We start from the raw sequence: 49866 nt of genomic DNA, 5'->3' as shown, positions 1-49866 counted from the left end.
TGGTGGCGACTTCATCGCGTATGCTTCAGCACGACCCATTACGATACAGTTAGTAATGATTAGACCAACGAATACTGACAACTCTTTAGCCGTAGCGTAAGAGAATGCTTGTAGTACTTGGTCAACAACAATTACCAATGATGCAATAATCGTCATTTGTACGATAATACGTACCGACGATGGGATCTGGTTACGAATAGTCGAGATAAAGAAGCTAGAAAACCCAGTTACTAAGGTCAATGCAATTGACATGATTAATGCGTTTTTTAAGCTAGACGTTACCGCTAGCGCAGAACAAATACCCAGTACTTGTAATGCGATGGGGTTGTTGGCAAAAACCGGACCAAACAGGACCGCCTTCATTTCTTTAGTATCAGCCATTATTTCAATGCTCCTTTACGTACTTTCGCAAGGAATGGACCAAAGCCGTGTTCGCCAGTCCAAAAATCAACTGTATTATCAACACCGTTAGACGTTAAAGTTGCACCTGATAGACCATCAATTTGATGCTCATTACTTGCGCCGCTTTTAACAACATCAATTGGTAGCTCTTTATCTTGCCACTTAGCAGTCCACTGTGGGTTTTGGATTTCGCCACCTAGACCCGGTGTTTCACCGTGCTTGTAAAAGATAATGTTTTTAATGGTTTGACCGTCACTTTCCAGCGCGAGAAAACCATACATTAAGCCCCAAAGACCGTAGCCTTGTATAGGTAAAATAATTGCGTCAGTCGAACCATCTGCTTTTTTAGAGATATACACCGGCGACTCTTTAGTCACACGCTGAATACCCGCAATATCAGTTACGCCTTGTTCTTTTAAAGAAACACTTAGCGCAGCATCAAATTTGCTTTTTTCAAAGTCAAAGATAGTAGGATCTGTCTCGACAAATTCACCGCTACTCATGTTGACAACACGTGCTTCGATTTTGGCGTTAAATGTTTCAGAAACATTGCTTACCTTATCGATACCCGCTGCTGCTAAGATATTGCTTTGAATATCTTTGTTTTTATTCGCTTGCTGTAAAGGACGAAGCTGTACAGAAGCAAACGAAACAATAATTGCACACACTAAACATAGCGCAACAACAACCGTTAACGTTTTGCCGATTGATTCGTTATTACTAGACATTACGTGCCAACCTCCGCTTGATATTAGCTTGCACTACAAAGTGATCGAACAGTGGAGCAAATAAGTTAGCAAACAAGATTGCTAGCATCATGCCTTCTGGGAAAGCAGGGTTTACAACACGGATCATTACAACCATAAAACCAATAAGCGCGCCATAAGCAAACTTACCTTTATCGGTAAATGCAGCAGATACTGGGTCGGTAGCCATAAAGAACATACCAAACGCAAAACCACCTAGTACTAAATGCCAATGCCAAGGCATCGCAAATACAGGGTTAGTCTCTGAGCCAATTGCATTTAATAAGAATGCAGTTGCCACCATACCTAGGAATACACCTAGTACGATACGCCACGATGCAATACGCACATAAATAAGGAACAAGCCACCGATTAACACAGCCAGTGTTGATGTTTCGCCTACAGATCCTTGAATGAAACCGTAAAACGCATCCCACCAAAGTACCATGTTGCTGTAATCAAGTGTGCCTACAAACGCTTGACCTAGCATAGTAGCACCAGAGAATGAATCTACTGCAGTCCATACTGTGTCACCTGAAATTTGTGCTGGGTATGCGAAGAATAAAAACGCACGGCCCGCTAATGCAGGGTTTAAGAAGTTACGACCAGTACCACCAAAGATTTCTTTAGCAATAACTACACCGAAGGTAATACCTAACGCAACTTGCCATAAAGGAATCGTTGCTGGCAAAATTAGTGCAAATAACACCGAGGTTACGAAGAAACCTTCGTTAACTTCGTGTTTACGCACCGAAGCAAACAGGACTTCCCAAAAACCACCGACAACAAACGTTACGGCGTAAATAGGTAGGAAGAAACAGGCTCCGTAGAACATTTTGGCGCCCCAACCAGCGTCAGCAGTTAATTCACCGCCTACTAATTGAAACAACCCTACTTGCCAAGTATTTGCTAGTTCAAAACCTTGTGCTAATGCACCCGCGGCCTGATGACCGATGTTGAACATACCAAAAAACATCGCTGGGAATGTTGCCATCCACACTAAAATCATCATACGTTTTAGGTCGATGTTATCACGTACGTGTGTTGCGCCTTTATTTACATAACCCGGCGTGTAAAAAATAGTTGCCGCTGCTTCATACAGTGCATACCACTTTTCATGCTTACCACCTGGTTCAAAATGCGGCTCAATGTCTTCTAAAAATTTCTTTAAACCCATTTTAGCCTTCCTTCTCGATCGTAGTTAAGCAATCGCGTAAGGCAGCGCCATACTCGTATTTGCCAGGACAAACGAAGGTGCATAACGCTAAATCTTCTTCATCTAGTTCAAGTGCGCCTAATGAAATTGCACTGTCTAAGTCACGTGACAATAGGTCGCGTAATAATAACGTTGGCAAAATATCTAATGGCATAACACGCTCATAGCTACCAATGGGTACCATGGCACGTTTTGAACCACCTGTTGACGTAGTCATTTTAAATAAACGACTTGGTGCAAGGTGAGAAATAAAAGTACGCGTTACTGAAAATTTATCACTACCTGGTGCAATCCAGCCAAACAATTCTTTTTCGCGACCTTCAAGTAATACCGATACTTGAACGTGGTAACGACCTAAGAATGCATGAACACCGTTTGAAATAGCGCCTGACAATACCGAACCAGAAATAACACGGTTATCACCGTCTTCTAATTCACCAGCCACTAAATCATCCAATGAAGCACCTAATTGTGTTTTCACTAAACGAGGGTTTTTAACGCGAGGACCTGCAAGAGAAATTACACGATCTGTGTAAATTTCACCGGTAAGGAAAAGGTGACCAAAGGCAATAACGTCTTGGTAACCAATATGCCAAACCTGCTTGCTAGCAGATACTGGGTCAAGGTGATGGATGTGTGTGCCTACAAGGCCAGCCGGATGTACGCCACCAAACTCATGTACTTCTACTTGAGCAATTGATGAACTAGGTACTTGGCTACCTGCTTGCTTACAAACAAATACTTTACCGTCGGTTAAACGCGAAACAACGGCTAAACCCGCTTCAAATGCTTGCACATTTTCAGCAATAATTACCGCAGGATCTGCAGCAAGAGGGTTAGTGTCGATTGCGGTTACAAAAATAGAGCTAGGATTTGCATCCACCGCCGCTACTTTACTAAATGGGCGAGCACGAAGTGCAGTCCATTGACCCGACTGAATAAGTACTTCTTTAGCTTTTTCACGATCTAAACTCGCAAGTTCAGTGTCTGAAAAAGATCCAAAGGTGATTTGCTCACTGCCGTTCACTTCAATAACAACAGATTGCAGTACACGTTTAGCACCACGATTAATTTCTTTTACTGTACCAGAAGCTGGTGCAGTAAATAATACACCTGGGTTCTTTTTGTCTTCAAAAAGTACCTGGCCTTTTTTTACTTGGTCATCCACACGAACATGCATGGTTGGACGCATACCGATAAATTCTTCACCTAGCACAGCTACTCGTTTGACGGGAGACCCATCATGAATAACTTGCTGTGGTGTGCCCTCTATGGGTAAGTCCAGACCTTTTTTTATATTGATCATACGCACTTGCACTACATTAACGGAAAGAAACTGAAAAATCGTATTAACCACGCCGCCACTTTGACCTCAACAACCAGCATAAAACTAACCTGTTATTAAGACTAAACAAGCAACGCAGCAAAACCCCTCAAATATTGCTCTGATTTTAACATCATTGTGACCGACTATGCGAGTGTATTTATGAAAATTATCCCAGAGAAAGGCTTATTTACCCTCGAGCTAACTATTTACTAAAATTCAAGCTAGACCAAAGTTGTATGTTTATTAAAAAGCATCATGGCGATAAAAATGCCAGCAATAAAAAAGTCGCACTAGGCGACTTTTTTAAACGGTTTGATACAACTGATCAGTCAATCATATTGGCAATAGGTTGCACTGGGTCAACGTCTTGCTCGTAATCAACGCTATCAATACCAAAACCAAAGAGGCGTAAAAACTCATTGTGGTAGCCCACATAGTCCGTTAATTCATCAATACTGCTGGTATCGACGCTATCCCACACGGCTTGAATACGCGCTTGCACGTCATCTTCTAGCTCTTTGTAGTTTTGGAATAAATGACCGCCTTCGTCAAAGCGAGGTGAGTCACCGTATAAGTTTTCACTAAATAAGCCATGAATTTGCTCAATTGTGCCCTCGTAGGTGCCATCTGCTTTCATTACTTTAAAGAGTGCAGAGATATATAAAGGCATAATTGGAATGGCTGAGCTTGCTTGCGTAACAACCGCATTCAGTGATGAAACATACGCTTCACCATTAAGTGCCTGAGTCGACTGTTTTATGGCCGCCGTTGCACGGTCTAAGTCTTCTTTTGCCTTACCGATTGTAGCGTGGCCGTAAATAGGCCAAGTTAGCTCTTTACCAATATAGGTATACGCAGTGGTTTTAAAATTATCAGCCAGTACATCGGCTTCTTTTAGCGCATCAATCCACATTTCCCAATCTTCACCGCCCATTACTTTAATGGTGTTGTCGATATCTTCTTGGCTTGCCGCTTCTACCGTGATCTCGTCAATTTCACGTTTTGAGGTATTTAGATTTTTTGTGGTAACCGCATTGCCAATCGGCTTAAGGGTTGATGAAAACACTTCGCCGGTATTAGGGTCGGTACGACGCGGCGACGCTAGGCTATAGATAACCAAATCTACTTTGCCTAAATCAGCTTTGATTGTATCAATGGCTTTTTGCTTGATTTCGTTCGAAAACGCATCGCCATTAATGTTTTTCGACCATAAACCCGCTTCATCTGCGGCATTTTGAAACGCCGCCGTGTTATACCAGCCTGCTGAGCCGGTTTTACGCTCAGTACCTTCTTTTTCAAAGAAAATACCTAATGTTTTAGCGCCGCCACCAAATGCAGCGGTAATGCGTGATGCCAAGCCATAGCCGGTAGAGGCACCAATAACTAATACATTTTTAGGCGCATTGTTTAATGGCCCCTGCTGCTTTACATAATTAATTTGTTCTTGAACATGCTCAGCACAGCCTACAGGGTGTGCATTGGTGCAGATAAATCCGCGAATTTTAGGCTTAATGACCATTGATCATCCTATATCTTTGACAATAAAAATTAGCGCTAGTTTAAAGGCTAAAACTAAAAACACTGATCTGATCAGTTACTCTCTGAATTTTGAGCAAATCATCGTCGTTATTAAAGCATTTTATTAGCTGTCTGACTTAGAGCCACCCATACACGTTGGCGACTCAGGCGCTTCACCATCTTGCTCTGCATACTCTTCTGGCGTATAGGTGTGAATAGCCAAAGCGTGAATATGGTTAGCGAGTTCATCTTTTAATATTTCATTAATTTCACGATGGCGCTGTAATAGCCGTTTACCGGCAAATTCTTCACTCACCACAATCACTTTAAAATGCGACTCGGTGCCGGCACTGTGCATGTGGCTTTCATTAATTACATTTAAGTGTTTACAGGCGATAGCATCGCTGATTTTTTGTTGAATTTGTTGCTGCATTGACATAAAAACCATCATTATTACTTCGTTATGTGCTTACTATAGCAATTAGCCCAGCTCAATGGCTAACTAATTTAGTTTTAACCGCGCTGCTTTATATACCTAAAGGTTAAACTAATGCGTGGGTGCGCTAACGATGTTTGCTTAGCGATGGCATGTTGATAATCACGCTGACTATGGCCGCTCATCACTAAACAACTGCCGCTGTGTAACTTTATTTCGGTTACTGTGTTACTGGCTTTGTGCTTTAACTTTAAAGCCCGCTCTGCACCCAGCGAAATACACACTATGGTCGGCTGCGGGCCAAGTTCTATTTCATCATCACTGTGCCAACCCATACTATCGTTACCATCGCGGTAATAATTCACCAGCAAAGAATTAAACGGTTGCTTTAAATGGGCCGCTAAACGCTGGCGCATAGCTAACAATATAGTCGGCCACGGTTCCACCACTAATTTACTGTGGGAATAGCTGTAGTTTATATTTGCATCGCTAATAAAACACTGTAGCCGCGGAATAGGCCCGGTACGGCCATACACAGTGCTATTGGGCTGCTGCCAAGGCAAATTTTGCTGTAAATAGTAAAATAAATTGAGACTTTTTTGTGCACTCAGCGCACTACTTTGATAAGAAAAGCCATTTGGTAACAGTTGGGGGTTGGCGTTTGGCCGTTGCATGTTAGAATTTACCTATCATTTGATTACTGATCACTAAACTATTATGACCACGCAAGCACAGCTCGGCGATAAAACCTTTACTCTAGAACGCTTTCCATTGGATCAAAAAAACCGCAGTTTACAAGCGTGGGACTCAGCCGATGAATATTTGATCAACTATGTTAGCGAACATTACCCCGCTTGTCGCTCTTTGCTCATTTTAAATGACAGTTTTGGCGCCTTGTCTTGTTATTTTAGCCAACAACAATTAACGGTTTGTTCAGTAAACGATTCGTATATTAGCCATCAAGCAGCGGCGTATAACTTAGCCGAAAATAAAATAGCGACCACGCAGTTTAGCCAACTCGATAGTTTGTCTGCACTGCCTGATGATATTGATTTAGTACTTATAAAGGTACCGCGTACTTTAGGCTTTTTACAATACCAGTTATCTGAGCTGAGCGAAGTATTAGCCCCCGGTACACCGGTTATTGGCGCGGCTAAAACCAAAGACGTACATAACTCAACAATTAAAGCATTTGAGCAATTTATTGGCGCAACGAAAACCAGCTTAGCAGTTAAAAAGTCACGGTTAATTATCAGCCAAGCGCAAGGTGGCTACAAAGCGGCTGATTTTCCGGTGACCTGGGAGCTTGAAGGCACCGACTTTAACATCACCAATCATGCGAATGTGTTTTCACGGGACTCGCTGGATATTGGCGCTCGGTTCTTTTTTAATTACCTACCCCAAACCAATAAAGCAAAAAACATTATTGATTTGGGTTGTGGTAACGGGGTGGTTGGCTTAATGACGTTGTCACGTTGCCCTAACGCCTCTATCACCTTTGTTGACGAGTCGTACATGGCGGTTGAATCTGCTCGGTTAAACGTTGAGCTCAATATGGCAGAAAAATTTGAGCAATGTACATTTATCGAAAATGATTGCTTGTCAGGGTTTGAGCGCGACAGTGCCGATATGGTGTTGTGTAACCCTCCCTTTCACCAAGCACAAGCGGTGACTGATCATATTGCATGGCAAATGTTCAAAGAAGCGAAAGACACCTTAAAAGAAGGTGGCGAGTTACGCATTATTGGTAACCGCCATTTAGATTATCACGACAAATTAAACCGTATGTTTGGTAACTGTAAGCTATTAGGCTCTAACAAAAAGTTTGTTGTACTTAGTGCCACAAAAAATACCGGAATGTTATAAATGCACATTATAAAATACCTTTTACCTTGGCTGGTATTGCTTGCACTTCCCGCGTGCAGCAATCAACCCAATCAAATTATACTCAACCCGGTGTATAAAAACGGCCAAATAAGCTCAATTGATAGCAGCTTAAGTACCAGTGTGATTGATTTACGCGGTGATAGTGCCACCTTAAAACTGATAGAATCTGACAAAACCAAAACCTTTGCCAGCCACGGTATTACCACGTCAATTAAAAGTATTTTAGACAGTGCACTGAGCCGTAATGGGGCCAGTATTTCTAACTTAGCCGCGGTGCGTTTTGAGCTCGATATTCATGCGCTGCAAGCGGTGGTGACGGAAAAGCTTATGAGCCACAGTAGCGAAGCTGACATCGAATTTGGCATACGCGTCATTCGTGCCAATAGCAATTTTAGTAAAGTGTACCGCGGCAATGCGAATTTAGCGGGGCCACTGAGCCACGATAGAGCAAAAGTGGAAGGTCAGCTTAATAAGTTGACTGAGCAAATAATTACCCGCATTGTATCTGACCCCGAATTAATTCAATTTTTAGAAGGCTAACAATGAAACAACTGTTATTAATTTGCTGCAGCCTACTGTTTAGTGTTGCCAGTTTAGCGGCCCAAGAGGGACGTTTTGTGCAAAAAGATAATATCTTCCCGCGCGTCGAAATTGTTACTACTTTAGGTAATATTGTGGTGGAGCTAGATCGCTCAAGAGCCCCTATTACGGTAAATAACTTTTTAACCTACGTGATGGATAAAAGCTATCAAGGTAGTGTGTTTCATCGTGTTGAGCGCGATGTAGAAAACGATCGTGACTTTGTTATTCAAGGCGGTGGCTACGATAAAGACTACGCTGGCCTACATGAAAACGACCCAATTTTTAACGAAAGCGGTAATGGTTTAACTAACGATATGTATAGCATTGCTATGGCGTATCAAGATCGTGAACCCCATTCTGGCACGCGCCAATTCTTTTTTAATATGGACGATAACGACCATTTAAATCCGGGCCGTGACTGGGGCTTTGCGGTGTTTGGCACTGTGATGGATGGCTATGACACGTTAGATAAAATTATGGCGGTAAAAACCGGCTATAACGAAAAAATTGGTTATGATTTTGTCCCCGAGCAACCCGTGGTTATTTTAAATATAAAACTGCTTGAGCACGTGCCGCTGTAATCATTATAAGCGCAGCTTAGCTGCGCTTTATTTAAGCCAATGAAGGACCTATGAGCAAAACACTCTCGATTCGCGAATACTTTAGTTACTTTAAAGACAAACGCCTAATTAATGTTTTTATCTTTGGTATGAGTAGTGGCTTTCCATGGGTGCTGATTGGCTCAGTGATGTCGGCGTGGTTAAAAGACGAAGGATTAAGCCGCAGTATGATTGGCTTGTTTGGCATTGTCTTTGGCGCTTACAGTATTAATTTTTTATGGTCACCACTCATCGACCGCACCAAGTTACCGGGATTATATAAGTGGCTTGGGCAACGCCGCAGTTGGATTCTGTTTTGCCAGAGTTTTATTTTACTCGGCACCTTACTCTTAGCCGGCCTTGATTTAACAGCTAATTTAGCCATCGCAGCCGGCCTGTGCTTATTAATTGCCGTGGCCTCAGCCACTCAAGACATTGCCATTGATGCCTTTCGAATCGATACTTTAAGCGAACAAGAATCCCATAAAGCCACCGCAGCGGCGGCAATGGCCACCTCTGGATGGTGGAGCGGTTATGCGTTACTCGGCGCCATTCCATTTTATATGGCCGACATTCCGTCAATAGACTGGCCTCACGTGTATTACTTTTTATCGGCGATTATGGTGTTATTAATGAGCTGTGTGTTTTGGGCTCAAGAACCCCAATCAAATCGCGAAGCGGTACACGCAGAGCTGGAGCGGGTATATCTTAAAAAGCTTGCCAGCAGTAAACACACGCCAACCAGCAAAGTTTTGGCCTGGCTTGCCGTGACTGTGGTTGACCCATTTAAAACCTTTTTTGCTAAAAATGGCGTAAAAACCGCCCTCGCGCTGCTGGCATTTATTTTCTTATTTAAAATAGGTGAAGCGTTTTTAGCCCGCATGTCAATTGTGTTTTATAAAGAGGTGGGCTTTAGCAATACCCAAATAGCCAATTACTCTAAGCTAGGTACCGGGTTAATTACCATAGTATTCGCTTTTTTAGGCAGTATTTTTAATCACAAATACGGCATTGTGAAAGGCTTATTTATTAGTGGTGTGGCAATGGCGGCTTCCAACTTAATGTTTTCTTGGATTGCGCTTGCGGGACCTAAAGAGCATTTGTACGCCATGGCTATTGTGGTGGATGGTTTTACCCAAGCCTGGTCGTTAGTGGCTATGGTGGCATTTATTTCTATGCTCTGCGATAGAGCGTTTAGTGCAACTCACTATGCGTTACTGGCATCGTTAGGGAACTTAGGCCGTACTGTGTTGTCGAGTTACAGTGGCGTGGTGATCGATGATTGGTTAGCAGGTAACTGGTCACTGTTTTTCATTCTAACCGCGTTAATGGTGCTACCGTCGTTGATCTTTTTATATTTAATTCGCCATAAGTTGTATCAACTCGAACATAATTACCACCAAAACAGTTAACTGGCTGCTTAGCATTGAGTACGGTTGCACACATGCTAAGCAGCGGCAGCGTTAATCTATTTTAAGTATGTTTAACGCTTCATGCGGGTCAACTTCCAGTGCATTGCAGTAACGCACAAACTCAATTACATCTAAACGGCGTTCTTGGTTTTCAACCTTACCGATAAACGAATGCGGTGTGCCCAATAGCTGCGCCAAACTACGCATGGTATGCCCTTTATCGTGGCGCTTACTCTTAAGCCACTTTGTTAACCGTGCATTTTCTTCGGATGATACCGTTTTACCCATCATATACATCTCCTACTCGATGTGCTGAAATCCTAATTAATACAGATATTGTTAATAACTGTAGGCGAGTACAAGGTGCAATAACCTTAATTGACATTTATGTAAATCAACCTATTACGCCCTAAAATACTATAAATTATAGGTATTTTTGTTGTGGTGAATGAAATTTTGCCCGTCTCATTCATGAATATATTATATACTATTGGCTTAAAGCTGAATGGTAAATTTCGCCTTTGCCCAGGCCAAGCGCCAATCAACATCTGCTCAGCCTGAATATAGCTTAAACCATTACTATCTGTTTGTAACAATTTTGTTCCATTTTAATGTTACATGTTTATTATTACCTAATAATTTGCACTAAAAGGCTAAATAATGTTCAGGCTACTTTTTTTACTCCCAATTATTTTATCTTTAGGTTGGTATTTTTTTCTGCGCCATAATGGGGTCCCCATTAAACAAGGTAAAAAAGGCTTTGTTTATATTTTACTGTTTTCTATTTTTGTATTGGGCTTCTTTATTGTCGTGATGCAGCTAACAGAATACGCCCCCACTAATTTATAGGCATAAAAAAAGCCGCTACAAGCGGCTTTTTATCAATCATCAATGGGCTTAGTTACACACTAAAGCTGGCACCACAGCCACACGTCGTTGTGGCATTAGGGTTAGATACAAAAAAGCGAGCGCCTTCTAAGCCTTCGGTGTAATCCACTTCACCATCAACTAAATATTGAATACTCATGGGGTCGACGACTAAAGTAACACCATTTTTTACAATTTCTAAATCACCCGGGTTGGCTTTTTCATCAAAGGTAAAACCGTACTGGAAACCAGAACACCCACCACCCGTTACATAAACGCGTAATTTAAGTTCTGGATTTTCTTCTTCTTCGATTAACTGCTTAACACGACTAGCCGCCGCATCGGTGAACTTAATTGGTAATTCTGCTGACATTCTAATACCCTCAATATCGTAATGGCGTGATTATCTAATACCCGAGTGGTTTAATCAAGTATAGTAAAATAAAGCGTCACTTTGTTTTAGCGATTTGTCACCACGACAGCACAGGTTACTAAGCAATAGCGGAAGCAACGCCTGCGTTAACTGCGTTTGCTAAATTAGTTTGCCGATAAAGTAATTATTTTACAAAATCACAAGGACTTAGCGATTGGCTTTTGCTAAAATGTGCGCTGCAAAGTGCTGGGGGAATAATGCATGTGGCTTGAGCGACTCAGGCGTAAATTAGCGCAACCTAAAACATCCGTACAATTATGCTTATTAGGCGTAACTGCCGGATTAATTGCTGCATTTTTTATTATTTTATTTCGCTTAACCATCCTCTTTTTTCAAAGTTTATTTTTAGAAACCCCCGACGACTTCACCACCCTGCCCACCTTAGAGCGTGTGTTAATGCCACTGGTTGCTGCATTGCTAATTGCCTTGTTTGCTGCTTTTACCGGATTTAAACATTACCGCTTAGGTATTCCGTTTGTTATTCATCGCATTAAACGCCACTACGGACAAATGCCACTGTATAACACGCTGAACCAATTTGTTGGCGGCGCGCTGGCGCTGATCAGTGGCTTTTCGGTTGGCCGTGAAGGCCCCTCGGTACATATTGGTGCGACCGGCGCGAGCATTTTAGCCGACAAATTACATTTACCGCATAACGCCATGCGTACCCTCAGTGGTTGTGGCGTGGCTGCGGGAATTGCCGCCTCGTTTAATACCCCCTTGGCGGCGGTAATTTTTGTTATGGAAGTGGTGCTGCGTGAATACAAAGTCCATATATTTGTGCCCATTATGCTTGCTGCCGTAACAGGCGCACTCGCCACACAATTTGTTTTTGGCGAAGGCTCTGAGCTTGCGCTTATCAGCATCGCCCCACTGAGCGGCTGGCATTATCCTTATTTAATTTTGTGTGGCATGGGGCTCGGTGCGGTTGCCTATAGTTTTAATCAAAATTTAATGCTGATTATTAAAACCTTTAAGCCACTGAGCATGTTTCCGCGGTTACTTATTGCTGGCTGTATCGCCAGCCTAATCGCCTATGCGGTACCGCAAGCCATGGGCTCAGGTATGAGCGCGATTACCATTGCGGTGGACTCTCCTGAGAATATTAAATTACTCACCACTATTTTAATTGCTAAATTACTGGCCACGTTATTTGCAATTGGCTTAGGTATTCCTGGTGGGTTAATTGGCCCGGTGATTGGGCTTGGCGTATTAACCGGCACGCTAATGGCCTTTTTCGCACAATTTATTAGCCCCGGTGCTGATATTGCCGGCACTTATGGCGTATTAGGTATGGCGGGGCTATTAGCCGCGACACTGCATGCGCCCTTGGCGGCATTAACCACCGTAATGGAACTAACCTCATCTCCCGAAATTATTGTGCCGGCAATGATAGTGATCACCACCGCTTATGTCACAGCGCTGCAAGTATTTGGTAACCGGTCAATATTTTTACAGCAACTCGACTTTCAAGAACTCCCCTATCAAGTGTCGCCAGCCACTGAAGCATTGCAAAAAGTCGGCGTGATGGAAGAAATGGATGAGAATTTTAAGCTAATTTATTCCGCCGATAATGAACAAATTAAAAATACCCTTGATGCCATGGATAGCCAAACACCGTTAATTGTATTTGATGAAGAAAACGGTTATCGCTTAGCCGAATATGATTTAAGTTTAATGTCAGACCAAGCCACTAACCTTAGTTATATTAGTTTACATGGAGTGAGTAGCCAAACAACGCTGGCCGATGCCTTTGAACTATTAAACGATAAGCGCAGCGGCGCCTTGTACGTTTATAATTTATTAGATAACCAACAAATTATGGGGTTATTACGCTGGGATCAAATTCACCACATTTTAACCATTCGTAACAGCTTACTTTAATAATGATGAGAGCAGTATGAGCGCACTATTAATTTATAAAACTCTACATATATTTTTTATGATTGCCTGGTTTGCCGGCATTTTTTACTTACCCCGGCTATTTGTTTACCACGCTTTAAGCGAAGAAAGATCGTGTAACTCAATGCTTAAGGTTATGGAGCGCAGATTACTCTTATTTGTTACGCCATTTGCGGTGTTAACTGCTGTATTTGGTGTGTTAACCATCGTAGAATACGGCCGCGATTGGTTTAGGTACAGTATGTGGCTCCATTACAAGCTGCTGCTGGTCATTATTTTATACTGTTACCATGGCTACTGCTTTAAATTACTAGCTGATTTTAAGCATGACCGTAACACCCGCAGTGATCGCTTTTACCGTGTTTTTAATGAGCTACCGGTTATCGCATTGCTCATTATTGTCGCGTTAGCGGTGATCAAACCAAGCCTATAATGAATGGCTACGTGGCCGTTTTTACTGCCATGTAGTTCGCTACTTTTGCTATAATATGCGCGATTGCGTGCTCCAATATGGATTATCGCGCCTTTAGAATAATTAGGAATAACCCGATGCTAAGTTTCCAAGGTGAAAATATACTCTCAGTAAACCAACTCGACAGAGACTGTATTGAACGTATATTTACTGTGGCTAAAAAAATGGAGCCGTATGCTAAAAAGCAAAAGCGGACAAACGTGCTTGAAGGCGCTATTTTAGCAAACTTGTTTTTTGAGCCAAGTACCCGCACTCGCGTGAGCTTTGGTACTGCGTTTAACTTACTCGGCGGGCTAGTACGTGAAACCACAGGCATGCAAAGCTCGGCATTGGCGAAGGGAGAATCGTTGTACGATACCGCGCGCGTTATATCGGCTTATGCCGATGCCGTTGCAATGCGTCACCCTGATGCCGGCTCGGTTAGCGAATTTGCCACTGGCTGTAGCGTCCCCGTTATTAACGGTGGCGATGGCCCAAACGAGCACCCCACGCAAGCATTACTCGATTTATTAACCATTGAACGGGAATTAAGCCGTTTTGATCAAAGTATTGATGGCATGCATATCGCGCTGGTTGGCGACTTAAAATACGGCCGTACCGTGCATTCATTATCAAAATTATTATGCCACTATAAAAACGTAAAGTTTTCTATGGTTGCCCCCGATGGCCTACAAATGCCAAGTTATGTGCTTGATGCCGTTGATAACGCCGGGCATAAAATTGAACTGGTAAACAAAATGGAAGGCAACTTAGCCGCCGACATCGTCTACCAAACGCGAATTCAAGAAGAGCGCTTTCCATCGCAAGAAGAAGCCAACAAATACCGTGGCGGCTTTCGTATTAGCCAGTCAATATACAACAGTCACTGTAAGCCTAACTCAGTGCTGATGCACCCGCTGCCGCGCGATAGCCGTTTAGAAGCCAACGAGCTGGATAACGACTTAAACAGTAACGACAATTTAGCCATATTCCGCCAAGTGCAAAATGGCGTACTCATTCGTATGGCGCTGTTTGCTTTAACGCTGGGCGTGGAAGATAAAGTTGAGCAGTATGAAGTAGACGTACCGTGGTTTAGCCGCAAACGCGATAGCTAAACTCCCTTATGATGTGACAAAACAATAGGATTTTTCATGACAATTAGCCAAGACTTATTTAAACGCGCACAAGACTCTATTCCGGGTGGCGTAAATTCACCGGTACGCGCTTTTAATGGTGTAGGTGGCACACCACTGTTTATTACTAAAGCCGAAGGTGCGTATACTTTTGACGCCGATGGCAATCGTTATATCGATTATGTTGGCTCATGGGGGCCAATGATCATGGGCCATAACCACCCAGAAATAAAACAAGCCGTGCATGACGCGGTAGAAAATGGTCTCAGTTACGGTGCCCCCACCGAAGCCGAAATATTAATGGCCGAAAAAGTAAAGCAACTAGTACCCTCTATCGAAAAAGTTCGCATGGTAAGCTCAGGCACCGAAGCGACCATGAGCGCTATTCGCTTAGCCCGTGGTTATACTGGCCGCGATAAAATTTTAAAATTTGAAGGTTGCTACCATGGTCATGCCGACTCACTATTAGTAAAAGCCGGCTCAGGTGCGTTAACAATGGGCGTACCTAATTCACCGGGCATTCCTGAAGATTTTGCTAAGCACACACTGACTGTGTCGTTTAATAATCTTGATGAAGTGAAAGCCATTTTCGAAAAATACGCCGATGAAATTGCCTGTATTATCGTCGAGCCAGTGGCCGGTAATATGAACTGTATTCCTCCGGTAGCGGGCTTTTTAGAAGGACTGCGCGCAGTCTGTGATGAATACAAGTCAGTGCTTATTTTTGACGAAGTGATGACCGGATTTCGTGTTGCCCTTGGCGGCGCACAGGCGTATTACAACATCAAACCAGACTTAACCTGTTTAGGTAAAGTGATTGGTGGTGGCATGCCGGTAGGCGCCTTTGGTGGTAAAAATGAAATTATGGATTTCATCGCCCCCACGGGCCCTGTTTATCAAGCGGGTACACTGTCGGGTAATCCGATTGCCATGGCGGCGGGCTTAAAATCATTAGAGCTGTTAAGCGAACCAGGCTTACATGCAAAACTAGAAGCCACTAGTAAAGCGATTTGTGAAGGGTTTGAAGCAGCCGCTAAAAAAGCTGGCATTGCTTTAACCACCAACTACGCGGGCGGCATGTATGGCTTTTTCTTCACTGACGCTGAAAAAGTAACGAGTTACCAACAAGCCACTGAGTGCGATCTAGAACGCTTTAAGCGCTTTTTCCACCTAATGCTTGAAGAAGGTGTTTATTTAGCGCCTTCAGCGTTTGAAGCAGGCTTTGTCTGTGCTGCGCACAATGAGCAAGAGATCAGCGCTACCATCGCCGCTGCAGAGCGCGTGTTTGCTAAACTGTAAAGCATAAAGTTTCAATCTTATGCCGCACACAAAAAAAGCCCTAACGGGCTTTTTTTGTGTCATGTCGTTATTTAAAGACGCTTAACGAATACACTGTGGTCTAGGTTCAAACTCACTGGCGCGCAGCGGTAACTGAATAACTTTGCCACACCCAGGCGGTGCCTGCCTACCGGTTTGCTCGTTAACAAACGCCCAGCGAATAGATGACGGACGAGTGTCTGCTATCGCTTCGGGGTTAAGCGGCTTTAAGTAGCGAATATAGGCTTCGAGCGCACCAACACTGCCAGTTAAGCCCATGCTTTTATTATCGTCTCGGCCAAGCCATGCCACGGTTACGGTATTTTGATCAAAACCGGCAAACCAACTATCGCGTAAATCATTACTGGTACCGGTTTTACCTGCTAGTTGTATTGACGGAAAGTGTAGGTTTAAGCGTTTCGCGGTGCCATCTTTAGTGACGCGTTTCATCGCGTATTTCGTCATATACATAGCGTCTTTAGCAAAACGCGGTTGCGACTTCACTTGATGCACATAAAGCACCTTGCCCACCGAGTCAGTGAGTGCCGATATGGCGGTGAGCTTTCTGTATTCACCGTCGGCCGCAAGAGTGGTATATAACTGTGCAACTTCAAAGCTCGACATTTCTATTGCGCCTAATAATAACGACGGGTATTCGTTAATAGCGCCTTCGGCCCCTAACCCTTTTAAGGTATTAACCACCTTATCGAGCCCTACATCTAAGCCTAAGTTTACCGCTGGAATATTAATGCTATTGCTAAACGCTTTATACAACGGGATGGCGCCGCGGAACTGACGATCAAAATTTTCCGGTTGCCATACTTGGCCTTGCTCATTGGTTACTTGTACTGGGGAGTCATCCAGCAAGGTCGCTAAATTGTAATGCGGTAACTGCAAGGCACTGAGGTAGACTGCTGGTTTAACCAATGAGCCAATATTACGCTTGGTATCAAGTACGCGATTAAACCCCGAATAACGTACATCGCGCCCAGACACCAATGCCGACACGCCCCCTTTTTCAACATTAACCGAGATCATTGCCGCTTCAAGTTCGCTGGTCTTCGGTCTGTTTTCTAAATAGGGCAAGCTTTTTTCAATCGACTGTTCCATGGCCGTTTGTTTTTGTAGATCAAAGTAGGTAAATACGCGAACGCCCGCATCCAGCACATCTTGATCCGGCACCAGTTGCTTAAGCTCGCGGTTAACTAACTCTAAATAACCTGGATACGCTTTTTGTAAGCTGGCTTTCATTGGCGCAATATCAAGCGCTCTGTTTAGTGATGCACGATACTCGTTAGTGGTTATTAACTTGTTTTCTACCATTAAACGCAGCACGAGATCACGTCGTTCCATGGCACGCTCTTGATAACGGCGTGGGTTGTAATACGACGGCCCTTTCACCATGGCGACAAGCAGCGCGATTTGATCATATTCAAGCTCATCGACCGGTTTTGAAAAATAAAATTCAGCGGCCAAGCCCATTCCGTGTACCCCTTGGTTATAGGATTGACCAAGGTACACCTCGTTTAGGTACGCTTCTAAGATCTGATCTTTGCTGTAACGGTAATCTAAAATAAGGGCAATGAAGGCTTCATTTATTTTTCGCAGCAAGGAACGCTCACGGGTTAAATAAATATTTTTAGCTAGCTGCTGCGTTAAGGTACTGCCACCTTGCACTGTGCGCCCAGCTTGAATATTGGTATACAGCGCACGTAAAATAGAAAACACCGACACCCCATGGTGCTGATAAAAATTACGGTCTTCAACCACCAGCAAGGTGTCTTTTAGCATGGCAGGGAATTTTTCTAATGGCACAAATTCACGATCTTGTTTTGAGTCATTCCCTAAGCGCGCTATTTGTACCGGCTCTAGTCGTGCGCTATTGATGCGACGACCAAGTTTATCTTTAATGCTGGCTACTTTTTGCCCGGCAAAGCGTAACTCAATAATATGCGCTTGCTCTAAGCCATCATAAAATTCAAAATCACGACGATAAATTTTAATGCTGTTAGCCGTTTTAACATATTGCCCCGTTCGGCTTAAGCGGTTTACGGCTGAATAATTAAGCCGCTCAAGCTCCCAAATAACCTCTTGGCTGGATAAAAACTGCCCTGGATAAAAAGCCATAGAGCGAGCATATACTTGCGCGGGTAATTGCCATTTATTGCCTTCAAATTGACGCGTAATTTTGGCATCGAGGTAAATAAAATAAAGCGCCATAGCAATAAAAGTTGCTAAACTTAGCTTCCAAAAAATAGACCAAAGCTTAGCAAACAAAGTGCGCTGAGCTAAGGCTGATTGATTGTTTTTGCCTTTTTTAACACTCTTTCGTGAGCTAGTTTTTGATGCTTTAGGTGCCCGCTTTGCAGCCGGTTTACTGGTCGGTGTTTTTTTATTATCAGCCATTTAAATGTAATTTATTCCCAAGGTTCATGTTACGGGTGTGAGCTTAACATAATCGTCACTGCTAATTCAGCTAAATGCAGTCACTGTGCACTTTAACCCGTTTAAAATTAACCTTACCTGAAATAAAAAAAGCGCTACCTAAGTAGCGCTGTTAAACACACACAAAAAGTGAAGTTTTGCCATTAATTACTGCGTACCGAGACAAATTCTGGGTAAGCATCAATGCCGCAGTCGTGCTGATCCATGCCATTAAGCTCTTCTTCTTCGCTAACACGAATACCCACAGTATATTTTAATATGCCCCATACTATTAAAGAGCTTACAAACACAAAGCCAAGAATACATAGCAAACCAACTAACTGGGTTATTACACTGGCGTCGTTATTTGCTACCGGCACTAACATAATACCTAAAATACCACACACACCATGCACTGAAATGGCTCCTACCGGATCATCTATCTTAATTTTATCCAGCGCAACAATGCTAAATACCACCAATGAACCACCTAATAAACCTAATGCACATGCCAGTAGTGGCGAAGGCGATAGCGGGTCTGCGGTGATCACTACCAAGCCTGCTAAGGCGCCATTAAGTACCATGGTTAAGTCGGCTTTGCCCCACAGTAACTTACAAACAAACAGCGCAGCGATAGCTCCCGTGGCAGCGGCGGCATTCGTATTTAATAATATTTTACCTACTGCAGTGGCGTTTTCTGCATCAGAAATTAACAACTGTGAGCCACCATTAAAGCCAAACCAGCCCATCCATAAAATAAACGTACCTAAGGTGGCTAGTGGTAAGTTTGAACCAGGAATTGGGTATATTTCACCATTTTTACCGTATTTACCTTTACGTGCTCCGAGCAATAACACCCCCACTAAGGCGGCGGTTGCCCCTGTGGCATGCACAATAGCTGAGCCGGCAAAATCGACAAAGCCCATCTCAGATAAAAAGCCACCACCCCACGTCCAGTAACCTTCAAGCGGATAAATAACGCCGGTTAATACCACCGCAAAGCCTAAAAATGCCCATAATTTCATCCGCTCAGCTACCGCGCCCGAGACTATCGACATGGCTGTGGCAACAAACACCACCTGAAAGAAGAAGTCGGACTCTAGTGAGTGATCAGCATCGGTCGCTTGATTGCCAATTAACCCACCAAATGATGGAATAACGCCGCCCTCGGGATTATTCACATACATAATGTTGTAACCAATCAATAAAAACATGGTACACGCGATTGAATACAGGGCGATATTTTTAGTTAAAATTTCGGTGGTATTTTTAGAGCGCACCAACCCCGCTTCTAACATGGCAAAGCCAGCGGCCATCCACATAACTAAGATACCTGATATTAAAAAGTAAAAGGTGTCGAGCGAAAACTTTAGTTCTATTATTGTATTTTCCATAACGCCTCCTTAAATTGCTTGTTCATCTAGTTCACCGGTACGGATACGCACAATTTGATCTAGGTCGTAGACAAATATTTTACCGTCACCAATTTTTCCGGTGCCAGCTACTTGCGTAATGGCCTCTACCACGCGCTGACAATTTTCGCTGCGAGTGGCAATTTCGAGTTTTATTTTTGGAATAAAATCGACTTGATACTCTGCCCCTCGATATAACTCGGTATGACCCCGTTGCCGGCCAAAGCCCTTAACATCCACCACTGTCATTCCCTCAATACCTAAATCAGCAAGCGCGCCGCGCACCTCATCCAATTTAAATGGCTTAATGATTGCACTAATCATTTTCATCATGGCCCCCTTAGGACACGTTATCGTTTTTCTTAGTTAATACAATCCAAGCTTTGTGCCATTAATTTTTATTTATATAAATTAATAACTTAACTTGTTTTTCCGCGGTAAAATCAAAAAAAACGCACCTAGTTGGTGCGTTTTTTAAGCGATATAACTTGATTGGTGCGAACGCGTAATGGCAGGCTAAATACAGCGCTATTACTTTTTATGCAGCGGGTAAATCAGGCCTAGCGGCTTTGAGCCCGAACTTAAGTTTAGCGTTTGTATAGGGTTGTGTGCAGTCAATATATTTACTCAACCACTTATATCGGGGACTAGTCTCAATAGTTTTGTCTTTTGCATCAATATTTTATTTAATTAGCTTACAAATAATAAACAGGATCAGTTATGAAGTTTAGACACAGGCTATTATTGCCTTTTGCCGCCATGGCATTAACCTTAAGTAGCGTATCGTTTGCCGATAACCAACGCCGCATTGATATCGACAGCAAAGTTGTCACCGAGCATAAAGCGAAAATAAATAACCAACGCTTTTCTTACACTGTCGCCACGGGCACCCAACCGGTATGGGATGACAAAGGCGACGCGATCGCGACCTTGCAATACACCTATTACACACGAGATAAGGTAGATGACAGAGCTAAGCGCCCGTTATTGATTTCGTTTAATGGTGGCCCAGGCTCTGCTTCGGTGTGGATGCACCTTGCTTACACCGGCCCTCGAGTATTAAAAATTGATGACGAGGGTTACCCTATTCAACCTTATGGCGTTAAAGACAACCCTTATTCAGTGCTTGATATTGCCGATATTGTTTATGTTAACCCAGTGAATACTGGCTATTCGCGCGTTGTAGAAGATAAAGATGGTAAATTACTGTCTCAGGCGCAGCAAAAAGAGTTATTTTTTGGCGTCAAAGCCGATATTAAATACCTAGCTGAATGGCTTAATACCTTTGTTACGCGCAATGAGCGTTGGCGTTCACCCAAGTTTTTAATTGGTGAAAGTTATGGTACCACTCGAGTATCAGGCCTTGCCCATGAATTGCAAAATAGCCAGTGGATGTATATTAACGGCGTGGTGCTGGTATCCCCCACCGATATAGGCATTAAACGTGATGGTCCGGTAAAAGCTGCGAATCGACTACCGTACTTTGCCGCCACGGCGTGGTACCACAAAGCGTTAGCGGCTGACTTACAAGCAAAAGACTTAGATGAGCTACTTCCCGAAGTAGAACAGTTTACTATTAACGAATTAATCCCCGCGTTGGCCAAAGGGGGCTTTATTGGCGACGATGAAAAACGACGTATTATTCAAAAAATGGCGCACTACGCTGGCTTATCTGAAAAATTTGTCGCACAAAACAACTTAGATATTCCTACGCAGTTTTTTTGGAAAGAATTATTACGCGATCGCGGCCAAATGGTAGGACGCTTAGACTCTCGTTATTTAGGTATCGACAAACGCGATGCCGGTGAGTCTCCCGACTACTGGGCTGAGCTAACCTCATGGTTACACTCATTTACACCAGCCATTAATTATTACTTACGCGAAGAGCTAAACTATAAAACCGATGTAAAGTACAACCTGTTCGGTAATGTACACCCGTGGGATAGAAGCGGTAACAATACCGGAGAAAACTTACGCTTAGCAATGGCGCAAAACCCGTATTTAAAGGTACTTGTGCAAGCCGGTTACTATGACGGTGCGACGAATTACTTTGATGCAAAATACACAATGTGGCAATTAGACCCAAGCGGAAAAATGCAGCACCGCCTGAGCTTTAAAGGTTACCGTAGTGGGCATATGATGTATTTACGCCATGCCGATTTAAAAAGCTCTAATAACGACTTACGCGAATTTATTAAAGCCGCTTTACCGAATGAAAGCCAAGCCGCTAAATATTAAGCTGCCGATATGAAAAATGGCTCATGAAGAGCCATTTTTTATACACCGCAGTTAACCTAGCCTAGCCATGAGGACAGCTCCCCGCTGCAATCAAGGGAGGAACAGCCTGATATTGCTTTGTGCGCAGTATGCGGCGTAAATTCAGCAATGTTTTGTAAGTGCTTTTTAGTCCTACTTTATTATTTAACCAGTTTGGTAAGTCGCCACCGGGCAAGACATAAACCTGATAAACAATTATTAAATCATCACCTTGTGCTGTTAATAACCAGTGGGCTTGCAACGTATTAATGCGAATTACCCCTTTATTAACCGGTAATTGCTGGGGCCGAGAGGCTATCATTAACTTACTTTGTTGCGCAGATAGTTGCTGATAGCAAGAATACGTTACCGCATCCCTATCGATTGCAGGCCAAGGTAAATCAAAATAACTATAGACGAGGTTTTCTGACGGAGAAAGCATCTTGATCAACGCAATTTTAGCAACATTTTCAATCCACTGCGGTGCCACTTGGGTGTCGCTAAGCAGCGCTAAAAAATCGGCTGCAGTGGTATTGTTAACCCGCACTTCCCCTTTCACAGCAAAGCTTTTATCGCCCATGTCGCGATAATAAACGCTGACACCACGTTGGTTTTTATACAGTTGCCAGCTTGCTGTCGTGCTCGCACTTGCCCCCGGTAACAACACCAAAGCCAGTAGCAGCCAGACGCACTTTTTTTGCATCACGCTTTACCACAAAAGTGCTGAGCGAGCATTACAGCCAGTAAGGCTTAATATCAAATGAAGCAAGACGGCTTTGCTCCATGGCACTCACCAAAAAGTCAGACTTTTGCTCAAGCCAAAGCTGAATTTTTGCAAGCTGCTCATCTTCTTGACCACCACATAGCTGTTTTAAATAATCCAGCGTGCTGAGCTCATACATACCATGGGAAATATCCAACCACGGCAGTCTAAACTCTAAACGCTCTTCTTTATCAAACAACGCCCCTAAGCAGTTACCACTGAGTAGGCTGTTTTCTAATTGGGTGCGTAAATTGAGGTAATCTGTAGCGCTAAGCGATTGCTCTTTAGGAAGTAGTTTATGCAAACTTTTCCAGTCTTTATCAAATAGTCTGGTGGCAATACTGGCCACCGGCTTATCAGCTACCTGCAATTGTGCTTGCCCCCAAAACTTGCGCCATTGTTTATCGATTAACCACGTGGTTAACGCCAATAATAAGCGATTGTAGCGTGCGCTATGAAACAAGGCGTAAATATCATCAATGCTTGGCTGCAACTCTTTTAAGTCATTGATCACTTGCGTTAATGCCGGCGCACTGTTAATTTTTTTATAATACGCATGGCGTTTCGAGGTGTAGGTTTTTAATTGGATCGCATTTTCAACCCAAGCTAATTCACTGAGTAACCATTTTAATTCGCTGCGTAACTGCTCAGTACTCTCTTTACTGACAATGTCGTCAAACAGCCAAAAGTTGTGGCGAATTAAGCTAATGCCATCGGTAACGCGTTTTAAGGTTTTTAAGCTCGGCTTATCGAAATAGCACTGCTCATGCTTTTGTACAAAGCGAATACCAAAGCCCATTGCAGCAATTAATGCTTGCTCTTGGGTGGCGCTTTTGTCGAGTTTGACAAAACCAATCGATTTACTTGGCTGTAAGGGCGTGTCATCGGCAAGGCGATAGCCTCTGGCTGCTTTAGAATATAACCCTAAGCGAATACAGTTTTGGCTAACGAGCTTATCGGCTAAAGCAAATAGCTCACTGCGGCTGCCCTCAATAAGCTCTATTTCAAGCTCACTGATCAAATCAACTTGGCCTGCGGCAGCAATTTCACCTTTATCGAGTACCACCTCAATTTTTGCCCCGTTTTGTGTTTCGATTAACCAAGTACGGCGAATAAAATTGGTGCTAAAGATAGGGTATAAGTTTTCTGCTATGGTATTTATTTGTAAGCCATGTGGCCATATAGCGGTGTCAAATGCAGTTAAATCGGGACGATTTGACTCTATCGCTAAATTAAACTCCGGACGCTGGTGCAGCCCACCCACAACCTCGCCTGCAAGTTTAATGGTTTGCTCACATTGATTGTCAGCACAGCGTGTTCTAAAACCTATATCTAGGGCTCTTAGCTCACGGCTTGGCGTATCATAATAAGCATTCTGTAAACTACGCGAAGGCTGGTTGATAACCGTTTTTGCAAATTGAGTAATTAACGAGGGGATCAGTGGAACGACGGCATCTGATACCAAAAACTTCAGTTCTATCTCAGTATCCATTAGGTTTGCGGATTACCCTTTAAATTAATAAGTGCTCAAAATAAACAAAGCGGCTGCATATTGCAAATATTTTAGTCGTAAATAGCCGCTGCTAAAATCCCCTTAGTTACAATATCAACCTTGCTATTGGGTTATTTAATCCATACTATCTCACTACTTATGTGAAATATAAAATCACGTGCAACACGGACACGGTTAGATTAACAAGGTAGATAAATGCTTAAACACTGTTTACTATGGCTGCTATTGGCAGCCGCCCCCATGCTGAGCCAAGCAGCCCAAGCACAAACAGCAACCAACACGGATGCGAAAGCCGCATATATTATCGACAATCTTTATATATTTATGCGCTCTGGTGCCAGTAAAAATCATCGCCTTCTCGGCTCCATCGATGCCGGTACCCAAATCACCTTATTGTCCAATGAAGAAAATGGCTTTTTTAAAGTAAAGGATGATAAAGACCGTGAAGGCTGGGTAGAAGCGAAATACATTAGCAAAACACCTGGTTTACATAAGCAATATCAAACGCTCAGTGCTGAAATGAGCGCAATGCAAAATAAACTACGCCAAGCGCAAGTTGAATTACCGCAGCTGACCGAGCAAAACCAGCAACTCAGCGAGCAAAACCAACAATTACTAGCACAAATTACGCAATTACAAAGCACACTTGAGCAAGAGCGTAGCCAAAAGCAAGCCACCAGCTCTAAAGAAAAGCGTCAACTGCTGACTTATGGTGGCGCCATTGCATTTTTAGGATTATTTTTAGGTATTATCTTAACTATTTTACTGTCACGCCGTAAGCGCTACCAAGGCTGGGCATAGGCCGTCAATTAACACTTATACAAATAAAAAAAGCATCGATGGATGCTTTTTTTATATCTTCTTTTTCGCTTTACAAGTCTAGACGTAGCCCCGGATCTTGCTTTATTTTCTCTATCACCATGTAGGTGTGATGGGTTCCCACGCCAGGAATATCGACTAAATCGCCTAGCACTTGGCGGTACTCATCCATATTAGACACCCTAATTTTTAATAAGTAGTCGTAGCCCCCTGCCACCATGTCGCATTCCACGACTTGTTCAATTTTTAAAATATGCTCACGAAACACTTTAAATACCGCGGTATTCGAGGTTACTAATGACACCTGCACATGAGCGACTAAACTTTGATTAAGTTTAGCCTCGCTAAGTTTCGCGGCATAGCCTTCAATATAGCCTTCTTGCTCTAGGCGTTTAACACGATCTAGGCACGGACTAGGGCTTAAATTAACCTGTTTAGCGAGGTTAACATTAGAAATTCTGCCGTTCTTTTGCAGAACGTCTAAGATGGCTAAATCGATACGATCAAGCATGCGTATTCTATTTGGACTGGTCATAACAGAATTTTATACGGATAAGATGGAATTATGCCCTGTAAATTAGCGTAAAAAGCGAAATTTAACCAGCATATTCTGCTGGTTTTTAATTAGAATGCACGCATTATACAACGACTATTTTAACGGTAATCTATTATTGCCTTAAGTTTTATCACTCCTGAGGGTTGCTTATGTTATTCAATGGCGATTTGACAACAACTTGTCCAATTCGACAAAAAATCCGTGACTTCTACCGCATCGACGAAAATGCGGTAATCGATCACATTTTACCACTTGCCGAAGTAGGCGTTAAAGCACGAAGCCGTGCTTGGGAACGCGCACGCCAAATAGTTCTTAACATTCGTAAAGACCAAGATGGTCAAAGCGGTGTCGATGCACTGTTAAATGAATTTTCACTGTCAAGTGAAGAAGGCGTAGTATTAATGTGTTTAGCTGAAGCATTACTACGCGTACCCGATAAAGCAACTCAAGACACATTAATTCGTGACAAGCTTGCTAAAGGTGACTGGAGTTCGCACCTAGGCAGCAGCGATTCGTTATTTGTAAACGCGTCGTCTTGGGGCTTATTGGTCACCGGTAAAATGGTGAACTACACAGATAAAACCAAAGAACAGCAATTTGGCATGCTTAAAAAGACCATCGGTCGTTTAGGCGAGCCGGTTATTCGTAAATCGGTTAACTTTGCGATGCGCATTATGGGCAAGCAGTTCGTGATGGGACGTACCATTGACGAAGCCATTGAACGCGCGGCCGATAAAGAGCAAAAAGGCTATGTATATTCATACGATATGCTTGGCGAAGGCGCTCGCACCATGAAAGACGCCAAGCGTTACTTTGACAGCTACATGAACGCAATACATGCCATTGGTAAAGCAGCGAATGGTCGCGGTCCAATAAAAAGCCCTGGTATTTCGGTAAAACTATCGGCGATTCACCCGCGTTATGAGTTTACGCATAAAGAGCGTGTGATGAGCGAAATTGTGCCTAAATTAAAAGAGCTGGCACTGGCCGCTAAAAAATATGACATTGGCTTTACCGTTGATGCAGAAGAAGCAGACCGCTTAGATATTTCTTTAGATGTCATTGAGGCGGTATTTAGTGATAAAGATTTAGATGGCTGGCACGGCTTTGGCCTTGCGGTTCAAGCGTATCAAAAACGCGCTATTTTTGTGATTGAATGGCTGACTGAACTGGCTACCCGTGTGGGTCGCAAAATGATGGTACGTTTGGTAAAAGGCGCATACTGGGATACCGAAATCAAAACCACACAACAAGATGGTTTAGAGCATTTCCCGGTATTTACTCGCAAAGCAACCACCGACGTTTCGTACAAAGCGTGTGCCATGAAAATGCTCGAAGCACGTGACGTACTTTACCCGCAGTTTGCTACGCATAACGCTTACTCGGCTGCCACTATATTAGAAGTGGCTAAAGGTGATAACACTGGTTTTGAGTTCCAACGCCTGCACGGTATGGGTGAGTCATTATATGACCAAATCGTTACTGAAGAAAAAATTCAGTGCCGCGTATATGCCCCCGTAGGTCAGCACGAAGACTTATTAGCTTACTTAGTGCGTCGTTTATTAGAAAATGGTGCAAATTCATCGTTCGTAAACGCGATTGTTGACACCACGAAGCCAGTTGAAACGCTACTGCCAGATCCAGTAGAAACGCTGCAAGGCTTACGCAATAAATACAATACGCAAATTAAAATGCCAATTGATTTATACGGCGCTGAACGTGCTAACTCTAAAGGCATGGATTTAACCGATATCAATGTGATCACCCCGTTCAAAGAAAACTTAGAAAGTTGGTTTAACGAGCATCTAATTGATGAAAGCCAAGTACCAAAAGGTGCGTTGGCAGTTAAAAATCCAGCTAATCACAAAGAAGTGATTGGTCATATCAAATTGCAATCGCCCGATGAAATGCAAACCTTGCTTGCTAATGCCGAAAATGCATTTGAATCTTGGTCGCAAACATCGGTAAAAGAGCGCGCCAACTTATTACGTCGCGTTGCCGATATTTTAGAACGTCATCACGATGAACTGGTCGCTATTTGTATCAAAGAAGCGGGTAAAATTGCCCAAGACGGTATTGATGAAGTACGTGAAGCGGTTGATTTTTGCCGTTACTATGCAGCGCGTGCTGAAGAGCTTGCCGAAGATGAGCGTTTTGAAGCCCGTGGCGTTATTTTGTGTATTAGCCCATGGAACTTCCCACTCGCGATTTTCTTAGGCCAAGTAGCCGCTGCCATTGTTACCGGTAACACTGTCATTGCAAAACCGGCGGAGCAAACCAGCTTAATTGCACTGCGTGCCATTGAACTTATGCTGTCGGTGGGATTACCAGAGCATGTGGTACAAGCGGTGATTGCCCGTGGCGCTGACGTGGGTAAAACCATTGTGCCCGATGAACGCATTCAAGCGGTTATGTTCACTGGCTCAACAGAAACCGGCACGCTTATTTCACAAACATTGGCAGCGCGTAGCGATATACAAGTTCCATTAATTGCTGAAACGGGCGGTCAAAACTGTATGATCGTTGACTCAACCGCACTGCCAGAGCAAGTGGTTGATGATGTTATCAGTTCTGGTTTTCAAAGTGCCGGGCAACGTTGTTCAGCATTACGCGTGCTATTTATTCAAGAAGATGTAGCCGATGGCATTATCGACATGCTTAAAGGCGCGTTGGCTGAGCTACATATTGGCGACCCTTCACTACTATCGACCGATGTCGGCCCAGTGATTGACGAAAAAGCACTGAAAAACTTAAACGAGCACGTTGAATACTTAAAAGGTAATGCAACACTTCACTACGAGTGTAAAATTCCTGATAACAGCGAAAATGGTGCCTTCTTCTTTGCTCCACGTTTATACGAAATCAAAGACTTATCAGTATTAAAACGTGAAGTATTTGGTCCCTGTGTGCATGTGATACGCTTTAAAGCGAACGAGCTTGATAGTGTTATGGATCAAATCAATAACACCGGCTACGGCTTAACTATGGGTATTCATTCACGGATTGAAGAGCGTTGTGAGTACTTAGCTAAAATGTCGCGTGCCGGTAACGTCTACGTTAACCGTAATATGATTGGCGCGATTGTCGGTGTGCAACCATTTGGTGGCCGTGGTTTATCAGGTACTGGTCCAAAAGCCGGTGGCCCGAACTACCTGCAACGTTTAGTGAAAGAAAAAGCCTCACCAGAAAACGTGCAAATGACCAATCTAACGCCAGACGAGCTTGATTTACACCACTACAGTGGCGCTAACGAGCAGGTTGAAAAGCTAATGATGAACTCAATGCGCGATGAGAAAATTTGGCGTTCAACACCACTGAATGACCGCGTATCTGCAGTACGTCAGTTATTAGCGAAAGTGGCAACAGTTGAAATTATTGACGACCTTGCCGATGACTTAGCACTCACACTGGCCGATGCACGAGCACAGTTAAATCGTCTTGAAAAGCATATGCGTAAGTTTAAAACATTGCCGGGGCCAACGGGTGAGTCTAATACGCTGCACCTAGAAGCACGTGGCTGTGTGGTATGTTATGCCGATAAGAGTACTTCATTTAACTTTTGGGCGTTATCGATCATTACCGCAATTGCAGCAGGTAATACCGTGATCACCGTTGCTTCTGAAATATTTTATGAAGAAGCCGTGGCCTTTAGAGATAAGTTTATCGCCACTGGCGTTGCTGAAGGAGTGTTCCAAGTAGCGAAACCGAACCAGTTACAAGCTATTTTAGCGCATCCACATTTGGCAGGCGCAGTAGTCGCGGCGCGTTCTTCACGCTTTGGTTACTTCAGTCAGCAACTCGCACAGCGTAAGGGCGCAATCTTACCGGTGATCAGTTCTGAATATTACGACACGCTGATCAAGCGCTTAGTAACTGAAAAGACCATCAGCATAGATACCACCGCCTCAGGGGGAAATACCTCGCTGATGACACTGGTTGAAGATGAAGAGTAATTAAGCTAATACTAATTACTTAATACTGCAAAAAAAGGCACCTTATGGTGCCTTTTTACTATATAAAGTAAATGAAATTTGATACTTTGCACACGAGTTAGTCAGAGATGTTATAAAATTGAAAGTCATTACTATTTCACAGTTATTACCGGGTATGTTCGTCCAAAGTGTGACGAAACAAACTGGGCGCATTAAAATCAAAAATCAAGGCTGGGTTAAAACCCAAGCGGCTATCGATAAGCTCAAAAAAGCCGGTATTTTAGAAGTAGAAATCGACCCGAATAAAACCCTCAGCTCCGCCACAGCTCCGGCTGCAACTGCAACGCAACAAGCTGTTCCGCCAACGTCACAAAATGTCATTAAAAAAATCTCACCATGGCACAAAAGCTGTGGTTTTGAGCAAGAAATAGGTAAAGCTAAACAGCTTTACGACGAAGCCAAAACCCTACAACTGAAAGCCTTTAAAGATATTAATGCGGGGCGCAATATAGATATAGCGCCGTTTAGAGAGCTTGCCAGTGGCTTTATGGATTCGATTTTTAGAAACCAAGATGCCCTCTCCTGCCTGACCCAAATGCGCCAAAAGGATGCTTACTTATTAGAGCACTCTATTAATGTTTCTATTTTAATGGGTATCTTTGCCAAGCATTTAGGCATAGAAAAAACAATTATCGAGCAGCTAACTACCGGTGCGTTATTACACGATATTGGTAAAATAAAAATTCCCGATGAGGTGTTAAATAAACCAGGACGGTTTAGCGCTGAAGAGTTTGTGATTATGCAAGATCATGCTCGCTTCAGTAAAGAAATTTTAGAAGATGCCGGATTAACCGGAGCTGCGGTTGATATTGCCGGTTTGCATCATGAACGTTTAGATGGCAAAGGTTACCCATTTGGTAAACAAGGCGATGAGTTAAGCCAGTACGTGCGCATGGCATCGATTGTTGATGTTTACGACGCGTTAACTGCCGAGCGTGTTTATAAAGCCGGTATGGAGCCAATCAAAGCGTTTAAAATATTAAAAGAGGGTTGCCCCGACAGTTTTGACAACGCGTTACTGACTAGATTTATACAATGCATTGGTATTCACCCCGTGGGCACGCTGGTGAAGTTATCGAGCCAGAAAATAGGCTTAATTACCGAAAGTAACCCAACCAACCCACTAAAACCTATGGTTAAAACGTTTTACAACGCCAAATATGCCCGCTACACCGAAGTACAAGACATTAATTTAGCGCACAGCAAAAACCAAGATACCCTAGAGGCCGCCGTAAAAGCACAACAGTATAATATCGACTTACCGCGCTTTTATAGCAGCGTTATTTTGCCATAATTGGCCGCTATTGCGGCCAATCCTGCAGCGCCTTTAAGCTAAACTGATAACCGTCAAAATCAAGTACACTTTGCTCTGGAGTGATTTCTATTACTTTGAGCGCGCCAATACTTTGCCCTTCATACAGCTCACGACCATTTAACTTTATCCAGCGTTTATTTGCCGCAGACGAGTAAATATGTGCTTGGTATTTAAGTGGCGGCAGCAGTGCTTGCAACCCATCGGGTAACAACTCTATCGGTTGTACCCGCGATGAATTACGGGTTGCTTGCGTCACTTCGTAATCAAGTGTTGTTTCGGTATCCTGTATAGCTTGCTCAAACGCCGTTTCTAACGCGGTGGTGGCTGGATTGCGCGCGTGCTGTTTAGCATCGGTTGACGCACTCGTAGAAGCGGTATTTTTTTGCGTTGCTGCTAACGGCTTACCCAACACTTTATATTTACTCAAATCAAGTGGTTCTGACGCTTCTGTTGAACTGGTTGCGATTACATCGCGCTGCGCTCCTTGCTCACTCGCCGTGGCTGACAACGTACTTTGCTCAACCGCTTGCGCTGGGTTTCCAGCTTGATTGGTGAGCATCGGAATATACTGCCCTTGTGGAGTGAGTAACATTTGCTGAATACCGCTTGGGGTTTGTACATAGACAACTTGGCCATGAATTGGCACAGCGTTATTCTTGGCCTCTGCTACGCTTGGTTGTACTGCCAATAATGGCGCCGACTGCTGTGCTACTGGCTCAGGCGTAGTCGCGGGTGTTGGCTGAGTTATGGTGATTGGCTTATCATCATCGCTGGCCACCTGCAGTGTGCTCTGAGGCGCTTGATTAGTAACCACACTGCTTTGAAACCACTTACCCGCGGCAAAGCCAGCTACTAGGGTAATAAATACAATTAAACTTCCCCCTAATAGCCACGCAAGACGACGGTAACGGACTAAAGCACGCTGTTGTTTAGCGTGCTGCGCTTGCTGATCATACTGCTCAGCGCTCCTGTCGGCATGCTCTGATTGTTTTAATGCATCTAATAAATAAGACATTATTCACCTAACTATAAAATATATGAAAGCCCTACACCTATTGCAAATAAAGCAACAAACGCTAAACCATATAACCACCTCGGCGTATGTTTAGTGGGGGTATCTGTGACAGCAACAAAATCAGCGGGCAGCGATTCACTGGCCGACTTTTTTATAATATTGCTATCAATGATGTGTTGTTGTTTGGCAAACGCACCAACGAGGGCACGTTCACATACCAAGTTCATTAATCGCGGTACCCCCCCGGTGACTTGATGCACGGCTTGCATCGCATCGAGAGAAAATAACGCTTGATCGCACCCTGCAACGTGTAAGCGATGCTTAATGTACGCCACGGTTTGCCCTTGCGTTAGCGGCAGTAAGTGATAACGCGCTGTGATACGCTGTGCCAACTGCCTTAATTCATTGCGCTTTAACAGTTCTTGTAGCTCTGGTTGACCCACTAATACAATTTGTAATAATTTTTTATGATCCGTTTCTATATTGGTTAATAAACGCAGCTGTTCCAGCACATCTGGGGCCAGTAGTTGCGCTTCATCAATAATCAGTATGGTGTGGCCACCCGCTTTATTATTCGCTTCAAGGTGCTTTTTAATAATATCGGTTAGGCTTTTTAGGCTGGCATGCCGTGTATCATAATTAATACTTAGCTCATCACAAATGCTGGCTAACAGCTCCAACTCGGAAAGTGCCGGATTGTGGATCATCGCTAATTGGGTGTTTTCCGGCAGCTGCTCTAACATGCTGCGGGTTATCGTCGTTTTACCCGTCCCTACTTCGCCGGTTAATAACACAAAGCCACCGTCCTCACCTAAGCCATAGGTAAGGTGTGCCAAGGCTTCTTTATGGCGTTCACTTAAAAATAAGTAGTGCGGGTTAGGCGAGATTGAAAATGGTTTTTCACGCAAACCAAAATAGCTTAAATACACCTGAGTATTCCTTGGTAATTAAATCACCGCCTATAATGGCAAATAAATAGCCTAAGTGACAACAGCCAGCCTGTTTTATTATTGAAATAACCTTTATTAATAGATAACAGCCGCATAGCGGTTAGTTAATTGCGCCTTTACTCCGAGCGACTAAAGTCCCCGTAACAGTTAAAGGCATGGTTGCTGCGCCGCAGTATGCAGCGCCCGCATTTTTACAAGTAGGGGGGTAACAAGTGAGGGAGTAACAAATGGCAATATTTATTTGCCATAAGGACTACTGCGTCATAGAGGTCATCGGTGATTAAGTTACTATAAATTAGATACTCATATTACCTGCAACTGCACTAACCGTTATTATTAGCTGGAGTTATAGCCGCTTGTAACTACCGGCTTTGCCGCTATACACCAAAGCTAACGCACTAGGGTGCTTGCTAGTGACTGATGTATATAAGCCTGCTTGCAACATTACAAATAACTATCCTGATGCACGCGGACAAATAACTTAGTGCCGACTTTACTATAATCCACTTTATATTCACGCCCATCCAATGCTTGAATAAACAGTAAGCGCTTTTCTTCAGCAAATACTTCTGCACTGCTTATATACACGACTTCTAAGTAACGTTCTTTAGCATCACGGCGATTTTTTGGTAGTTCTTCTTTAAATGGCTCAAGTCCATTTTGGGTCACTTTAATTCGCGGATGGATCTCTGAATTAACAATAACTAAATCAAGTTTTTTGTCTTTATGTATTATGGTATTTCGACCACTTTTTAAAAAAGCTCTTTCTTGGCTCATTGGCTTTCCTACTGCCGCGGTTTAATTTTATTGTTGCGACGTTATAAACTCACAGGGGTTACGCTTCCAATTATTTAGGTCGCTACTCATTCCCCATATATTTTTATCTAATACACTTGCGGGTAACAGTAAATCATACCCCGTTAGTAATTTAAGGTGTTTACATCGATTGGCAAACATAGCTATCAAACCACTATAGCTTCCCCCCTGTTGAGAGTGGTAGTGGTTATCTTCTACTAGCCATTCTGATGGACAATCGCCACTTTTGCAATGCACTTTAACCAGCTGCATAAACAGGTTACGCTGCTCTATTAATAATTTACCCGCTATTCTGGGCGCTAATGCAGCTAAAAACTCATCCATATCATTTACTTTTATGCCTATTGCATTAAGTTCAATAACTTCAAATCCGGCCACAATTTTAGGCACTCCACTGTGTTTAAAATTATTATGCGATAGCTGCCAGCCCCCGTATTTATGCTGATAAGTTAACTGTTTGGCTGTTAACAATAAGCTGTAATAAGGCTCTTGGGTTTTAAAAAAACCAATCATTATTGCACCTAAGCAGGCACTGAGCAAAAATATCTCAACGATGGTAATCGTGCCTGGGCGTAATAAGTTAACTAACATAATAACAATTAAACCAATTGCGCCGACAATTAGCGTCTCAGCACCATGGCGCGCTCCTTGCGCACGGTACTTAACAACCGCTGTTTTACATTTTGCCATGCAAATAACACCACCTTATAAAAATAGCAATAATCCTTAACAAAGCTAACTTAGCCAACTTTTGAGTCACTTTACCAGTTCCATTAACACCAATAAATCAGTGCGTTACCACACAGCTAAATACATTTACGCCTAATGCACAAATTAATGGGATATATAACCGTCTTTTCTCGATGTTATTTCGTACAATAGTTATAATTTATTTTCAGGTATGAAAGCAATGTACTCAAGACAATCTGGTAAAGCCCTTTTCCCATTTATTATTACGTTACTCGTTATATTTAGTGTGTACTTATATTTACCACCGAGCCAAGGTGAGCAAACTAATTTTTCTCAAATGGCGACACAAGTTGCGGCCCATACCGTAACTACCCAAGAAAATGCGGTAATGATTGAGGCCATTGGCAGTGCTCGAGCAAACCAAGCGGTGGTTATTACCAGTGCACAAAGTGACTACGTGACAGACATTTACTTTGAAGATGGTGACTTAGTCTCACAAGGGCAAAAGCTAGTACAACTACAAAGCCAGCAAGAGCAAATTGCAGTAAAAGAGTTGAACATTAATTTGCGCGAGGAAAAGCGCCAACTCGACAGACTCACAGAACTGGCGCGCTCACAATCGACTGCCAAGTCATTACTTGAAGAGCAGCTATCACGGGTTGATGCTACCCAAGCGCAATTAGAAAGTGCTAAAACCAAACTCGCAGAAATGACCATCACGGCCCCTTTTTCAGGCATGCTAGGTAAGCGTGAAATTTCGATTGGTGCTTATGTTAATAGCAATTCAATTATTACCACGCTCGATGACATTAGTATTATTAAAGTTGATTTTAAGGTGCCTGAAAAATACTTAGCCCAATTAGCAACGGCGATGAAAGTACTGGCTCAAAACGATGCCTACCCAGAGCATACCTTTGTTGGCAAGGTAACGCATATTAGTTCACGCATTGACTCTGTGACCCGCAGCGTTGAAGTAACCGCCAGCTTTGTTAATAAGTCGGGCTTATTGCGCCCAGGCATGCTGCTTAAAACCGCGTTAGAGCTGAGCAGTAATCAAGCGCTAATGGTGCCCGAAAAAGCGATTATTCCACTACAAGATAAACACTATGTGTACCAAATTCAAAACGGCGTCGCGCAACGGGTAGAAGTTCAAGTTGCGGGCAGAAATAATGGTTGGGTAGCAATAGAAAAAGGGCTACATGATGGCGAGCAAATTATTACTGAGGGGCTCATTAAAATTCGCTCTGGTAGTAAAGTAAGCGTAAAGGGGTAACACGTGAAAATAACCGACACCAGCGTTAAACGCCCCGTTTTTGCCATAGTAATTAACTTACTACTGCTCACCTTTGGTTTAGTTGCTTTTAGCATGTTGCCACTGCGTGAATACCCCGACATTGAAACACCGATTGTTAATATCAGTACGCAATACACTGGCGCCTCAGCAGAAATTATTGAAACGAAAATTACTCAAGTAATAGAAAACCGTATTTCGGGAATTGAAGGGATAAAAAGTATTAACTCTTCAAGTCGTAATGGTCGTTCAAACATTACTATTGAGTTTGATATTAAGCGCGATATCGATGCCGCCTCAAATGATGTACGCGAGCGTGTCGCCCGCGCCCTCGACAGTTTACCAGAGCAAGTACGTCCGCCCGAGGTGTCAAAGTCAAACAGCGACGAAAGCCCCATTGTGTGGTTTGTACTCAATAGTGACAGCATGGATTCAATGCAATTATCAGACTACGCCCAGCGCTATATTGTTGACCGTTTAGCTGTGGTCGATGGCGTGTCGAACGTACGCATAGGTGGCGAGCGTAAGTACGCAATGAAAATTTGGCTTAACCGCCAAGCAATGGCGGCACGGGGTATTACTGCCAGCGATATAGAGCAAATATTGCGTACCGAAAACGTCGAGTTACCGGCCGGTGAAATTGAATCGGTCGACCGTGATTTTACAGTACGTACGGCGCGCAGCTATAAAGATCAGCGTGACTTTGAAAACCTCGTCATAAAGCGTGGTGAGGATGGCTACTTAGTGCGCTTAAACGAAGTGGCCGATGTGCATTTAGAAGCCGCCGACGAAGAAAGCTTATTTCGCGGTAATGGCCGTAACATGATTGGTTTAGGCATAGTAAAGCAAGCTAAAGCGAATACCTTAACCGTGGTTGATAACGCCCGTGCCGAACTTGAAAAAATAAAGCGCAACCTACCAAAAGGCACCACCATTGAAGACAGTTATGACTCGTCAATTTTTATCAAAGAGTCAATTAACGAAGTGTATCGCACTTTGGCTATTTCGATGGCGCTTGTGGTGCTTATTATTTTTTTATTTTTAGGTAATATTCGCGCTACGCTTATTCCCGCGGTGACCGTGCCGGTGGCGCTAGTCAGCAGCTTTATGTTCTTACTCGCGATGGGTTATTCAATCAACCTACTTACCTTACTCGCACTGGTGTTAGCCATAGGTTTAGTGGTTGATGATGCTATTGTAATGCTGGAAAACATTCACCGTCGTATTGAGCTTGGCGAGCCTCCCCTACTTGCAGCGTATAGAGGCGCACGCGAAGTGGGCTTTGCAATTATAGCCACCACGTTAGTGCTTATTTCGGTGTTTGTACCACTGGTGTTTATGGATGGCCGAATTGGTGCATTATTTACCGAATTTGCCATGGCGGTCAGCGCAGCCGTATTCTTTTCAAGCATTACCGCGTTAACCTTATCCCCAGCGCTGTGCTCTAAAGTATTAAAAGCCTCTGAAAAAGAAAGTAAATTTAGCCAAGCTATGAACCGCTTTTTTACGCGAGTTGAGAATAGCTACCGTCGCTCATTGGCTACAAATATGACCCGCAAATGGGGCTTGATGATCACCCTATTACTCGCTGGATTTGTCAGCTATTCATTATTTTCACACATCCCATCGGAGCTCACTCCAAAAGAAGACCGCGGTACTTTCTTTGTAATGATGAGTGGCCCTGAAGGTGCAAGTTACGAAAACAACGCTGCTAATATGAGCCAAATTGAACAACGCTTATTACCTTATGCAGAGGCTGGCGAACTGAGTCGCGTACTGGTACGCGTTCCTGGCTGGGGTGGCAGTGGCGGTGTGGCGATTGTTGGTATGGCCGATTGGGATAAACGCAGCCGTTCTACTTGGCAGATCATGGACGAAATAAGCACCAAAATGCAAGAAGTTACCGATGTGCGAGCCTTTGCTATTATGCGCCGCGGTATTGGCGGTGGCGGCTCGTCACGCCCGATTGAGTTTGTGCTACAAGGTAATGATTATGCACAACTAGCCGACTGGCGCGATCGTATTATTAAACGTGCTGAAGAAAATCCAGGTTTGGTAAGAATTGATCATGACTATAAAGAAACTTTCCCACAATTTTTAGTCAGCATTGATAAAAACAAAGCCGCCGATTTAGGTATTTCTGTCTCAGATGTAGGGCGTACACTCGAAACCATGCTTGGCCAACGTCGCGTCACGACCTTTATTGACCGGGGCGAAGAATACGATGTGATTTTAAAAGGCACTAAAGCCGATTTTGCTAACCCAACTGATATCTCTAATATTTATCTTAAGTCGCGCAGTGGTCAACTGGTGCCTTTAGATAGTTTGATTAGCCTAACAGAAGAAGCCACCGCATCGCGCCTAAACCGCTATAACCGCATGCGTGCCATTACCCTGAGCGCTAACTTAGCCGATGGCTATACGCTCGAACAAGCACTTAGCTTTTTAAATAAAGTGGCTATGGAAGAAAATGACATTGATGGCGCCATAGATTACAAAGGCGAATCGCAGTTATTTTACGAAGGCGCCTCAGCAATGGTCTATGTGTTTATTTTAGCGCTGACGGTTACCTTTTTAGTGCTCGCAGCGCAGTTTGAAAGCTTTATTCACCCGTTTGTTATTATGCTGACGGTGCCTCTGGGCTTAATGGGAGCAATGTTTGGCTTGTGGGCCACGGGGCTGACACTCAACATTTATAGTCAAATTGGTATTGTAATGCTGATTGGCTTAAGCGCTAAAAACGGCATACTTATTGTTGAATTTACTAACCAGCTGCGCGATAAAGGCGTAGAGTTTAGTGAGGCGGTTTTACAAGCAGCGACCCTACGTTTACGCCCTATAATAATGACGTCATTGACCACAGTAATGAGTGCAGTGCCGTTAGTACTAGCATCAGGCCCGGGAGCTGAAAGCCGTATGGTAATTGGTGTTGTGGTATTTGCAGGAGTTATTGTTTCGACCTTATTAACCTTGTTTGTAGTGCCTTCGGCCTATTATGCGTTGGCGCGTAACACGCAATCACCCGAGTTTTTACAACAAAAACTAACAAAACAAGCAACGGCCAAGCCTGTCGAAGAAATTTAATAACGCTCCCCCTTCTGCGCCGTGATCTTGCTGTTACGGCGCTTTAGACTTATGCTCACAGGGTATTATCGACTCCCCCACATCTTCTTTTTTAGGGAATATTTATGAACTCAACATCCCAAGTAGCGACTTTTGGTGGCGGCTGTTTTTGGTGTATTGACGCGGCTTTTAGGCGGGTTAAAGGTGTATTGGTGGTGCACTCTGGTTACACCGGTGGACATACCGCCACACCGACCTACGAATCAGTTTGTAGTGGCAACACCGGCCACGCCGAAGTGGTACGGATTGAATTTGACAGCTCAGTAGTTAGCTATGAGACCTTATTAGCAATGTTTTTTACTCTGCATGATGCAACACAGCTGAATCGCCAAGGAAACGACATAGGGACGCAGTATCGCAGTGTGGTGTATTACCATACTCGCGAGCAACACGCACAAACCATTGCCGCTATTGCTCAATTACAGGCTCACCTTGACGAGCCGATTGTCACTGAAATTAGCCCCGCAACGCAGTTTTATCCAGCGGAGCAGTTTCATCAAGATTACTATAACCAGAACCCGCAACAAGGGTACTGCAGTATCTTAATTGCACCTAAATTGCAAAAGTTTGCCACTGTATTTAAAGCATTTTTGGCGAATTAAAGCTGGGTGCCCGCAAATAAAGAAGCCCGCTGTTTAGCGGGCTTTTTGTCTTTAAATTAAATGTTTAAAACTGGTAGCTGGCACCAGCAAAAAAGCGCCGCTCTGCGGTGTTATAATAATAGACCTCACCGGTGGTGAAGTCAGCATGTGAGTCAACCGCGTTATACTCTTTATCAAACAGGTTTTCGACTCGAAGCGAAACTGTGACATGCTCATTAACTTGGTAGTTAGCCGCTAGATTCCAAAGCGTATATGCACTTAATTTAGTGAGTTTACCCTCGCGCTGGCTACGGTATTGCATGCTAAAACCGGCATCAAAATCGCCCCATTGCTTAGCTACCGACCAATTAACTGAGCGTGGTGAAACATAAGTTTGCGCAGCGCCTGTTTCACTATTTTTAGCACTTAAATAAGTAAAGTTAAGCTGATTATCGAAGCCCAATACGTCATTAGCAAAGCTAAACTCAACCCCTTCATGACGTGCCTTATTAATATTTTCTGGTTGCCAATCTCCGGCGGCATTCGGTGCCCACGCAATAAGGTTCTCAATCTCATTTCTGAAGATGGCCACTTCAACTGTTGCCTGTGAAAAATCTAAGCTTAAGCCAATTTCCTGATTCACTGACGTTTCGGGTGCTAAGTCAGCATTACCAGAAAACGGATAATACAGATCATTAAATGTAGGCGCTTTAAAGCCACTACTTTGGCTTATTCTAAAGGTTGCATTGTTATGTAAATGATAACCCAAAGCGGCAGTGTATGTTGTTTCATCACCAAAATATTGGTCGTTATCGTAGCGTACCGCTAAATTTGCCAGCAGCTTTTCGTCGTCATAATAAGCGCCGATAAAACCTGCCAACACTTCACGGCTGTCTTTAGCATAATCACCTGAGGTACCTGAAATATCATCTTTGTACCAGTTTACTCCGCCGCTGAACTCTAACGTTTCAGCGACTTGGTAGTGGCTAGTGTAATCTAGTTGCTTTCGTTGTGTTTCAAACACATCAACCACCGTGGCACCGGTGTAATCTATGCGGTAATTATCAGCAGCATCACTTGAAAATGCCAGTTTAATAGCATGCGTGTGCGTATCAAATGACTTTTCCCAGCCTAAGGCTGTTTGGTAGTTCTGAAACTCGTTATTTTCTACCTCGCTATCGACTAAAGAAAAGGCACTGTCATAGTGTGCATGTCCTTCGCTGTATTGCCCAAGTAGTTTAAATTTACCTAGCTGGGCATCTACATAGCTAATGTTGAAGCCAATGTTTTTATTTTTATAGTCATCTTCATCAGCTGCAACACCTTGTAGCACATCAAAACCATCTGTTTTTTCAATCCCTGCATTAAACGAGGCTGTGGTTGCCCCACTAGCATGGGTACCTGCTATTTGGTAATTTTGGTAAGCGTCTGAACCAAACGTAGCATCAAGCGTTAGCGATGTTGCTTTACGGGTAATAATATTAATAACCCCTGCTAACGCATCCGAGCCATATACTGCGGCTCGAGAGCCCTTTACTATTTCAATGCGCTCAATTGAATTAAGCGCAATATTACTGATGGCGGTATAGCCAAGCGTTGCTGACCCTGTACGTACCCCATCAACCAATACTAACGTGTGCCGCGTGCCAGAGCCGCGTAACGACACACCTGAATTTTGTCCAAAGCCACCATTTGCATTAATTTGAAAGCCCACTTGAGTCGCTAATAAGCTAGGCAAGTCGCGTACATTACTGCGCTCAATATCACTGCGCTCAATAAGTACAACACTTGCCAATACATTATTAATTGACTGCTCAAATTTATTAGCGGTAACGGTAATTTTTTCAATTGGTTGCTCTGTAGCAGATACAGAGAATGATAGCGCCGCCGAAATTGCAACGCCTAGAGTAGTTTTAGTTAACATGATGTCCCCTGTCTTTGCCCACCGCAAAGAGGTTAGAAAGTAAGATTACATCAAGGCCGGTCTCCGGACTCAGTAAACACTTCAATAAGCATTAATACTTTACCGTTGCGGGGGCAGTGTTGGCATTGCCTTCATCACTGAAGTCGCACCAACTTCCCGATTATCTTGCCAAATATTTCAATACGTTGAAATAAAGACACTTAGCAAGCACCTTGAAAATAGGTCGTTATTGTGAGTATTTTGGTTACAAATGTCAATGGACGGCTATACATCTAAATATTACAGAGCTTATAAAAACAAATACCTTCTAGAGTGCTATGCTACTTGGTGGCATAATTAACAAATGGTTAAATGCTCACGCGAAGATCTGCTTATAGCACCGTGCCTTACAACTTAAGGATGCTAATAATACGCTTGAGGTACTTTTTCTTGACGTTATTGGTAAAGCTACAACAACTTTAATTATTTGCATTAAAGCAACGCAAGTTTCTGAATTTAATACTAGAAAGGTCGAGTTACTGCAAAACCAATAACAAGAGCTTCTTGATCATTTACAAAGTCCACGGCAATAGCTGGCGCAATACCAAATTCGCCAATATGAAAATCATAAGCTGCACTGAGGCGGTATAATGTATCGCTGTGTGAATGACTTCCGCCAACACGCTCTTCACCTATCCCCACTCCTAATCGTATGCTTTTGTTAGGGTGAAAGTATGCCGATGCTAAAGAGACGCTTACCCCATCACCATGGTGAGCATTATTAGTACGTTCGTAAATCAACCCTAATCCCCACTGCTTATCGAGCTTATACTCATACTCAACACCAAAAGTAAACTCGGCTTCATTATCAATATGAGTAACACCAATAAACACACCCGGAATATGTTTAACTTGCTCATTTGCTTGAGCCGCTACTCCCCCTATCATTAACAACATATAGGTAATCTTTAATATACAATTTTTCATTTATCACTCGCAGGCAAGGCCATTAGCTGAACAAAAATAGTTCTATTAACTATTGTTTAGCTTGGTCAGTTTTACAATAGAGTGAGGAGTAATTTATGGTGATTGTATGTCTATTTTAACGTCGCTGCATCCACCCGCGAGATGTGCTGCTAATAACCCTCGGAGAATAAAATAAAATGGGAGTAATGAAGTGACTCCCATTTTATTAAGCCATTAAAATTAATCGCGGAAGTTTTTAAACTGGAATGGTTGCCCTAAATCGGCACTACGTACTACTTGCATTGCCTCCTGAAGATCGTCACGTTTTTTACCGGTTACGCGCACTTCTTCGCCTTGAATTGCAGCTTGTACCTTAACCTTAGAATCTTTAATCGCTTTCACTACTTTTTTAGCCATGTCTTTCTCGATACCTTGCTTTAAAGCAACGTTACGAAACACATTTTTACCTGCACGACTAATATCTTGCAGCTCAAGACTCGCTACATCCATGCCACGCTTAGATATTTTACTGGCTAAAATATCAAATAATTGCATAACCTGAGAGTCTGCTTCCGCTTTAAGCTTAATTACTTTGTCATTAAGTTCAATAGATGCGTCAACACCTCTAAAGTCAAAGCGTGTTTCTAATTCACGGTTTGCATTATCTACCGCGTTTTTAGCTTCGTTCATTTCTACTTCTGATACAATATCAAATGAAGGCATTGCTTTCTCCTAACTATTTAATCTTAATTTATACGTAACCTTATAAAGCGATTATACCGCTAAAAATATAAATCTTTACACTTTTATGCACTTTGTTCAGCTACGATACGTTATTAGTTTGATATACTACGGTCTCTTTTTTAAGCGATTGTAGGATTTGTCGTGACAAGGCGTGTTTATCAAGCAATTTTTTTGCTCAGTATTGTGGCGTTTACTTTTTTATTTGCTAAAGAAATAAAAGGCGTTGGCAACCTATTTCCGCATGTTGATAAAGTCGCCCACTTTGGCGTTTTCTTTATACTGGCCATGATCATGGATAAAGCGTTTAAACTGCCTTTATATGTGCAAATTTTATTGTTGGCAGGTTATGGGGCTGCAATTGAAATAATGCAACATACTCTCCCTTATCGACACGCCTCGCTGGCCGATTTTATTGCTGACTTTGCCGGTGCGGCAAGTTACTTTTTTATCAAAGTTATTTATCCTTTTAGCAAAAAGAACCGTCATGACTAACATTCTTATTGTGGGTGATGGTGCAATTGGCTTACTGTTTAGCCACTTTTTAAGTAGCCAGCATAAAGTCACTGTTTTAACTCGTAAAAACAGCAAAAACACGCGTTTTTACAGTCATAAAAACCAACCATCACAAGCTATTAACGCGCAATTTATCTCACTCGAGCAGTTACCACATTTAGCCGAATTTGATGTGGTTTTATTTGCCGTAAAGGCATTTCAGGTTGCCGATGCGTTTGCGCAATTAAAACCTTATTTAAATAGCCGCTGCGCCATCATACTTTCGCATAATGGGATGGGCAATGTTGAACAGCTAAATGCGGAGTTAGGCGCTGATCAAGCATTGTATTTTCTTACCACCACAATGGCGGGATTTAAATCGAATCATTATATAGTGCAGCACACCGGCGAAGGACATAGCATTCTCGGTGGTTGTAATCCCTTGGCCTTAAAAAACAGCGCAAACATGACCGCGTTGTTAAAAGCCATTCCTCATTTAACGAGTACCGAGATTATTCATCAGCTGCGCTTTAAAAAGCTGCTGGTTAATATTGCTATTAACCCGCTAACGGCACTCTACAATATTAAAAATGGTCAGCTGCGCAGCCCTATATACTGCACCACTATTATGAATCTACTTGCCGAGGCATGTCATATTGCTAAAGCGCAACAGCTTGATATTTCATTAGTCAGCGCCCTAAATAGCGCCTACAGCGTAATGACCCTTACCGCCGAAAATTACTCCTCTATGCAACAAGATATAGCCCATAACCGCACCAGTGAGATAGCCGCTATTTGTGGTTATATAAGTGAGCAAGGAAAGCGCTATAAGGTGAAAACGCCCTACAATGATATGATGCTGATGAAAATTGAGGCAAAAAAAAGCGCGGTTTAAAACCACGCTATTCATATTTCAGTTGCTTTACGGACGATATACTTTAACGTTAGTAAAGCCTTGCTCGTGTAAAATAAGCGCTTGCAACTGACTCATTACCCCGCGTTCGCAATAGAGGTAATAGTCTTTATCTTTTGCTAAATCACCAAACTTAGTGGCTAAGCGGAAAAATGGCAAGTGGATAACTTCGATACCGTCTAGCTCTAATGGTGCAGCATCTTCTTCTTCTGGAGAGCGAATATCAACTACCACAGCCCCTGCTGGTAACTGGGCAACCGACTCAGCTTCTTTTAGCTCTTGCTTGGCTTCTACGTCAATATCGCGAATATCCATTACACGGGCATTTTCAACCACAGTATTAAGTACATCAAAGTCAAACTTCTCTTCTTCAGCTTTGATCACCTCAATTTTTGCTTTAACGGTAGGTTTTTTAGAAATTACACCACAATATTCTGGCATGGTTTCGGCCATTTCAGCGGTGCCTATTTGCCGCGCAATATTGATAATTTCTTGTTTATCGTGCTGGATCAGCGGACGTAAAATCAATGTTTCGGTGACTCGGTCTATCACGCTTAAGTTAGCTAATGTTTGGCTTGAAACCTGACCTATACTCTCACCGGTTACCAGCGCCTGTATATTCAGCTTTTCAGCCACCTTGCTGCCGGCACGCATCATCATGCGCTTGAGCACCACACCCATTTGACTGTTTTCAACATTTTCAAGAATTTCAGCTACCACAGGCTCAAAATCAACGGTGATAAATTTAACTTTGTGCGTAGAGCTATACTTTTTCCATAAAAAGTAGCTTGCTTGCTTTACACCAATTTCGTGTGCAGCGCCGCCCAAATTAAAGAATAAAAAGTGCGTACGTGCTCCTTTACGGATCATTTGATAGCTGGCGACACCTGAGTCAAAGCCACCCGACATCAACGACAGAACATCTTCTTGGGTTGGCAACGGAAAACCCGCCATCCCTAAATGGGTATGCGACACGATATAAGCTTTATCATCTTTTACTTCAAGGCGAATGGTTACTTCTGGGCGGCTCAGTTTTACGCTTGCACCTTCAATATTTTGATTTAATCCCCCCCCGACATAACGCTCTAAGTCAGTTGAGGTAAAATCATGAGTGCCTATGCGCTTCGCGCGCACACAGAATGTTTTGCCCACCAAGGTATGACCAATCAACGCGATGGTTTTTTTATAAATATCGTCAAGTGTTGTAAAGTCTGTTTCGGTTACTTCAATAAACTGCACAATACCCGGAATGCGCTTCAAGCTATCAATAAACTCACTGCGCACTTGCTCACCTTCAAGCTGCGTCGTTACTGAAATATTATCCCAGTTATTTCTTACTTGTACTTTTTCGTCAATACGACGCAATACAATTTTAATGTTATTTTCTAACACCTTAGTAAAGCGTTTACGAACCGAGCGGCTTTTGATGGCAATTTCAGGATGTAGTTTGACGATAAATTTAAGCATAGTTCACTCTTAGACTGCGGGAATTCGCGCTCCCAGGCATTGGGCGCGCGATTATAGCAAAAAAACTAACGTCTAGGAAATAGCCGCCAGTGAAGTTTCAATGATTGAAGAATGAAAGCTCAATGAAAGCGCAAACATAACTAACCTTTAGGTCACTGAGTGAGCGTCTAAACCATGCGCTGTACTAATGACTGGCGGCTTTATTTACTTGAAGCGGAATTAGCAAGCTGAGTATATTTTGCTGTTAATTGATTCATTTTATCGATGTTTTTATCGGTACTATAAGCTCTAAATAACGCTAACACTTTTAAAATGCCATGATAAATATCTTGCTCTGCCAAAGCACCACTTAGCCTACGCGCTTTAATATAAGGAGTCCAAAAGCTCACCGTTAACTTTAATGTGTGGGCAAGTTCAAGCACATCAGGCTCATCTATTGCAATCATACCGCTATCACGCAAGCCAAGAATTATATTACGCACTTGCTCGAGTAAGGTTAATTGAAAATCGATATAGGCTTGTTTTAACTGCGGATCACGCGCCAAAATATCGCCAAGGTTGTCGTAAAAAAAATGGTAGCGCCACATTAATTCAAACAATGAATCTAAATAAACCGTTAAATGGTTAAATGCATCATCGCCTTTATCAATCGGTTTAAAATGCGTGTTTAAGTGCTCGCGGTATAAAGCAAAAATATGACGTAAAATGTCTTCTTTATTTTTAAAGTGGTAGTAAAGGTTACCTGGGCTCATACCTAGATGCGACGCGATGTGATTCGTTGATATTGCTCGCTCACCATGCTCATTAAATAATGAAATGCTGGTGTGTATTATTTTATCCTTGGTATTCATAAGCTAACACTCTATTTTATTCAACAAGTTACATTTCACTAAACTAAGTACCTTAGTATAAACAAAAATAGTAAAATTAAACACTATGAGCACGTGCTTAAACCCGTTGCCTTAAATTAGTAAACAATTATAGTGAAAAAAATGCTTTGCAGATGTTCGATATAATGCGTTATTTACAATAAAGTGAGATAGTAATTTAATTTACTAACTGTTCACATTTAAAAAATGGCTATTTGTATTGATAATTCACACTAAGCTGATTTGTATAAAAAACACTGTTACACTTATGCTAAAAATAATACAAAGCGATATTTATGAAAATTACTGCAATTTATCCTGGCACTTTTGATCCGCTAACCAACGGGCACACCGACCTTATTCATCGCGCCGCAAAAATGTTTGATACGGTGATTGTTGCGGTAGCTCATAACCCCAGTAAACAACCTTGCTTTAGCCTTGATGAGCGCGTTGCGCTGGCTAACAGCCTTTTACAGCACCTAAACAATGTTAAAGTGATTGGCTTTTCTGGACTGCTGGCTGATTTAGCGCGAGATCATCAGGCCAATGTGTTGATAAGGGGCATTAGAGCGGTTTCTGATTTTGACTATGAATTCCAACTCGCTAATATGAACCGCCGCCTCAACCCTGACTTAGAGAGTGTATTTTTAACCCCCGCAGAGCGAAATTCGTTTATTTCGTCTACCTTAGTTAAAGAAGTTGCGCGTCATAATGGTGATGTTAGCGAATTTGTCGATCCGATTGTTCAAGCTGCACTTAATGATAAGTTAGGCTGTAGCTATAGCTAACTGAGTAAGTAGCGTGCTATTTCAGTACGCTATGCTATATACGGCGAATATTCAGATAACCCGCCCGTGTTTGCTTAAACGCCCACTCTAGCCCTAAAATGTCTTTATTTACAATTAATGCCAGCGCCATTAATAAATCAATTGAAATAGTTCCAATAGCGTACACCGCCCAAAACCACCAGTAATCTTCATTTTTTAAAATCACAACATCGTAATGCATACCTAAGAATAACAACGCATTTACACTCATCCCTGTTATTAAGTATATAAGCGCTGCAGGCGTGGCAAATTTAGTTTTAGCGTACCATATCAATACGATGAAAATAGTAACGGCATCACACATAAAATAATCTAAGTAAGTAACAGCATCTAAACTTAGAAAAGAGCTTAAAAAGTAAGAAACCATCATAATACACGACAGCTGTACAGCGCTTTTATTTGGCTTATTTATACTTGACGATAAATGAAATAAAAAAGCCACTAAGAAAAACCAAGCGATAAATGCACTAATATTCTCGCCTAACTCAACAAGTACCCAGAGAAACTCATTCATAGTTAATTAAGACCTGAGGCTGATTTTAGCGTTTTTCAAAGTGCCAAATAAAAAACCTTTCAGCTTCATTAAACCTAAAAAGTCCCTATTGATAACAAGGGCGCATATCATCATTAAATCAATAACGTTAACACCAAATGAATAAACACTCCAAAACCACCACGGCTGATAATTTTCAGTTATGAAAATATCATAATGCATCCCAAAAAAAAGCGATGCATTAATCATCAAACCAATAAGCAAATAATAATACGCGGCAGCTTTTGTTATATAGCGCCCTAAAATAACAATGGTTGCTAATGTAAAAATATCGAATGCAAAATATTCGAAGTATGTAATAGTATCAATAGCTACAAATATGCTCGCAGAATATGAGCTAAACATAACAAACGAGAGGAAAACCAATGCTTTATCTTTTTTGTTAATACTCGTAACTATCGAGTACAAAAAAGTCATTAAAAAACCCCATTGCACGAAAGCTGCTATATATTGGCTAACTATTATTTCAAGAGTCATTTTTAAAATGTTTTTTAAAGTTAAATCTCATATTAAAGCCTATTAATAGTTATTTATCGAAACAATGTATAAAGGTTTTGAGCTTTCAGGTAGATCTCAAGTTACTACTAAACTAGGTTTAACTTAGGGATGCGAGAATAACATAAAAAAGGAGTGGCGAAATATAACAACCATGGAAAGAGTACTCAAAGTTTTAGCTCTAATACTCTATGACTAAGTTAAGTGAATAGTCTAGTACACTAATTAGTTGAGGTATAACTATGTAGAGATAATATTTTATTTTTTAGTTTGTGTAGTGCAAGGAAGTCACGGTCAACAATTAAAGCAACAATCATAAACAAATCAATTATATTAACTGAAAATGTATAAATATCCCAAAAAAACCAAGGTGTTGTATTTTGATTCACATATATGTCGATATACATACATAAACTGAAGATTGAGTTAAGTGCAAGTCCTAAAATAATATAGAAATAAGAGGGAGTAGTCTTTTTTATGACTAGATATGCTAATGCTAATATGGCAATAGTTGCATAATCATATAAGGCCCAGTCTAAATAAACAGAATTTCGCACTGATAACCAAGTAAAAAAATAATCCGATGCAAAATAAGAGCCCATCATAATAAATGAACTGAGTAATAAGGTTGTATTTCTTTTCACACCCAAAGTATAAATAAAGATGTTAAAAAAAAATGCCATCATAAACCCCCATGAGGCAAATGCTGACAGAGAAAACAACCCAAAAAACTCAGTTAAAAACATTTAGTATCCATTTATTATCACTTATTTGGGGCGAACAACAATAACCCCACCGCGTTGAAGTTCTGCACCGCCCGCGGCTGCCATTGCTTCTTGAGAAAAGCTTACTGTATCAGATTGCAGTGTTTTAGGGCTAGCAGTTTGTTCCAT

The 49866-nt window shown here is 42.5% G+C and carries 46 protein-coding genes and 1 riboswitch; of the genes, 19 read left to right on the top strand and 27 right to left on the bottom strand.

What is annotated here, in order from left to right; translation table 11 throughout:
• From ABYB02_RS01735 to ABYB02_RS01705, 7 genes are all read right to left on the bottom strand, one after another.
• The coding region (locus ABYB02_RS01735) for an Rnf-Nqr domain containing protein (protein ID WP_372760436.1) at window positions 1-381 on the bottom strand (381 nt) is incomplete at its 3' end.
• Window positions 381-1130, bottom strand: a complete 750-nt coding sequence (locus ABYB02_RS01730) for a Na(+)-translocating NADH-quinone reductase subunit C (protein WP_372760434.1) — start codon at window positions 1128-1130, stop codon at window positions 381-383. The genes ABYB02_RS01735 and ABYB02_RS01730, both read right to left, overlap by 1 nt.
• Window positions 1123-2325, bottom strand: coding sequence for an NADH:ubiquinone reductase (Na(+)-transporting) subunit B (locus ABYB02_RS01725; protein ID WP_372760432.1), 1203 nt, complete (start codon window positions 2323-2325; stop codon window positions 1123-1125). The genes ABYB02_RS01730 and ABYB02_RS01725 overlap by 8 nt, the downstream gene beginning before the upstream one ends.
• A 1-nt stretch (window position 2326) precedes the next feature.
• A complete protein-coding gene (locus ABYB02_RS01720; RefSeq protein WP_372760430.1) occupies window positions 2327-3670 on the bottom strand; it encodes a Na(+)-translocating NADH-quinone reductase subunit A in 1344 nt (447 codons plus the stop codon).
• 346 nt (window positions 3671-4016) lie between these two features.
• Window positions 4017-5210 (bottom strand): enoyl-ACP reductase FabV, encoded by a 1194-nt coding sequence (fabV, locus tag ABYB02_RS01715; protein WP_372760428.1) that lies wholly within the window; start codon window positions 5208-5210, stop codon window positions 4017-4019.
• A gap of 123 nt (window positions 5211-5333) precedes the next feature.
• Window positions 5334-5648, bottom strand: coding sequence for a BolA family protein (locus ABYB02_RS01710; RefSeq protein ID WP_372760441.1), 315 nt, complete (start codon window positions 5646-5648; stop codon window positions 5334-5336).
• Between the two features lie 74 nt (window positions 5649-5722).
• Complete coding sequence (locus tag ABYB02_RS01705; protein WP_372760426.1) at window positions 5723-6319, bottom strand: alpha-ketoglutarate-dependent dioxygenase AlkB; 597 nt, start codon at window positions 6317-6319, stop codon at window positions 5723-5725.
• Window positions 6320-6362: 43 nt separating this feature from the next.
• Between ABYB02_RS01705 and ABYB02_RS01700 the strand changes: the two genes are divergently transcribed.
• From ABYB02_RS01700 to ABYB02_RS01685, 4 genes are read left to right on the top strand one after another with little or no spacing between them, the layout of a single operon-like run.
• Window positions 6363-7511: a methyltransferase gene (locus ABYB02_RS01700; RefSeq protein WP_372760424.1), complete on the top strand. Its 1149-nt coding sequence runs from the start codon at window positions 6363-6365 to the stop codon at window positions 7509-7511.
• A complete protein-coding gene (locus ABYB02_RS01695; RefSeq protein WP_372760422.1) occupies window positions 7512-8072 on the top strand; it encodes a YajG family lipoprotein in 561 nt (186 codons plus the stop codon). It abuts the gene before it with no gap.
• 2 nt (window positions 8073-8074) lie between these two features.
• Window positions 8075-8695 (top strand): peptidylprolyl isomerase, encoded by a 621-nt coding sequence (locus ABYB02_RS01690; protein WP_372760420.1) that lies wholly within the window; start codon window positions 8075-8077, stop codon window positions 8693-8695.
• A gap of 50 nt (window positions 8696-8745) precedes the next feature.
• On the top strand, window positions 8746-10125 hold the full coding sequence (locus tag ABYB02_RS01685; protein ID WP_372760418.1) for an MFS transporter: 1380 nt from the start codon (window positions 8746-8748) through the stop codon (window positions 10123-10125).
• 51 nt (window positions 10126-10176) lie between these two features.
• Here the strand turns inward: ABYB02_RS01685 and ABYB02_RS01680 are convergent, their stop codons facing one another.
• Complete coding sequence (locus tag ABYB02_RS01680) at window positions 10177-10416, bottom strand: helix-turn-helix domain-containing protein (protein ID WP_372760416.1); 240 nt, start codon at window positions 10414-10416, stop codon at window positions 10177-10179.
• A gap of 369 nt (window positions 10417-10785) precedes the next feature.
• Between ABYB02_RS01680 and ABYB02_RS01675 the strand changes: the two genes are divergently transcribed.
• Complete coding sequence (locus ABYB02_RS01675; RefSeq protein WP_372760414.1) at window positions 10786-10974, top strand: hypothetical protein; 189 nt, start codon at window positions 10786-10788, stop codon at window positions 10972-10974.
• Window positions 10975-11026: 52 nt separating this feature from the next.
• Here the strand turns inward: ABYB02_RS01675 and erpA are convergent, their stop codons facing one another.
• Window positions 11027-11365, bottom strand: a complete 339-nt coding sequence (gene erpA / locus ABYB02_RS01670; protein ID WP_372760412.1) for an iron-sulfur cluster insertion protein ErpA — start codon at window positions 11363-11365, stop codon at window positions 11027-11029.
• 261 nt (window positions 11366-11626) lie between these two features.
• Between erpA and ABYB02_RS01665 the strand changes: the two genes are divergently transcribed.
• The 4 genes from ABYB02_RS01665 (at window position 11627) to hemL (ending at window position 16210) form a co-directional block, all read left to right on the top strand.
• Window positions 11627-13309: a chloride channel protein gene (locus ABYB02_RS01665; protein ID WP_372760410.1), complete on the top strand. Its 1683-nt coding sequence runs from the start codon at window positions 11627-11629 to the stop codon at window positions 13307-13309.
• 16 nt (window positions 13310-13325) lie between these two features.
• The gene (locus tag ABYB02_RS01660; RefSeq protein ID WP_372760408.1) at window positions 13326-13760 is read left to right on the top strand and encodes a CopD family protein; all 435 of its coding nucleotides are present in this window, start codon (window positions 13326-13328) and stop codon (window positions 13758-13760) included.
• Window positions 13761-13876: 116 nt separating this feature from the next.
• A complete protein-coding gene (locus tag ABYB02_RS01655) occupies window positions 13877-14893 on the top strand; it encodes an aspartate carbamoyltransferase (protein ID WP_372760406.1) in 1017 nt (338 codons plus the stop codon).
• A gap of 36 nt (window positions 14894-14929) precedes the next feature.
• Window positions 14930-16210: a glutamate-1-semialdehyde 2,1-aminomutase gene (hemL, locus tag ABYB02_RS01650; RefSeq protein ID WP_372760404.1), complete on the top strand. Its 1281-nt coding sequence runs from the start codon at window positions 14930-14932 to the stop codon at window positions 16208-16210.
• Window positions 16211-16291: 81 nt separating this feature from the next.
• On the opposite strand, the gene mrcB is transcribed toward hemL, so the two are convergent.
• From mrcB to ABYB02_RS01635, 3 genes are all read right to left on the bottom strand, one after another.
• Entirely contained in the window at window positions 16292-18634 is a 2343-nt protein-coding gene (gene mrcB, locus ABYB02_RS01645) for a penicillin-binding protein 1B (protein ID WP_372760402.1), read from the bottom strand.
• Window positions 18635-18816: 182 nt separating this feature from the next.
• Window positions 18817-20046, bottom strand: a complete 1230-nt coding sequence (locus ABYB02_RS01640) for an ammonium transporter (RefSeq protein ID WP_372760400.1) — start codon at window positions 20044-20046, stop codon at window positions 18817-18819.
• 9 nt (window positions 20047-20055) lie between these two features.
• The gene (locus tag ABYB02_RS01635; RefSeq protein ID WP_372760440.1) at window positions 20056-20394 is read right to left on the bottom strand and encodes a P-II family nitrogen regulator; all 339 of its coding nucleotides are present in this window, start codon (window positions 20392-20394) and stop codon (window positions 20056-20058) included.
• Between the two features lie 390 nt (window positions 20395-20784).
• Between ABYB02_RS01635 and ABYB02_RS01630 the strand changes: the two genes are divergently transcribed.
• The gene (locus ABYB02_RS01630; RefSeq protein WP_372760398.1) at window positions 20785-22302 is read left to right on the top strand and encodes a S10 family peptidase; all 1518 of its coding nucleotides are present in this window, start codon (window positions 20785-20787) and stop codon (window positions 22300-22302) included.
• A 61-nt stretch (window positions 22303-22363) separates the two neighbouring features.
• Here ABYB02_RS01630 and ABYB02_RS01625 read toward each other — a convergent pair whose 3' ends face one another.
• Together ABYB02_RS01625 and ABYB02_RS01620 are read right to left on the bottom strand one after the other, a co-directional pair.
• A complete protein-coding gene (locus ABYB02_RS01625) occupies window positions 22364-23023 on the bottom strand; it encodes an START domain-containing protein (protein ID WP_372760396.1) in 660 nt (219 codons plus the stop codon).
• Window positions 23024-23054: 31 nt separating this feature from the next.
• The gene (locus ABYB02_RS01620) at window positions 23055-24575 is read right to left on the bottom strand and encodes a CYTH domain-containing protein (RefSeq protein ID WP_372760394.1); all 1521 of its coding nucleotides are present in this window, start codon (window positions 24573-24575) and stop codon (window positions 23055-23057) included.
• 216 nt (window positions 24576-24791) lie between these two features.
• On the opposite strand from ABYB02_RS01620, the gene ABYB02_RS01615 reads away from it, so the two are divergent.
• A complete protein-coding gene (locus tag ABYB02_RS01615) occupies window positions 24792-25397 on the top strand; it encodes a TIGR04211 family SH3 domain-containing protein (RefSeq protein WP_372760392.1) in 606 nt (201 codons plus the stop codon).
• A 70-nt stretch (window positions 25398-25467) separates the two neighbouring features.
• Here ABYB02_RS01615 and ABYB02_RS01610 read toward each other — a convergent pair whose 3' ends face one another.
• Complete coding sequence (locus ABYB02_RS01610; RefSeq protein WP_372760390.1) at window positions 25468-25950, bottom strand: winged helix-turn-helix transcriptional regulator; 483 nt, start codon at window positions 25948-25950, stop codon at window positions 25468-25470.
• Window positions 25951-26120: 170 nt separating this feature from the next.
• On the opposite strand from ABYB02_RS01610, the gene putA reads away from it, so the two are divergent.
• Complete coding sequence (gene putA, locus ABYB02_RS01605) at window positions 26121-29924, top strand: bifunctional proline dehydrogenase/L-glutamate gamma-semialdehyde dehydrogenase PutA (protein ID WP_372760388.1); 3804 nt, start codon at window positions 26121-26123, stop codon at window positions 29922-29924.
• A 154-nt stretch (window positions 29925-30078) separates the two neighbouring features.
• On the top strand, window positions 30079-31257 hold the full coding sequence (locus ABYB02_RS01600; RefSeq protein WP_372760438.1) for an HD-GYP domain-containing protein: 1179 nt from the start codon (window positions 30079-30081) through the stop codon (window positions 31255-31257).
• 7 nt (window positions 31258-31264) lie between these two features.
• On the opposite strand, the gene ABYB02_RS01595 is transcribed toward ABYB02_RS01600, so the two are convergent.
• The 4 genes from ABYB02_RS01595 to ABYB02_RS01580 form a co-directional block, all read right to left on the bottom strand.
• Entirely contained in the window at window positions 31265-32293 is a 1029-nt protein-coding gene (locus tag ABYB02_RS01595; RefSeq protein ID WP_372760386.1) for a general secretion pathway protein GspB, read from the bottom strand.
• An 11-nt stretch (window positions 32294-32304) separates the two neighbouring features.
• Window positions 32305-33222, bottom strand: coding sequence for an ExeA family protein (locus ABYB02_RS01590; protein WP_372760384.1), 918 nt, complete (start codon window positions 33220-33222; stop codon window positions 32305-32307).
• A gap of 465 nt (window positions 33223-33687) precedes the next feature.
• Window positions 33688-34020, bottom strand: a complete 333-nt coding sequence (locus tag ABYB02_RS01585) for a hypothetical protein (RefSeq protein ID WP_372760382.1) — start codon at window positions 34018-34020, stop codon at window positions 33688-33690.
• A gap of 27 nt (window positions 34021-34047) precedes the next feature.
• Window positions 34048-34749: a DUF2982 domain-containing protein gene (locus ABYB02_RS01580; protein ID WP_372760380.1), complete on the bottom strand. Its 702-nt coding sequence runs from the start codon at window positions 34747-34749 to the stop codon at window positions 34048-34050.
• 220 nt (window positions 34750-34969) lie between these two features.
• Between ABYB02_RS01580 and ABYB02_RS01575 the strand changes: the two genes are divergently transcribed.
• From ABYB02_RS01575 to msrA, 3 genes are all read left to right on the top strand, one after another.
• A complete protein-coding gene (locus tag ABYB02_RS01575; protein ID WP_372760378.1) occupies window positions 34970-36022 on the top strand; it encodes an efflux RND transporter periplasmic adaptor subunit in 1053 nt (350 codons plus the stop codon).
• A gap of 3 nt (window positions 36023-36025) precedes the next feature.
• Window positions 36026-39124, top strand: coding sequence for an efflux RND transporter permease subunit (locus tag ABYB02_RS01570; protein WP_372760376.1), 3099 nt, complete (start codon window positions 36026-36028; stop codon window positions 39122-39124).
• Between the two features lie 104 nt (window positions 39125-39228).
• A complete protein-coding gene (gene msrA / locus ABYB02_RS01565) occupies window positions 39229-39765 on the top strand; it encodes a peptide-methionine (S)-S-oxide reductase MsrA (RefSeq protein WP_372760374.1) in 537 nt (178 codons plus the stop codon).
• Window positions 39766-39829: 64 nt separating this feature from the next.
• Here the strand turns inward: msrA and ABYB02_RS01560 are convergent, their stop codons facing one another.
• The 3 genes from ABYB02_RS01560 to ABYB02_RS01550 form a co-directional block, all read right to left on the bottom strand.
• A complete protein-coding gene (locus ABYB02_RS01560) occupies window positions 39830-41668 on the bottom strand; it encodes a TonB-dependent receptor domain-containing protein (protein WP_372760372.1) in 1839 nt (612 codons plus the stop codon).
• A gap of 36 nt (window positions 41669-41704) precedes the next feature.
• A riboswitch (cobalamin riboswitch) is annotated at window positions 41705-41871 on the bottom strand.
• Between the two features lie 298 nt (window positions 41872-42169).
• Window positions 42170-42604, bottom strand: a complete 435-nt coding sequence (locus ABYB02_RS01555) for a hypothetical protein (RefSeq protein WP_372760370.1) — start codon at window positions 42602-42604, stop codon at window positions 42170-42172.
• Window positions 42605-42853: 249 nt separating this feature from the next.
• Complete coding sequence (locus ABYB02_RS01550; RefSeq protein ID WP_372760368.1) at window positions 42854-43336, bottom strand: YajQ family cyclic di-GMP-binding protein; 483 nt, start codon at window positions 43334-43336, stop codon at window positions 42854-42856.
• A 162-nt stretch (window positions 43337-43498) separates the two neighbouring features.
• On the opposite strand from ABYB02_RS01550, the gene ABYB02_RS01545 reads away from it, so the two are divergent.
• Together ABYB02_RS01545 and ABYB02_RS01540 are read left to right on the top strand one after the other, a co-directional pair.
• On the top strand, window positions 43499-43849 hold the full coding sequence (locus ABYB02_RS01545) for a VanZ family protein (protein WP_372760366.1): 351 nt from the start codon (window positions 43499-43501) through the stop codon (window positions 43847-43849).
• Window positions 43842-44744 carry a ketopantoate reductase family protein gene (locus ABYB02_RS01540; protein WP_372760364.1) on the top strand — a complete coding sequence of 301 codons (903 nt, stop codon included), beginning with the start codon at window positions 43842-43844 and terminating at the stop codon, window positions 44742-44744. Before ABYB02_RS01545 ends, ABYB02_RS01540 begins: the two co-directional genes overlap by 8 nt.
• Window positions 44745-44771: 27 nt before the next feature.
• Here the strand turns inward: ABYB02_RS01540 and thiI are convergent, their stop codons facing one another.
• Together thiI and ABYB02_RS01530 are read right to left on the bottom strand one after the other, a co-directional pair.
• A complete protein-coding gene (gene thiI, locus ABYB02_RS01535) occupies window positions 44772-46229 on the bottom strand; it encodes a tRNA uracil 4-sulfurtransferase ThiI (protein WP_372760362.1) in 1458 nt (485 codons plus the stop codon).
• 200 nt (window positions 46230-46429) lie between these two features.
• The gene (locus ABYB02_RS01530; protein WP_372760360.1) at window positions 46430-47080 is read right to left on the bottom strand and encodes a TetR/AcrR family transcriptional regulator; all 651 of its coding nucleotides are present in this window, start codon (window positions 47078-47080) and stop codon (window positions 46430-46432) included.
• Between the two features lie 314 nt (window positions 47081-47394).
• On the opposite strand from ABYB02_RS01530, the gene coaD reads away from it, so the two are divergent.
• The gene (gene coaD / locus ABYB02_RS01525) at window positions 47395-47886 is read left to right on the top strand and encodes a pantetheine-phosphate adenylyltransferase (RefSeq protein WP_372760358.1); all 492 of its coding nucleotides are present in this window, start codon (window positions 47395-47397) and stop codon (window positions 47884-47886) included.
• Between the two features lie 34 nt (window positions 47887-47920).
• On the opposite strand, the gene ABYB02_RS01520 is transcribed toward coaD, so the two are convergent.
• The 3 genes from ABYB02_RS01520 to ABYB02_RS01510 all read right to left on the bottom strand — a co-directional run bounded on the left by ABYB02_RS01520 (window position 47921) and on the right by ABYB02_RS01510 (window position 49719).
• Entirely contained in the window at window positions 47921-48439 is a 519-nt protein-coding gene (locus tag ABYB02_RS01520) for a hypothetical protein (protein ID WP_372760356.1), read from the bottom strand.
• A 6-nt stretch (window positions 48440-48445) separates the two neighbouring features.
• Window positions 48446-48955, bottom strand: coding sequence for a hypothetical protein (locus tag ABYB02_RS01515; RefSeq protein WP_372760354.1), 510 nt, complete (start codon window positions 48953-48955; stop codon window positions 48446-48448).
• Window positions 48956-49194: 239 nt separating this feature from the next.
• Entirely contained in the window at window positions 49195-49719 is a 525-nt protein-coding gene (locus ABYB02_RS01510; RefSeq protein WP_372760352.1) for a hypothetical protein, read from the bottom strand.
• Window positions 49720-49866: the final 147 nt, after the last annotated feature.

It is taken from the genome of Pseudoalteromonas sp. (assembly GCF_041613455.1).
Taxonomy (GTDB): domain Bacteria; phylum Pseudomonadota; class Gammaproteobacteria; order Enterobacterales; family Alteromonadaceae; genus Pseudoalteromonas.
This window is presented reverse-complemented; position numbering and strand designations above follow the sequence as displayed.

Excerpts from the sequence above, each read along its gene's own strand:
- coaD (WP_372760358.1), top strand. The coding sequence starts at position 47,395 with ATGAAAATTACTGCAATTTATCCTGGCACTTTTGATCCGCTAACCAAC.
- ABYB02_RS01665 (WP_372760410.1), top strand. The coding sequence starts at position 11,627 with ATGTGGCTTGAGCGACTCAGGCGTAAATTAGCGCAACCTAAAACATCC.
- ABYB02_RS01635 (WP_372760440.1), bottom strand. The coding sequence starts at position 20,394 with ATGAAAATGATTAGTGCAATCATTAAGCCATTTAAATTGGATGAGGTG.
- msrA (WP_372760374.1), top strand. The coding sequence starts at position 39,229 with ATGAACTCAACATCCCAAGTAGCGACTTTTGGTGGCGGCTGTTTTTGG.
- ABYB02_RS01600 (WP_372760438.1), top strand. The coding sequence starts at position 30,079 with ATGTTCGTCCAAAGTGTGACGAAACAAACTGGGCGCATTAAAATCAAA.
- ABYB02_RS01675 (WP_372760414.1), top strand. The coding sequence starts at position 10,786 with ATGTTCAGGCTACTTTTTTTACTCCCAATTATTTTATCTTTAGGTTGG.
- mrcB (WP_372760402.1), bottom strand. The coding sequence starts at position 18,634 with ATGGCTGATAATAAAAAAACACCGACCAGTAAACCGGCTGCAAAGCGG.
- ABYB02_RS01615 (WP_372760392.1), top strand. The coding sequence starts at position 24,792 with ATGCTTAAACACTGTTTACTATGGCTGCTATTGGCAGCCGCCCCCATG.
- ABYB02_RS01580 (WP_372760380.1), bottom strand. The coding sequence starts at position 34,749 with ATGGCAAAATGTAAAACAGCGGTTGTTAAGTACCGTGCGCAAGGAGCG.
- ABYB02_RS01610 (WP_372760390.1), bottom strand. The coding sequence starts at position 25,950 with ATGACCAGTCCAAATAGAATACGCATGCTTGATCGTATCGATTTAGCC.
- ABYB02_RS01510 (WP_372760352.1), bottom strand. The coding sequence starts at position 49,719 with ATGTTTTTAACTGAGTTTTTTGGGTTGTTTTCTCTGTCAGCATTTGCC.
- thiI (WP_372760362.1), bottom strand. The coding sequence starts at position 46,229 with ATGCTTAAATTTATCGTCAAACTACATCCTGAAATTGCCATCAAAAGC.
- ABYB02_RS01515 (WP_372760354.1), bottom strand. The coding sequence starts at position 48,955 with ATGACTCTTGAAATAATAGTTAGCCAATATATAGCAGCTTTCGTGCAA.
- ABYB02_RS01725 (WP_372760432.1), bottom strand. The coding sequence starts at position 2,325 with ATGGGTTTAAAGAAATTTTTAGAAGACATTGAGCCGCATTTTGAACCA.
- ABYB02_RS01630 (WP_372760398.1), top strand. The coding sequence starts at position 20,785 with ATGAAGTTTAGACACAGGCTATTATTGCCTTTTGCCGCCATGGCATTA.
- hemL (WP_372760404.1), top strand. The coding sequence starts at position 14,930 with ATGACAATTAGCCAAGACTTATTTAAACGCGCACAAGACTCTATTCCG.
- ABYB02_RS01550 (WP_372760368.1), bottom strand. The coding sequence starts at position 43,336 with ATGCCTTCATTTGATATTGTATCAGAAGTAGAAATGAACGAAGCTAAA.
- ABYB02_RS01575 (WP_372760378.1), top strand. The coding sequence starts at position 34,970 with ATGTACTCAAGACAATCTGGTAAAGCCCTTTTCCCATTTATTATTACG.
- putA (WP_372760388.1), top strand. The coding sequence starts at position 26,121 with ATGTTATTCAATGGCGATTTGACAACAACTTGTCCAATTCGACAAAAA.
- ABYB02_RS01620 (WP_372760394.1), bottom strand. The coding sequence starts at position 24,575 with ATGGATACTGAGATAGAACTGAAGTTTTTGGTATCAGATGCCGTCGTT.
- ABYB02_RS01705 (WP_372760426.1), bottom strand. The coding sequence starts at position 6,319 with ATGCAACGGCCAAACGCCAACCCCCAACTGTTACCAAATGGCTTTTCT.
- ABYB02_RS01585 (WP_372760382.1), bottom strand. The coding sequence starts at position 34,020 with ATGAGCCAAGAAAGAGCTTTTTTAAAAAGTGGTCGAAATACCATAATA.
- ABYB02_RS01555 (WP_372760370.1), bottom strand. The coding sequence starts at position 42,604 with ATGTTGTTAATGATAGGGGGAGTAGCGGCTCAAGCAAATGAGCAAGTT.
- ABYB02_RS01730 (WP_372760434.1), bottom strand. The coding sequence starts at position 1,130 with ATGTCTAGTAATAACGAATCAATCGGCAAAACGTTAACGGTTGTTGTT.
- erpA (WP_372760412.1), bottom strand. The coding sequence starts at position 11,365 with ATGTCAGCAGAATTACCAATTAAGTTCACCGATGCGGCGGCTAGTCGT.
- ABYB02_RS01530 (WP_372760360.1), bottom strand. The coding sequence starts at position 47,080 with ATGAATACCAAGGATAAAATAATACACACCAGCATTTCATTATTTAAT.
- ABYB02_RS01540 (WP_372760364.1), top strand. The coding sequence starts at position 43,842 with ATGACTAACATTCTTATTGTGGGTGATGGTGCAATTGGCTTACTGTTT.
- ABYB02_RS01700 (WP_372760424.1), top strand. The coding sequence starts at position 6,363 with ATGACCACGCAAGCACAGCTCGGCGATAAAACCTTTACTCTAGAACGC.
- ABYB02_RS01685 (WP_372760418.1), top strand. The coding sequence starts at position 8,746 with ATGAGCAAAACACTCTCGATTCGCGAATACTTTAGTTACTTTAAAGAC.
- ABYB02_RS01640 (WP_372760400.1), bottom strand. The coding sequence starts at position 20,046 with ATGGAAAATACAATAATAGAACTAAAGTTTTCGCTCGACACCTTTTAC.
- ABYB02_RS01710 (WP_372760441.1), bottom strand. The coding sequence starts at position 5,648 with ATGTCAATGCAGCAACAAATTCAACAAAAAATCAGCGATGCTATCGCC.
- ABYB02_RS01695 (WP_372760422.1), top strand. The coding sequence starts at position 7,512 with ATGCACATTATAAAATACCTTTTACCTTGGCTGGTATTGCTTGCACTT.
- ABYB02_RS01690 (WP_372760420.1), top strand. The coding sequence starts at position 8,075 with ATGAAACAACTGTTATTAATTTGCTGCAGCCTACTGTTTAGTGTTGCC.
- ABYB02_RS01595 (WP_372760386.1), bottom strand. The coding sequence starts at position 32,293 with ATGTCTTATTTATTAGATGCATTAAAACAATCAGAGCATGCCGACAGG.
- ABYB02_RS01520 (WP_372760356.1), bottom strand. The coding sequence starts at position 48,439 with ATGAATGAGTTTCTCTGGGTACTTGTTGAGTTAGGCGAGAATATTAGT.
- ABYB02_RS01680 (WP_372760416.1), bottom strand. The coding sequence starts at position 10,416 with ATGATGGGTAAAACGGTATCATCCGAAGAAAATGCACGGTTAACAAAG.
- ABYB02_RS01720 (WP_372760430.1), bottom strand. The coding sequence starts at position 3,670 with ATGATCAATATAAAAAAAGGTCTGGACTTACCCATAGAGGGCACACCA.
- ABYB02_RS01560 (WP_372760372.1), bottom strand. The coding sequence starts at position 41,668 with ATGTTAACTAAAACTACTCTAGGCGTTGCAATTTCGGCGGCGCTATCA.
- ABYB02_RS01655 (WP_372760406.1), top strand. The coding sequence starts at position 13,877 with ATGCTAAGTTTCCAAGGTGAAAATATACTCTCAGTAAACCAACTCGAC.
- fabV (WP_372760428.1), bottom strand. The coding sequence starts at position 5,210 with ATGGTCATTAAGCCTAAAATTCGCGGATTTATCTGCACCAATGCACAC.
- ABYB02_RS01660 (WP_372760408.1), top strand. The coding sequence starts at position 13,326 with ATGAGCGCACTATTAATTTATAAAACTCTACATATATTTTTTATGATT.
- ABYB02_RS01625 (WP_372760396.1), bottom strand. The coding sequence starts at position 23,023 with ATGCAAAAAAAGTGCGTCTGGCTGCTACTGGCTTTGGTGTTGTTACCG.